This window comes from Massilia niastensis DSM 21313 (genome assembly GCF_000382345.1).
Taxonomy (GTDB): Bacteria; Pseudomonadota; Gammaproteobacteria; order Burkholderiales; family Burkholderiaceae_D; genus Telluria; species Telluria niastensis.
Genome location: NZ_KB908081.1, coordinates 113,539 through 161,844 on the forward strand (window position 1 = coordinate 113,539; position 48,306 = coordinate 161,844).

The window sequence follows — 48,306 nt, forward strand, 5'->3', positions numbered from 1 at the left end:
CGCGGCGCATCTACGCCTTCGACCTGCTGCCGGACGGCGGCCTGGCGCACAAGCGCGTGTTGGTCGAGCTGGAAGGCGGCGGCTACCCGGACGGAATGGCGGTCGACGCCGAAGGGCACCTGTGGGTCGCGACCTTCGGGGGCTGGCGCATCGACCGCTTCGACACCCAGGGACGCAAGCTGGGGGAGGTACGCTTCCCCTGCGCGAATATCACCAAGCTGGCTTTCGGCGGCGACGACCTGCGCACGGTGTACGTGAGCAGCGCGCGCAAGGGCTTGTCCGCCGCGCAGCTGGCCACGCAGCCGCTCGCGGGCGGGCTGTTCACGTTCCGCGCCGATGTGCCGGGACTGCCGCAGCACGCGCTGCGGCTGCAGGAGTAAAAAGGATGAACGACACCACCAAGCGCCGCTTCCGGTCCCAGGACTGGTTCGACAACCCCGAGCGCATCGACATGACCGCGCTCTACCTCGAGCGCTTCATGAATTACGGGATCACCCCGGAAGAACTGCGTTCGGGCAAGCCGATCATCGGCATCGCCCAGAGCGGCAGCGATCTCTCGCCGTGCAACCGCATCCACCTGGAGCTCAGCAAGCGGGTGCGCGACGGCATCCGCGACGCCGGCGGCATTCCGATGGAATTCCCGCTGCACCCGATTTTTGAAAACTGCCGCCGCCCGACCGCGGCGCTGGACCGCAACCTGGCCTATCTCGGCCTGGTCGAGATCCTGCACGGCTATCCGATCGACGCCGTCGTGCTGACCACCGGCTGCGACAAGACCACCCCGGCCCAGCTGATGGCGGCAAGCACCGTCGACATCCCGGCGATCGTGCTGTCGGGCGGGCCGATGCTGGACGGCTGGTTCGAGGGCGAACTGGTGGGCTCGGGCGCGGCGATCTGGAAAGCACGCCGGCGCCTGGCGGCGGGCGAGATCGATGAAGACAAGTTCCTCCAGATCGCGACCGCGTCCGCTCCCTCGGCCGGGCACTGCAACACCATGGGCACGGCATCGACCATGAACGCCGTGGCCGAGGCGCTCGGCATGTCGCTCACCGGCTGTTCGGCGATCCCGGCGCCTTACCGCGAACGCGGCCAGATGGCCTACGAGACCGGCCGCCGCATCGTCGCGATGGCGCACGAGGACCTGCGTCCGTCGCGCATCCTGACGCGCGACGCCTTCCTCGACGCCATCGTGGTCAATGCCGCGATCGGCGGCTCCAGCAACGCCCAGCCGCACATCGTGGCGATGGCGCGCCATGCCGGGGTCGAGATCACGCCCGAGGACTGGATGGAAGTCGGCTACGACGTGCCCCTGCTGCTCAACATGCAGCCCGCCGGCAAATACCTGGGCGAGCGCTTCCACCGCGCCGGCGGCACGCCGGCCATCATGTGGGAGCTGGAACAGGCGGGCAAGCTGCGCTCGCGCCGCCCGAGCGTGACCGGCCGCAGCATGGCCGAGAACCTGGCGGGGCGCGAAAGCGGCGACCGCGAGATGATCCGTCCGTTCGCCGATCCGCTCAAGCCGAGCGCCGGTTTCATGGTCCTGAAGGGCAACCTATTCGACTTCGCGATCATGAAGACCAGCGTGATCTCGGAAGCCTTCCGCGCCCGCTACCTGTCCACGCCCGGCTCGGAAAACCGCTTCGACTGCCGCGTGGTCGTGTTCGACGGTTCGGACGACTACCACCACCGCATCAACGACCCGGCGCTGGAGATCGACGAGCGCACCATGCTGGTGATCCGCGGCTCCGGGCCGGTCGGCTGGCCCGGTTCGGCCGAAGTGGTCAACATGCAGCCGCCCGACGCCCTGATCAAGCGCGGCATCACGGCGCTGCCGACCCTGGGCGACGGCCGCCAGTCCGGCACCTCGGACAGCCCGTCGATCCTGAATGCCTCGCCCGAGAGCGCCGCCGGCGGCAACCTGGCGCTGTTGCGCACCGGTGACGTGGTGCGCGTGGACCTGAACCTGGGCCGCTGCGACGTACTGCTGGCCGACGGCGAACTGGAAGCGCGCCGCAGGGACGCGCCGCCCGCCATCCCGGCCAGCCAGACCCCCTGGCAGGAGATCTACAGGGCCACCGTGGGCCAGCTGCACACCGGCGCCTGCATGGAAATGGCCTTGCCCTACCGGGGCGTGGGACAGGACATGCCGCGCCATAATCATTGAAGTCGGGGATGGAGGGTGGCGCGGCCACGGTTTTTTCAGCAGAATAGCAAGACCCGCGGCAGGAAACGACTGCGCTGGTGATAATGAAGATAAATAGGAGACGTAAATGAAAAAGATGATCAAGGCCGTCAGCCTGGCCTGCGCAATGCTGTTTTCCGCGGGAGCGGCGCATGCGGATGCCCAGAATCCGAAGATCGGCTTCTCGATCGACGACCTGCGGCTGGAACGCTGGACGCGCGACCGCGACTACTTCACCCAGGCCGCCGAAAAGCTCGGCGCCAAGGTGTATGTCCAGTCCGCCGACGCCAGCGAGCAGCGCCAGATCGCCCAGATCGAGAACCTGATCGCGCGCGGCGTCGACGTGCTGGTGATCGTCCCCTACAACGCCACGGTGCTCAACAACGCGATCCGCGAAGCCAGGAAGGCGAAAATCAAGGTGGTTTCCTACGACCGCCTTATCCTGAATGCCGATATCGACGCCTACATCTCGTTCGACAACAAGGCCGTGGGCGAACTGCAGGCGCAGTCGCTGGTCCAGCTCAAGCCGAAGGGCAACTACTACCTGCTGGGCGGCGCCCCGACCGACAACAACGCCAAGATGCTGCGCGAAGGCCAGCTCAAGGTGCTGCAGCCGCTGATCGACAAGGGCGACATCAAGGTGGTGGGCAAGCAGTGGGTCAAGGACTGGAGCGCGTCCGAAGCCCTGTCCATCGTCGAGAACGCGCTGACCGCCAACGGCAACAGGATCGACGCCGTGGTGGCCTCGAACGACGCCACCGCCGGCGGCGCGATCCAGGCCCTGGCCGGGCAGAAGCTGGCCGGCAAGGTCGCCGTCTCGGGCCAGGATTCCGACCTGGCGGCGGTGCGGCGCGTGATCGCGGGCACCCAGTCGATGACCGTCTACAAGCCGCTCAAGGAGATCGCGGCGAACGCCGCCAGGCTGTCCATCCAGCTGGTGCGCAACGAGAAACCCGCCTACAACGCCCAGCTCAATAACGGCGCCAAGCAGGTCAACACCATCCTGCTCAAGCCCATCCTGCTGAACAAGTCGAACATCGACCTGCTGGTCAAGGACGGCTTCTATACCCAGGCCCAGCTGGCCGGCAAGTGATCCGCAACTGATCTGGAACCGGGCCGCGTCCGCCGCGAGGCGGACCGGAGGCGGGTTCGGGAACCGGGAGCGTCGTCGACGCTTCCGGCTGGCCGCGGCACGCCCGGTTCTTTCGACGCAACCCATTGAACTGAGACTTGTATGTCCGGCTACCTGCTTGAAATGAAGGGAATCGCGAAGCGATTCGACGGCGTGCCCGCCCTCGACGGCATCGACCTGGCGATCCGGCCGGGCGAATGCATCGGCCTGTGCGGCGAGAACGGCGCCGGCAAGTCCACCCTGATGAAGGTGCTGTCGGCGGTCTACCCGCACGGCACCTGGGACGGCGAGATCCTGCTCGACGGCCAGCCGCTGCGGGCGCGCTCGGTGCGCGAGACCGAGGAAGCCGGCATCATCATCATCCACCAGGAACTGATGCTGGTGCCCGAACTGACGGTCGCCGAGAACATCTTCCTCGGGAACGAACCGACCCTGCCCGGCGGGCGCCTGAATTATCCGGCCATGAACCATCGCGCCGAGGAAATCCTGCGCGAACTGAAGCTGCCGGACGTGAACGTGGTGCTGCCGGTGAAGAACTACGGGGGCGGCCACCAGCAGCTGATCGAGATCGGCAAGGCGCTCAACAAGAACGCGCGCCTGCTGATCCTGGACGAACCCTCGGCCTCGCTGACGGCGGCCGAGATCGAGGTCCTGCTCGAGATCATCCGCGACCTGAAGGCGAAGGGCGTGGCCTGCGTCTACATCTCGCACAAGCTGGAAGAGGTGGCGGCCATCTGCGACACCATCGTCGTGATCCGCGACGGCAGGCACATCGCCACCACCCCGATGGCCGCGATGAGCGTGGACCGCATCATCGCCCAGATGTGCGGGCGCGAGCTGAACCAGCTCTACCCTTCGCTGCCGCACGAAGTGGGCGAGGTGGTGATGGAAGCGCGCCATGTCACCTGCTACGACCCCGACCAGCCGCTGCGCAAGAAGGTCGACGACGTCTCGTTCCAGCTGCGGCGCGGGGAAATCCTCGGCATCGCCGGCCTGGTCGGCGCCGGCCGCACCGAGCTGGTGACCGCGATCTTCGGTTCCTATCCCGGCAAGTACGAGGCCGAGGTCTGGCTCGACGGCCGGCGGGTCGACACCTCGGAACCCCTGGAGGCGATCCGGGCCGGTTTCGCCCTGGTGCCGGAAGACCGCAAGCAGCACGGCATCGTGCGCGACCTGTCGGTGGGCGAGAACATCACGCTCTCGGTGCTGGGGCGCTATGCGCGCCTGACGCGCATCGACGACATGCTGGAAGCGCGCGCGATCGACGAGCAGATCCGCCGCCTGGCGCTGAAGGCCGCCAGCCCGGCGCTGCCGATCACGGCGCTCTCGGGCGGCAACCAGCAGAAGGCGGTGCTGGCCAAGATGCTGCTGACCGGGCCCAGGGTGCTGATCCTCGACGAGCCGACGCGCGGCGTGGACGTCGGCGCCAAGTTCGAAATCTACAAGCTGATGCTGGAACTGGCCGCGCAGGGCATCTCGATCATCATGGTCTCGTCCGAGCTGGCCGAGGTGCTGGGCGTCTCGGACCGGGTGCTGGTGATGGGCGAAGGACAGCTGCGCGGAGAATTCGTCAACAAGGACCTGACCCAGGAAATGGTGCTGGCCGCCGCCATCGGCCAGCCGGCCAGCCGCGCGGCCGAAGGCGCGCCCGTTTAACCCAACCCATCGAACGATCATGAAAATAGATAACATCCAGGCGCGCCCGATCGAGACGCCCCGCCAGGCGCCCAAGCAAACGATCGGCTTCAAGCAGATCTTCACCCAGTACAAGATCCTGGCGCTGCTGGTGGCGATCGCCCTGATCTGGGCCTTCTTCAGCTGGAAGACCGATGGTGGCTTCACCTCGGCGCGCAACCTGTCGAACCTGATGCGCCAGATGTCGGTCACCGGCATCATGGCCTGCGGCATGGTATTCATCATCATCGCCGGCGAGATCGACCTCTCGATCGGCTCGCTCCTCGGCCTGCTGGGCGGGATGGCGGCCGTGCTCGACGTCACCCACGGGATGCCGCTGCCGCTGTCGGTCGCGGTCGTGCTGGGGGCCGGCCTGCTACTGGGCTGCCTGAACGGCTTCCTGACCGCCTATGCCGGGATACCGTCCTTCATCGTCGGACTCGGGGGCATGCTGGCCTATCGCGGCGTGGTGCTCGGGCTCACCGACGGCGCGACCATCGCGCCGGTCTCGCCGGAGATGGAGCAGCTGGGCCAGGCCTACCTGCCGCCGGCGCTGGGCGTGGCGCTGGGCCTGGGCCTGTTCGCGCTGGCCTGCGTGCTGGCCTGGCGCCAGCGCGTCAACCAGGCCAGGCACAAGCTGCAGGTGGTCGCGCTGTGGCGCTCGGTGTTCCGGGTGCTGGTCGTGGGCGTGGTGCTGGCCGGACTGATCTCGACCTTCAACAGCTATGAAGGCATTCCGATGCCGGTGCTGATCCTCCTTGCGCTGCTGGGCATCTTCAGCTACATCGCGAAGCAGACCGTGTTCGGCCGCCGCATCTACGCGGTCGGCAGCAACATGGAGGCGACCCGCCTGTCCGGCATCGACGTGAAGGCCGTCAAGCTCTGGATCTTCGGCCTGATGGGCCTGATGTGCGCACTGGCTGGCCTGATCAACACCGCCCGCATGGCGTCCGGGTCGCCGTCGGCCGGCACCTCCGCCGAACTGGACGTGATCGCAGCCTGCTTCATCGGCGGCACCTCGATGCGCGGCGGTATCGGCACCGTCCACGGCGCCCTGGTCGGCGCGCTGGTGATGGCCAGCCTGGACAACGGCATGTCGATGCTCGACGTCGACGCCTACTGGCAGATGATCGTGAAAGGACTGATCCTGACGCTGGCGGTCTGGCTCGACGTGGCGACGCGCACCGGCCGCCGCTGATCGCCCGTCCAGCGGCAAGAAGAAAAGGCCAACCTCACGGTTGGCCTTTTTCATTCGAGCCAGGTGTCGACTACGCGGTCTTCAGCTGCCCGTCCACGATGCGGGCCAGGCCCAGCGGATTCTCATCCTTCAATGCCTCCGGCAGCAGGCCGGCCGGGACGTCCTGGTAGCACACCGGACGCAGGAAGCGCTCGATCGCGGTCGCGCCGACCGAGGTGCTGCGGCTGTCCGAGGTGGACGGGAAGGGCCCGCCGTGGACCATCGCGTGCGAGACCTCGACGCCGGTCGGGAAGCCGTTGAACAGGATGCGGCCGACCTTGCGCTCGAGCAGGGGGAGCAGGGCGCCCGCCAGCGGATGGTCGCCGGCCTCGGCATGCACGGTCGCCGTCAGCTGGCCCTCGAGGTGGCGCGCCACCGCCAGCATCTCGGCTTCGTCGCGGCAGGCGATCAGCACCGAGGTCGGTCCGAAGATCTCTTCTTCCAGCGCCGGCGTGGCCAGGTAGGTGGCGGCGTCGCAGCGGTACAGCGCGGCCTGGGCGGCGCAGCCCTTGCCTTCGGCGCTGCCGCGCGCGAGCAGCTGCACGCCGTCCAGGCCCGAGCGGCGCTCGACGGCGCCGGTGTAGGCCTGGTGGATGCCGGCGCTGAGCATGGTGCCGGCGGCCTTCAGCTGCAGCGCCTCGGCGGCGGCGGCGCCGAAGGCGTCGAAGTCCGGCCCGGCCAGCCCGATGACCAGGCCCGGGTTGGTGCAGAACTGGCCGACGCCCAGGGTCAGCGAATCCACGAAGGCCCCGGCCAGCTTCGCGCCGCCGGCCGCCAGCGCGCCCGGCAGCAGGAACACCGGATTAATGCTGCTCATCTCCGCGAACACGGGAATCGGCACCGCGCGCGCATTCGCGATGCGCACCAGCGCCAGGCCGCCATGGCGCGAGCCGGTGAAGCCCACCGCCTGGATGGCCGGATGGCTGACCAGGTCCTGGCCGATCTGGTTGCCTTCGCCGATCACCATCGAGAACACGCCTTCCGGCATGCCGCAGTCGAGGGCGGCGCGGTACACCGCCTTGGCCACCAGTTCCGAGGTGCCGAGGTGGGCGTTGTGGGCCTTGACCACCACCGGGCAGCCGGCGGCCAGCGCCGACGCGGTGTCGCCGCCGGCGACCGAGAACGCCAGCGGGAAGTTACTCGCCCCGAAGACGGCGACAGGGCCCAGCGGGATCTTGCGCATGCGCAGGTCCGGACGCGGCGGCGTGCGCTCCGGCAGCGCCGAGTCGAGCGTCGCTTCGAGGAAGTAGCCGTCGCGGACCACCTTGGCGAACAGGCGCAGCTGGTTGACGGTGCGGCCGCGCTCACCTTCGAGGCGGGCTTGCGGCAGGCCGCTCTCCTGGCCGGCGCGCGCGATCAGGGCCGGGCCGAGCGCCATGATCCGGTCGGCGATGGCCTCGAGGAAGCGCGCGCGCTGTTCCAGGCCGGTGGCGCGGTAGGCGTCGAAAGCCTGTTCGGCCAGTGCGCAGGCGGTGGCCAGGTCCTCGGCGGTGGCGGTGCCGAACGACGGCTCCAGCGCGGCGTGGCGCGCCGGGTCGTAGGCCTGGATGGCGCCGGCGCTGCCGCGCACGATGCGCTGGCCGATGATCATGTCTCCGTTGATGTGCATGAATGCTCCTTGGTTGAAAGCGGTAGGTGGCGGTGAAGCTGTTGTTGCGGTTTCATTGTTGGGCGCTATCATAACAAACTGTCCTGGCCTGCGCTCGTCGTCGGATGGGTGTTCCGTTCACAATTTCGGGGCTGGCGTCGCGCCCGTGGGGCTTTTCGCATGGCCTCGATATAACAAATCCAGGCGATCCACGCGCTTGCGATCAGAATTGGTGGTAGCGCAAACATTTTTCTTGCAAGCTCGTCAGGTGTTGGTTTAGCATGGTTTCAGAACGCACATGATACGTACAAAACAGGAGACCCATGCGCACCTCGATCACCCGCCTTGCAGGCGCCGCTGCACTGGTATTGCTGTCCGGGACCGCCCCGGCCGTGCAAGCCCCCGAGCGCATCGAGTACGTGTGGGACAGCCTCGCCATCGGCGGCGGCGGCTTCGTGACCGCCGTGCTGCCCAGCCGCAGCGAGCCGGGACTGGCCTATGCGCGCACCGATGTCGGCGGCGCCTATCGCTGGGATCCGCGCGAGGCCCGCTGGATCGCGCTGCTCGACTGGGTCGCGGAAGACCAGACCGGCTTCCTCGGCATCGACGCGCTGGCCATCGATCCGCGCAATGGCGCCAACGTCTACCTGCTGGCGGGGATCGCCTACCTGAACGGGGGACGCACCGCCATCCTGCGCTCGACCGACCATGGCAAGACCTTCTCGATCGTCGACGTCAGCAGCCAGTTCAAGACCCACGGCAATGGTTTCGGGCGCCAGAACGGCGAGCGGCTGGCGGTCGATCCGGGCAACGGCAAGCTGCTGTACCTCGGTTCGCGGCGCGACGGCCTGTTCTTCAGCAGCGACGCCGGCCAGACCTGGAGCAGGATGGACAGCCTGCCGGTGACGACCACGCCGAACGATGTCGGGATCAACATCCTGGTGCCGGACCCGGGCAGCGTGGCCGGCGGCCGTGCGCGCCGCCTGTTCGCCGGCGTGTCGCGCTTCGGCACGGCCGGTCCCAACCTGTACCGCAGCGACGACGGCGGCGCGACCTTCGCGTCCGTCGCCGGCTCCCCCGCCGGCCTGATGCCGCAGCGCGCGGTGCTCGACGGCGCGGGCAACCTGCTGGTGACCTATGCCGACGGCGCGGGACCGCACCCGAACCGCAGCGGCAGCGAGCCGATGGACCGCGGCCAGGTCTGGAAGTACCACATCGCCAGCGGCGCCTGGACCAATGTGACGCCGGCCGGCTGGACCCGCCCGTTCGCCGGCATCAGCATCGACCCGGCCAACCCGCGCCGGATCGTGGTCTCGACCATCAACACCTTCCTGCCGCAAGGCGGCGGCAAGGGCGACCGCATCTTCCTGAGCCAGGACGGCGGCGCCACCTGGACCGATGTCATCGGGCGCGGCTTCGAGGTCGACGCCGCCGGCGTGCCCTGGCTGAAGGGCCACGGGATCCACTGGACCGGCTCGGTCGAGTTCGACCCGGCCGACTCGCGCGCGGTCTGGGTCACCTCCGGCAACGGCGTGTTCCGGACCGCGAACATCGACGCCGCGCCGGCCAAATGGACCTTCACCGTGAAGGGCATGGAAGAGACGGTGCCGCTGGGCTTTGCCAGCGTCCCGGGCGGGCCGCTGGTGTCCGCGATCGGCGACATCGACGGCTACCTGCACGACGACCCGGCGCGCCACGGCCGCATCCACGATCCGCAGATCGGCACCACCACCGGCCTGGATGTCGCCGCCGCCAGGCCCGCCATCATGGCGCGGGTCGGCAAGAACCTGCAGCTGACCCGCGACGGCGGCGCCACCTGGAAGCAGGCGCCGGCGCTGATGGGAATCAAGGGCCAGCTTGCCTTGTCGGCCGACGGCGCGACCATCCTGCACAATCCGGAGCGCTCGGAAACGACCTACCGCTCGATCGATGCGGGCGCGAGCTGGAACCCGGTCAAGGGACTGGCGAAGGCCAATGTGCGTCCGGTGGCCGATCCGGTGCGCGGCGATGTGTTCTATGCCTACGACGACAGCGCGCTGCTGGCCAGCGTGGATGGCGGCGCCAGCTTCGCGCCGCGCGCCAGCCTGCCGTCCGGCGGCTCGCGCCTGCTGCGCCCGGCGCCTGGGCGCGAGGGCGACCTGTGGGTCGCATTGAAGGATGGCGGCCTGCAGCGCTCGCGCGACGGCGGCGTCACGTTCAGCAAGTTCGCGGGCGTGGGCTACTGCGGCGCGGTCGGCTTCGGCAAGGCGGCGCCGGGCAAGGACTTCCCGGCCGTCTATATATGGGGCAGCGTCGGCGGCGTGCGCGGCATCCACCGCTCGCTGGACGCCGGCGCGACCTGGGCCCGCATCAACGACGACGCCCACCAGTACGGCGGCCCGGGCGACGGCCACTTCATCGTGGGCGACATGAACCGCTTCGGCTATGTCTACATGAGCACCGCCGGCCGCGGCATCGTCTATGGAAAGCCGGCCGCCCGATGATTTCCCGCTTCAAGCCACGCATGCGGATCTTCCTGGCCGCCGGTCTGCTCCTGTCCCTGGCGGCGCACGCCGCGCCGGAGATGGTCCTGCGCTACGACCGTGCCGCGCCCGATAACGACCAGGGCTGGGAACGCGAGGCGCTCCCGATCGGCAACGGGCGCATCGGCGCCATGGTCTTCGGCCAGCTGGCGCGCGAGCACCTGCAGTTCAACGACATCACGCTGTGGACCGGCGACGACCGCGTCATGGGGGCTTTCCAGCCCTTCGGCGACCTGTACGTCGACCTGCCCGGGCACGAAGAGGGCGCCGGCGACTACCGGCGCACGCTCGACATGGTGCGCGGCGTGCACACGGTCAGCTATACCCGCAAGGGCGTGCGCTTCCTGCGCGAAGCCTGGGCCAGTCATCCGGCCCAGGTGATCGTGCTGCGCCTGAGCGCCGACCGTCCGGGTCAGTACACGGGCGCGATCGAACTCACCGACCGCCACGGCGCCCAGCTCGCGGCCGCGGACAAGCGCCTGTATGCGACCGGCACCCTGGCCGGCTACGCCCAGCCGGGAAGTGCGCCGTCGAGCAACGCGCTGTCCTATGCAAGCCAGGCCCAGCCCGTGTGCGAGGGCGGCAGGCTGGCGGTGGAGGGACGCCGGATCACTTTCAAGGACTGCGACACGCTGACCATCGTGCTGGGCGCCGGCACCAGCTACGCGATCGACGCCGCGCGCCGCTTCCAGGGCGAGCATCCGCTGTCCCGGGTGACCGGGCAGGTGTCGCAGGCGGCCGCGCGTCCCGTGGACGAGCTGCGCGCCGAGCATGAAGCCGACTTCGCCCGCCTGCAGCAGCGGGTCGCCATCGACCTCGGGACCACGCCGGCGGCGCGGCGCAAGCTGCCGACCGACGCCCGCATCCTGGCGTATACGAAGGAGGGCGGCGACCCGGAGCTGGAAGCCCAGTTCTTCCAGTACGGGCGCTACCTGCTGGCCTCGAGCTCGCGCGGCTCGCTCCCGGCCAACCTGCAGGGCCTGTGGAACAACAGCCTGACGCCGCCCTGGAATGCGGACTACCACACCAACATCAACATCCAGATGAACTATTGGCCGGCCGAGGTCACGAACCTGAGCGAGCTGCACGAGCCCTTGTTCGCCTTCGTGAACGGCATGGCGCCGGTCTACCGCCGCGATACCGCGCTGGAATTCAAGGGGAAGGACGGCAGGCCGGTGCGCGGCTGGACCGTGCGCACCGAGTCGAATCCGTTCGGCGCCACCGGCTACCTGTGGAACAAGACCGCCAACGCCTGGTACGCCCAGCATTTCTGGGAACACTACGCCTTCACCCGCGATGCGCGCTACCTGCGCGAGCTCGCCTATCCGATGATGAAGGAGGCCAGCGCCTTCTGGCAGGACTACCTGAAGGAGCTGCCCGACGGCCGCCTGGTGGCGCCCCAGGGCTGGTCGCCCGAGCACGGACCGGTCGAGGATGGCGTGGCCTACGACCAGCAGATCGTCTGGGACCTGTTCAACAACACGGTCGAGGCGGCGGACACGCTCGGCGTCGATCGCGAGTTGCGCGACCGGCTGGCCGGCATGCGCGACCGCCTGGCCGGGCCGCGGATCGGCAGCTGGGGCCAGCTGCTGGAATGGCTGGAGGAGAAGAAGGATCCGGTCCTCGATACCCCGCGCGACACCCATCGCCATGTCTCGCACCTGTTCGCCCTGTATCCCGGCCGCCAGATCAGCCCCACCGGCGCGCCCGAGCTGGCGCAGGCCGCCCGGCGCACGCTCGATGCGCGGGGCGATGCCGGCACCGGCTGGTCGATGGCCTGGAAGATGGCCTTCCGGGCCCGCTTGCACGAAGGCGAGCGCGCCTACCGCATGCTGCGCGGGCTGCTGGCGGCGCCCGGATCGCGCGCCGCCGAGCAGGCCGGACCCGGCTCGGAACACAACAATGCCGGCGGCATCTACCCGAACATGCTGGACGCCCACCCGCCGTTCCAGATCGACGGCAATTTCGGCGGCACGGCGGCGATCGCTGAAATGCTGCTGCAATCGCATGCCGGCGAGATCCACCTGCTGCCGGCGCTGCCCGCGGCGTGGCGCGACGGGTCGGTGAAAGGCTTGCGCGCCCGCGGCGGCTACGAGGTCGACATCGCCTGGAAGCATGGCCGGCTGCACAGTGCAAGCATCCGCTCGCATGCCGGTGCGGGGCCCGTGAAGCTGCGCCATGGCGGCCGCGTGCTCGGGCTGGACCTGAAGCCCGGAGAGGCGCGCAGCCTGAGCGGGGCGCAGTTCGGACCGGCGCGCTGACGAAGAACGACAACAAGAAGGAGACATTGCATGCAGCTGAACAGGATTTTCCGGCGCCTGGCGCCCTTGTGCCTCGCACTGGTCGCGGCCGGCGTGGTATCGGCGACGGCCGGCGCGGCCAACGAACTGCCGCGCATCGTCGAGCGCGACGGACGGCACGCCCTGATAGTCGACGGCAAGCCCTTCCTGATGCTGGCCGGCCAGGCCCATAACTCGAGCAATTATCCGGCCGCGCTGCCCAAGGTCTGGGCGGCCCTGAAGGACGCCCGGGCCAATACGCTCGAGATGCCCATCGCATGGGAGCAGATCGAGCCCAGCGAAGGGAAATTCGACTTCAGCTTCATCGACACCCTGGTCGCCGAGGCGCGCCAGAACGATATCCGCCTGGTGATCGTCTGGTTCGGCACCTGGAAGAACACCGGCCCCGGCTACCTGCCGGAGTGGGTCAAGTTCGACAACAAGCGCTTTCCGCGCATGATCGACAAGGATGGCAAGACCGTGTACTCGCATTCGCCCTTCGGCGAGGCGACCCTGGCGGCCGACAGGAAGGCCTTTGTCGCCATGATGGAGCACATCAAGCGGATCGACGCGAAACAACGCACCGTCATCATGGTGCAGGTCGAGAACGAGGTCGGCACCTACGGTGTGGCGCGCGACTACGCGCCCCGGGCGCAGGCCGTGTTCGAGCAGCCGGTACCACAGGCGGTGCTGGCGCGCCAGAAGGCGCCGAGGCCGGGCGCGGCCAGCGGCAACTGGCGCCAGGTCTACGGCGACTATGCCGACCAGTACTTCCACAGCTGGGCGATCGCCAGCTACATCGAGGACATCGCCAGGGCCGGGCGCGCCGTGTACGACCTGCCGATGTTCGTCAACAACGCGCTGCGCGATCCGCTGCCGAACCCTCCCGCGCCATGGAAATCGGACTTCGCCAGCGGCGGCCCGACCTGGGACGTGATCGACATCTACAAGGCCGCCGCGCCGCACATCGACTTCGCCGGCCCGGACATCTACATGCCGGAATCGAACAAGGTCAGCGCCATCCTCGGCCAGTTCAAGCGCAAGGACAATCCCTTGATGATCCCGGAAATGGGCAACGCGGCCAGCTACGCGCGCTATGTCTACCAGGCGCTGGGCATGGGCGCGCTGGGCGTCGCCCCGTTCGGCCTGGACTACGCCGACTACAGCAATTACCCGCTCGGTTCCAAGTTCACCGACCGCCGCATGGTCGAACCCTTTGCGAAAGTGTTCGGCGTCTTCGCTCCGATGCAGCGCCAGTGGGCGCAGTGGGCCTTCGAAGGCCGCACCTACGGCGTGGCCGAGGGCGACGACCGGGTGCCGCAGACGGTCGCCATGAAAGGCTGGAACGCGACGGTGTCCTTCCGCGAGTTCCAGTTCGGCGAGCGCCAGTACCTGCGCGACAAGAACGAGTACCAGTCCGGCACCGAGTCGCCGAACGGCGGGGTGGCCTTCGCCCAGGTCGGCGACGACGAATTCGTGATCGTCGGCCAGCAGGTGCGCGTCAAGCTGGCGGGCGCCGGTCCGAATGCCGGCAAGCCCTCGCTGTGGGCGCGGGTCGAGGAAGGGCGCTTCGACGCCGACGGCAAATGGATCATGGAGCGCAACTGGAATGGCGACCAGACCGACTACGGCCTGAATCTTCCCGCGACCCCGGTCGTGCTGAAGGTCAGGATGGGAACGTACCAATAATCCACCAATAACAGCATACTAGGAGATCGACGATGCGAATGACTCAGGTCGCAGCCGCAGCACTGGTCCTTGCCGCGGGCAACGGAGCCTTTGCCGGCACCTTCCAACAAACCGGGACCGGCATCGAAGTCCGTCCCGACACCGGCGCCGCCAGGCTCGTGCAGCTTAAGCTCATGAGCGACAACATCATCCAGGTGGTCAAGCTCGACCAGCCCGGCAAGGCGCTCACGCCGTCGCTGATGACGGTCGCCAAGCCGTGCAGCTGCAGCTTCACCGTCGACAGGACGGGCTCGGGCAAGGGCGAGGCGGTGCGGCTGAAGGCGGGGAAGATCTCGGCCACCGTGTCGCTGGCGGACGGCCAGGTCGCGTTCTTCGACGCCGCCGGCAAGCGCATCCTGGCCCAGGCCTCGGAGGCCATGACCCCGGTCACCGTCGGCGGCAAGTCCTTCCTGGCGATCAAACAGGGCTTCAACCACGGCACCCGCGACGCCTATTATGGCCTGGGCCAGCACCAGAACGCCCAGATGAACTACAACGGCGAGGACGTGGTCCTGCAGCAGCACAACATGATCGCCGCCGTGCCCTTCGTGGTCTCGGACAAGAACTACGGCCTGCTGTGGGATAACAACTCGATCTCGCGCTTCGGCGACACCACGCCCTACGCCTGGCTGTCGCGCGACCTGGCGCTGGCGGATGCCGACGGCAAGCCGGGCGGCCTCACCGCGCGCTACTACATCGATGGCAAGCTGGCGCTGACCCGCCAGGAAAAGGACATCGCCTACCAGTACCTGAAGGACCTGGACCAGAACTGGCCGAAGGAGCTCCCGCCGATCAAGGAGCTGAAGGACGTGCGGGTGGTCTGGGAAGGCACGATGACGAGCGACAAGCCGGGCGTGCACAAGATGCAGCTGTACTCGTCGGACTACGCGACCCTCACCGTGGACGGCAAGCAGGTCATGGACGTGTGGCGCCAGGGCTGGAACCCGTGGTACCACAACTTCGAGCAGAAGTTCGAGAAGAACAAGCCGGTCAAGCTGCACCTGGAGTGGAAGCCGTCGGGCGGCATGATCGCCATGACCCACAATAATCCGCTCCCCAAGGCCGAGCGCCATTCGCTGACCATGTCGTCCGAGATCGCGGAAAGCATCAACTACTACGTGATCAGCGCCGAGAACATGGACAAGGTCATCGCCGGCTACCGCCACCTGACCGGCCAGCAGCCGATGATGCCGAAATGGGCCTACGGCTTCTGGCAGTCGCGCCAGCGCTACGAGACCCAGCAGCAGCTGCTCGATACCGTCAGCGAGTACCGCACCCGCGGCTGGCCGCTGGATAACATCGTCCAGGACTGGTTCTATTGGCCGCAGGACGGCTGGGGCTCGCACGACTTCGACAAGGAGCGCTTCCCGGATCCGAAGGGCATGGTCGACGCCGTCCACAAGCAGAACGCCCGCATCATGATTTCCATCTGGGGCAAGTTCTACGCCGATACCGACAACTACAAGGAGCTGGCGTCCAAGGGCCACATGTGGACCAGGAACGTCGAGAACGGCGCGCTGGACTGGGTCGGCCCGGGCTACAAGAACAGCCACTACGATCCCTACACCAGGGAAGCGCGCGACATCTACTACCGCCAGATGAAGGACAAGCTGGTGGGCCTGGGCTTCGACGCCTGGTGGATGGACAACACCGAACCCGACGTGCTGTCGAACTCGCGCCTGGAAGACTTCAAGAAGCTGATCGGCCCGACCGTCTACGGCGACGGCGAGGTGACCTTCAATCCGTACAGCCTGGTGCACGCCGGCGGCATGGTCGAAGGCCTGCGCCGCGACCAGCCGAACACGCGCCAGTTCATCCTGTCGCGTTCGGGCTTCGCCGGCATCCAGCGCCACTCGGTGGCGGTGTGGAGCGGCGACACGGTCGGCCGCTGGAACAACCTGTACGACCAGATCGCCTCGGGCGTGAACATGTCGATGTCGGGTGTCCCGAACTGGACCCACGACATCGGCGGCTATGCCCAGGAAGTGCGCTTCCAGACCGGCGACGTCGGCTCGGCGCAGGAAAACCGCGCCACCAGTTCGGCCAAGGCGAATCCGGAAGACCTGAAGGAATGGCAGGAGATGAACCACCGCTGGTTCCAGTTCGGCGCCTTCTCGCCGCTGTTCCGTTCGCACGGCGAGGTGGTCAAGCGCGAGATCTACAACATCTCGGCCGGCGACGACGCGATGCGCGACAACATGGTCTGGTTCCTGAAGCTGCGCTACCGCCTGATGCCCTATATTTACACGATGGCGGCCGACACCCATTACTCGTCCGGCACCATGATGCGCGGCCTGGTGATGGACTTCCCGCACGACGAGAAGGCGAAGAACGTCAAGGACCAGTACATGTTCGGCCCGTCCATCCTGGTGGCGCCGGTGTATGCCTACAAGGCGCGCGACCGCAAGGTCTACCTGCCGGCCGGCGCGCAGTGGTACGACTTCTATACCGGCGAGCGCCACAAGGGCGGCGCGACCCTGACCGTCAAGGCGCCGCGCGACCGGATGCCGCTGTTCGTGAAGGCCGGTTCGGTCGTGACCACCGGCCCGGTGACCCAGTACGTGGACGAGAAGCCGGATGCGCCGGTCCTGCTGCAGGTGTATGCGGGCGCCAACGGCAGCACCAGCCTGTACGAGGACGACGGCGTGTCGAATGGCTACCAGCGCGGCGAAGCCAGCCGGATCCCGATCAGCTACGACGACAAGGCCGGCACCGTGACCATCGGCGCGCGCGCCGGCCAGTACAAGGGCATGGTCGAGAAGCGCGAATTCAAGGTGCGCCTGGTCCGCCCGGGCATCTCGACCGCCGCCGACATGGACAGCGCCGACAAGAGCGTGGTCTACGACGGCAAGCCGGTCACCATCAAACTGTAAGTCTCCTTTTGCCGGGTGCGTTCGCGCACCCGGTTTTTTTTCGTCCCGACCCATTCCCTGATGCCGGCTCCGACATTCAGGGTCAGGTCTGTCATTCGGACACCGAGCGAGCACCTTTGCTCTATCTCAAAATGCTGGTTTGTTTATCCCAAACTCGTCAATGCTCGGCTCACATTCGTCACCGAGATCCGCGCATCACGGACCATGTCGGAAAGAGGAGAAATTTCAGCATACATAAACCCGTTCTGAGATTTCGCAAGGGTTGTGCCTCTATGTCCGAATGACAGACCTGACCCCGAATGCTAGATCTCTTCCTGCTCATTCGTGAAGAAGCAATTTTTTTCGTTCTTACCATGAAACCACTGACAAGCTCGCTGATGCTGGTCCTGGCAGGGCTGGCGCACGCCGGCCTGGCCGGCGCCGCGACGCAGATCGCGCCCGACCACCGCCAGCTCCGATACACCGGCCGCGTCGACTTTTCCAACCCGGCCGCGCCGGTGCTGACCTGGCCCGGCAGCGAAATCGGCGGCGCCTTCACCGGCACCTCGCTGGCCGTGAAGCTCGACGACCAGCACGGCAGGAACTTCTTCAACGTCTTTATCGACGGCGACACCAAGCGGCCGCTCATCATCCAGGCCGACAAAGGGAGAAAGACCTACCTCGTGGCCAACGGGCTGGCTCCCGGCCGGCACCGCTTCCTGGTCACCAAGCGCACCGAAGGGGAGGAGGGCGCGACGGTATTCCTGGGGCTGGAACTGGACGATCGCGCCGGCCTGGCGGAGCCGCCGCCGCGCCCGAAGCGCCGGATCGAGTTCTTCGGGGATTCGATCACCAGCGGCATGGGCAACGAGTCGCCGGACGACGGCCCGGACCACCTGGGCAAGGACAAGAACAACTACCGGTCCTATGCGGCGATCACGGCGCGCAGCCTGGAGGCGGAAGCGCACTTCACGTCGCAGAGCGGGATTGGCGTGATGGTGAGCTGGTTCCCGTTCACGATGCCCGAGTTCTACGACCAGCTGAACGCGGTCGGCAACAATGAGTCGAGCTGGGACTTCAGCCGCTGGACACCGGATGTCGTGGTCGTGAACCTGATGCAGAACGATAAATGGCTGATCGACCGTGAACGGCGCCTGCAGCCTGCGCCTACCGAGGGACAGCGCATCGATGCCTACCAGGCGTTCGTGAAACGGGTTCGCAGCCTGTATCCGCAGGCTTACATCGTCTGCGCGTTGGGGAGCATGGACGCGACTGCCCCGGATTCACGCTGGCCCGGCTATGTGAAGGCGGCGGTGGAGCGCATGCGCAAGGAAGGCGACGCGCGGATCGACCACGTGTTTTTCGATTACACGAGTTACGGCCCGCATCCGCGCGTCAAGCATCACGAAGCGAATGCGGCCAGGCTGACCGCATTCATCAGGAAGAAGATGGCCTGGTAGGATCAGCGTGCGCCGGCCGCGAACTCGCGCGCCGGCAGACGCACGGTGGTTTCCAGCACCGGTGCATCGGCCGCCGTCGCCAGGATCACGCGGTATTCCCCGGCCGCGATCTTCCAGCTGTTGCTGGCGCCGTCGAACACCGCCAGCGTGCGCGGATCCACGGTCACCGTGCTGGCGCGGGTCTCGCCCGGTTTCAAGGCCAGCTTGTCCCAGCCGCCCAGGCGCTTCGGCGCTTCCCAGCCGCCGCCGACCCTGGCGACATACACCTGCGGCACCGCCTTGCCCGCACGGGCGCCGCTGTTGGCCACGCTGAAGTCGACCCGGATGCTGCCGGCGACCGGCTCCGCCTTCAGGCTGGTGAGCGCGAAGCTGGTGTAGGACAGCCCATGGCCGAAGGCGAACAGCGGCTTGTGGCCCTTCAGGTCGAACCACTTGTAGCCGACCGCGGCGCCCTCGATGTTGTAGTCGACGTCGAAACGCGACTCCTTCGGCAGCTCGACACCGTCGAGTTTCGGACGCGGCAGCTGGTTTTCCGAGGCCGGGAAGGTCTGCGGCAGGCGGCCCGAGGCATCCACTTCCCCGCTCAGCACGCGCGCGATCGCCTCGCCGCCATTCGTGCCCGGATACCAGGCCTGCACCACGCCCGCCACGCTGTCGATCCACGGCATCGTCACCGGGGTGCCGGTCTGCAGCACCACCACCGTGCGCGGATTGGCCCTGGCCACCGCCGCGATCAGGGCGTCCTGGCTGTTCGGCAGTGACAGGGACGGCGCATCCTGGCCCTCGGCGGTCCACTGGGTGGCGAACACCAGCACCACGTCGGCGCCGCTTGCCGCCTTCGCCGCGGCGGCGGCATCCTTGCCGTCGTGGTAAGTCAGCTGCGCCTTGCTGCGCGCCGCCAGCGCCTTCATCGGCGAACCCGGGAGGTAGGCCATCGGTCCCGGCCATTGCTTCGGTCCCTCGTTCGGCACCGCCAGGCCGCCGCGCGGATACACCTGGGCCGAACCGCCGCCCGACAGCACGCCCTTGTTGGCGTGGCCGCCGATCAGGACGATGCGCTTCAGCTTGCCCGCCAGCGGCAGGACCTGGTTCTCGTTCTTCAGCAGGACGATGCCTTCTTCGGCGTCGAGCTGCGAGATCCTGCCATGGGCGGCGTAGTCGATCCGGTTCGGCTCGTCCCGGACCGGCTTGTCCAGCACCCCGTTGGCGGCCATCGCCCACAGGATGCGCTTGACCATGTCGTTCAGGCGCGCTTCCGGCACATGGCCGTTCTGCACGGCTTCCTTGAGGGCGCCGTCGAAGTAGGGCGATTTGTCGAAGGGATAGCCGGACTGCTGGTCGAGCCCGTGCAGGGCGGCCGGGATGGTCGAGTGGGTGGCGCCCCAGTCGGACATCACATAGCCCTTGAAGCCCCAGTCGCCCTTCAGCACCTTGTTCAGCAGGTGCGCGTGCTCGCAGGCGTAGGGACCGTTGACGCGGTTGTAGGAGCACATCACCGACCCAGGGTTGCCGCGCTCGATGGCGATCTGGAAGGCCAGCAGGTCCGACATGCGGCCGGCCACGTCCTCGATCTTCACGTTGACGTGGTTGCGGCCGGTTTCCTGGTCGTTGTAGGCGAAGTGCTTGATGGTCGAGACCACGCTGTTCGACTGCACGCCGCGAATCTGCTCGCCCGCCATGATCCCGGCCAGCAGCGGGTCCTCGCCCGTGTATTCGAAGTTGCGGCCGTTGCGCGGTTCGCGCGCCAGGTTGACGCTCCCGCCCAGCATGACGTTGAAGCCCGACAGGCGCGCTTCCTTGCCGATCATGGCGCCGCCCTGGAAGGCCAGCGCGGGATTCCAGGTCGCCGCGGTGGCGATCCCGGACGGCAGGCTGGTACGCTCGCGCACCTGCTTGCCCGGCTGCGAGGCGACGCCGATGCCGGCGTCGGTCAGCCATTGCGGCGTGATCTTCAGGCGCTCGATGCCCTTCAGGTAGCCGGCCGACTGCGCCAGGGCGTCGGTTGGCGGCTTCTTGCCCTGGAACTCGGTGCCGAAGTAGCCGAACACCATGCCGATCTTCTCGTCCAGGGTCATCTGGCTGACGAGCTGCGCGGCGCGCTGCTGGGCGGCGTCGGGCGCCGGCGCCTGCGCGAAGGCGCCGGACGAGAACTGGACCGCGAAGGCGGCGCCAAGGGTCAATGCCCAGCGGGACGGCTGCAGGGGCTTGCTCATGAATCGATCTCCTAGTTTGTCTGTTTGTGAAACGTCTTACCACCAGATGGCGTAGATCGCCAGCAGGCCGAGGCAGATGAGGGCCGCGCCCAGCGCGAAGCCCGGGTCGACCCGGAACATGCGGGTATCGACCTCGATCTTCTCTTCCTGTTCATGCCGCTGGTTCGGGAACAGCTTGCTGATGATGACCATGCCGGCGAGGACCACCATGAACACGATGCCCATCCGGTCCAGGAAGGGAATTTCGTGGACGCCGCTGCCGTTCGCCTTGGCGAAGCCGGTCGAGGCCAGGAAGCCCAGGTCCATCACCTCCGGCAGGAACTTCAGGACGATGGAGAGAACGAAGCCGCCCAGCGTGGCGAACATCGCCGCCGCCGCCGTGGTCGGACGCCAGAAGAAGCCCATCAGGAACATCGCCAGGATGCCGGGCGAGACGAAGCCGGTGTATTCCTGGATGTACTGGAAGCCGCCTTTCTTGTCGATGCCCATATACGGCGCCAGGCAGACCGCCAGCAGCATCGACACCACCACGGTGACGCGGCCGATCCATACCATGCGCGTCTCGGACGCTTCCTTGTTGAAGGCCTTCTTGTGGATGTCGAGGGTGTAGATGGTGGCGATGCTGTTCGCCTTGCCGGCCAGCGAAGCGACCACCGCGGCGGTCAGGGCGGCGAAGGCGACACCCTTCAGGCCCGAGGGCAGGAGGGTCAGCAGCACCGGATAGGCGCGGTCCGGATTGACGTCGGCGCCGGCGCCCATGGTGGCGCCGAGCGCGCCCTGCTGGTGCAGCACGAAGGCGGCGATCCCCGGCAGCACCACGATCACCGGCATCAGCATCTTGAGGAAGGCGGCGAACAGGATGCCCTTGCGCGCCGTATGCAGGTCGGCGCCCAGCGCGCGCTGGATGATGTACTGGTTGCAGCCCCAGTAGTTCAGGTTCACGATCAGCATGCCGCCGATCAGGATGCTCAGGCCCGGCAGGTCCATGTAGTTCGGGTTGTCGCGGTCCAGCACCATGTCGAAATGGTTCGGGGCCTGGTCCAGCAGCAGCTGGAAGCCGGCGCCGACGCCCTGCATGCCGCGCTGGGCCGCCACCAGGTCGAGGGCCAGCCAGGCCGTCACCAGGCCGCCGGCCACCAGGCAGAACACCTGGATCACGTCGGTGTAGCCGATCACCTTCATCCCGCCCAGGGTGATGATCACCGCGAACACCGCCAGGAACACCATGCAGCCCCAGACGCTGATGCCGGCGATCGCGCTGATCGCGAGCGCGCCCAGGTAAAGGATCGAGGTCAGGTTCACGATCACGTAGAGCGACAGCCAGAACACCGCCATGATGGTGGCCACGCCCTTGCTGTAGCGCTGCTCGAGGAACTGCGGCATGGTGTAGATGCGGTTCCTGCGGTAGACCGGCATGAAGAACACCGCCACCAGGATCAGGGTGAGGGCGGCCATCAGTTCGTAGACGGCGATCGCCATGCCCATCTTGAAGCCGGAGCCGCTCATGCCGATGAACTGCTCGGCCGAGATGTTGGAGGCGATCATCGAGGCGCCGATCGCCCACCAGGTCAGCGAGCCCTCGGCCAGGAAGTAGTCGTGCGAGGCCGATCCGGTACGCTGCTTGCGCCGGTAGACCCACAGGCCATAGCCGGCGACGATCAGGAAGTAGATGAAGAAGACGGTCGTGTCGAGCGAAGAGAAAGTCGCGTTCTGCATGATGTTCGATCCCTGGCGCCCGCCGCGCGTACACGCGGACGGGCGCGTTGCGGCCAGGTCAGCGGCCGATCACCTTGACCAGTTTGTGGGCGTTGGCGGCGAAGTCGCGCTCGCCGCCGCTGGCGGTGAGCCTGCCTTCCGCCTGGTTCCAGCGCAGGCGGCTGGTCACCGTGTTGCGGCCCTTTTCGTAGTCGTACGAACGGCCGTCGTCGTCATACAGCGTGAACTCGCCATCCTGGCCCGGGTAGACCAGGATCTGGGCGATCGGCTGCCTGCTCGCGGTCGACTGCACGGGGCCGCCGAGCGGCACGATCGAGCCGGCCTTGACGAACAGCGGGATCCGGTCGATCGGCGCGGCCGCCCTGATCCAGCGTCCGCCGGCGTGCTTCTCGTTGGTCCAGAAGTCGTACCAGTCGCTGCCGGCCGGCAGGTAGACATCCTTCTCGGTCTGCCCCTGCTCGGTGACCGGGGCCACCAGGAAGGCCGGGCCGAACATGTACTGGGTGCCGATGTCGGCCACCTTCGGGTCGTGCGCGAAGTCCATCCACAGCGGACGCATGAAGGGCGCGCCGGTATCCCAGGTCATCTTCGCCTGGCTGTACATGTAGGGGATCAGCTGGTAGCGCAGGGTATTGAACTTCGCCATGACCGCCTCGGCTTGTTTGCCGAAGGACCACATCTCGCTCTGCTTGCGGTCGCCGTGCAGGCGCAGGGTCGGGGTGAAGACGCCGTACTGGAACCAGCGCGTGAACAGTTCCGGGTAGTCGTGGTTGTTGCCGACCACCTCGCGCGCATCCGAAGGATCGAGCAGCGGGGCCTTGGTCGCATGGGTGGTCTGCGGCAGGCGTTGCCAGCCGCCGATGTCGCTGCTCCAGTAGGCGATGCCGGAAGCCGTCATGTTCAGGCCGGTCGGCACCTGGCGCGCCAGCGCTTCCCAGGTCGGCTGGATGTCCGAGGACCAGAACAGGGCGCCGGTGCGCTGCGCGCCGAGGTAGGCGGCGCGCGACAGGATCATCACGCGGCGGTCCGGCTTCCAGGCGCGCATGCCCTCGGCGAAGCCCTCGACGTGCACCAGCGGGAACAGGTTGCGGTAGCGGTCGCCCGAGCCGATCGCATAGAACAGGCCGTCCGGCACCAGGTCGGGCTCGGTCTCGTCCAGCCACGGATAGTCGAAGCCGCGCGCCAGGATGTTGTCGCGCGCCTTCTCGAAGAACCACTTGCGCGCCGCGGGATTGGTGCTGTCGATCAGGCCGCCGGTGCGGTCGGAGCGGAAGGGCAGGCCATCCTGGGTCTTGCCGTCCTTGTCCTTCAACAGGTAGCCCTTGGCATCGAGCTCGTTGAAGTAGCGGCCGGAGGTCTCGAAGCGCGGCCAGATCGAGATGATCGACTGCATGCCCATGTCGTGCAGCTGCCTGTTCATGCCTTCCGGATCGGGGAACTGGGCGGGGTCGATGTCGAGCTGGCCCATGCGGGTCCAGTAGAACCAGTCGACCACCATGATGTCGAGCGGGTAGCCCTTCTGGCGGTAGGTGTTCGCCACGCGCAGCACTTCCTGCTGGCTCTCGTAGCGCGCCTTCGACTGGATCAGGCCGAACACCGACTTGGGCGGGATCGGCGTCCTGCCGGTCACGCGCGCATAGCCGGAATACAGGTCCTGGACCTTGTCGCCGGTGATGATGAAGAAGCTGACCCGCTCGCCGACATTCGACTGGAAGCGCGTGCTGCCGTTGACGCCCGCCACGAAGCGGGTCGCCGAGGGATTGTCCCAGACGATGCCATAGCCTTTCGAGGACACCATGAAGGGCACGCACACCGATTCGCCGGCCGGGGCGTCGTACCAGTGCTTGCAGTCGAGCACACGGCCGCGCAGCGACAGCGACGACATCGATTCCTGGTTCTGGCCCATGCCGTAGTAATGCTCGTCGGCCGGCGCGAAGAAGGAAGCGCCGACCTGCCAGGTCTTTTCGCCGTTGACCGTCTGCGGCGACATCTCCCAGCCGGTCATGTCGAGGATCTGTTCGCCCTTGGCGTTCTTCACCTGCAGGCCGACCGGCGCCAGCGAGGGGGCGAAGTATTTCTGGCCCTGGGTCGGCACGCTCGGCGCCGGCGCCGGATTGATGCTGAGGGTCATGCCGGAGGAGGCGAAGGTATCGCCCTTCTCGCCGGGCGTGTGCCAGAACCCGCCGTTGTCGGCGTTCTTCGGCAGGATGCCGTGGCCCGGGCCCTTCAGGACTTGGTCCTTGTCGGCGGCGATGGTGACGTGCACGATGTTGGGACCGTAGGCCTCGACCGAGACGAATGCGCCGTTGCGGTCCAGGGTCGCGAGCGGCGCCGCCAGGGCCGCGGGCGCCAGGGTCGAGGCGACCGCGAGGCACAGGATGCGCAGCGCGGCGCCGTGGGCGCGGGTGGTGAAGGGAAGCGCCGGGCGCAGCCGGGCCATCGGGTGTGTCATGCGTCGTCTCCTGATGATGTGTTTCAAGCCGCCCGGGGCGCACGGCCGCGGGCAGCTTCTGGTGCCATGCTCGATGAACTGGTGGGCGAAGCCGGCCGCGCGCCGCGGGCGGCTTCGCCGGACGGCTTAGAACGACATGCCGAGACGTACGCTGTAGCGCGGACCGGTGACGAACCAGGCGCGGCCCTTGTCGCCGACATGCTGGGTCATGATCTGCTTGTACTTGGCGTCGGTCAGGTTCTGGGCCTGGAAGTCGAGGCGCAGGTGCTCGTTGAACTTGTAGCTCACGCCGCCGTCCAGCTGGCCGTAGTCGTCCGCCCAGATCGGCAGGCCCCAGGCGATGTTGCGCTGGCCGAAGGTCGGGCTGGCCGGATTGGTGTCGGTGCCGTCGCCACCCTTGGTGCCGTTGTTGTTGGTGCCCAGCAGGTTCTTCGAACGCCAGCTCCAGGCCAGGCGGGCCGACCATGGACCCTTGTCGTACAGGACCGCGAAGTTGTACGAGTTGCGCGACATGTATTCCAGCGGCAGGTCGCCGAAGGTGCGGCCGTCGACGTCGCAGCCGTTCAGGTTCAGGTTCAGGTTGGCCGCGTTGTCGCCGCCCGAGCAGTACTGCGAGTACACGGGGCTGTACAGCTTGCGCTTGCTGTCCACGAAGGTGTAGTTGGCCTGGACGCCGAAGCCCGACAGCCAGCCCGGCAGCTTGTCGAAGTACTGCTGGTAGGCCAGCTCCACGCCGCGCGCATAGCCGCGGGCGCCGTTCACCGGCGCGGTGACGTTGAAGTCGATCACGCGGCCGGCGCTGTCGGTCAGCTGGTAGGTCGACAGCTGCTTGACGATGATGTCCTTCAGGCGCTTGTCGAACAGGGCGACGGTGAAGGAACCGGCCGGCGCGAAGTACCACTCGGCCGTCAGGTCGATGTTGCGCGAGGTGATAGGGCGCAGGTTCGGGTTGCCGGTGGCTTCGCCGGTGTGGGTCACGCTGGTGACGTTGGTCACGCCGTTGTTGGTGGTCGACGAGACGTTCTGGCTCAGCGTGGTGTAGGCCTGGAGCTGGGTGAAGTCCGGACGCGACATGCCCTTGCCGAGGGCGAAGCGGAACTGCAGCTTGTCGCTCGCCTTCAGGCGCAGGTTCAGGCTGGGCAGCCAGTTGTGGTACGCGTTCTCGTAGTCGCGGCGGCCGGCGAACGGAGCGATGATGGGGACCGGGACGCCCGCGGGGGTGCCGCCCGGATTGAAGGTCGGGTTGTAGACCGTGTAGCCGAACGAGGTCGCATCGGTCTTCACGTAGCGGATGCCGATGTTGCCGTCGACCGGGAAGCGCAGGTCGTCGAACGCGAAGCGCAGCTGGGTGTAGGCGGCCTTGGTTTTTTCCGACTGGTCGTTGGTGCCGGCCGGGTTGTCGCCGCCGAAGGTGGCCGGCTTCCATGGGTCGCAGGTGCCCCAGCCCTGGGCCGCCACCTGCTCCTGGCACAGGATCTGGTGGAACTGGTGCAGCTGGGCGTAGGTGCCCGGATAGCCGGTGGCCAGCGACACCGCCGGGAACACCACCGCCGGCACGCTGACGTCGCCGCCGAAGAAGTTCTTGAAGCTGTGCAGGCTGGTCGGCGCCTGGAAGCGCGGGTCGCTCAGGTAGGCCAGGCCGCTGATGTTCCAGCCTTCCTGCCACGGCTGGGTGACGGCCGCCCAGTTGTAGCTCGGGTTGGAGTTGGTGGTGTTGGCGTCGCGGTCGGTCAGGCGCACGCCGAAACGCACGTCGCGCAGCACCGGGTGGTCGAAGTCGTACTTGGCGTCGCCTTTCCACGCCTTTTCCTCGGCGCGGCTGCGGTCCATGTGCTCCATCGTGAACGCCCAGTAGTAATTCTTCGGATCGGCCAGGTAGGCCAGGTCGCTCGGGTCGAAGTTCAGGCGCGGCATGCTGCCGCTCAGGTCGATGTTCTGCTTCGGCAGTTTCAGGCCGGTGGCGACGGTGGAGTCGAAGCCGTCGGTATGGGCCTTGACGCGCTGGAGGTCGGAACTAAAGGTCCAGCGGTCGTTCGGGCGCCATTCGATGTTCCACGCGATGTCGGTGGTGTCCGACTTGCGGTTCGAGGTGCGCACGTCGTCGCCGAAGTTGATGCCGCCGTTGGCCGGGTTGGTCAGGGTGCCGCTCAGGAGGGCGCCGTTGGCGTCGTAGACGCCATTCGCCACCTGGATGCCGTAGGGCGAGCCTTCCTGCGAGAAGATCGCCTGCTCGTCCCACTGCATCCTGTACTTCGACTTGAAGTAGGTGACATGGCTCTTCAGGGTGTTATCCAGTTTCCACTGCAGCGCGCCATAGGCGCCCTGGCGCTTGCGCGCGAATTCCAGGGTGCGCCACTGGGCGCCCTTCGGCACCCAGACCGTGCGGCCCGGAACCAGGTCGGTGCGCGGGTAGTAGGGCTCGACCTGGAGGGCGTCGGTGCGGGTGCCGCTTTCCGACGAGGCAAAGTCGAACAGGGCGCCGAATTCGCCGGCGCCGGTCTTCCAGCGGTTCGAATACAGGATCGAGCCGGACGGATCGGCCTTGCCTTTCTTGAGTTCGGAATAGGTGCCCTCGACGGTGGCCGAGATGCGCTGGCCCTTGATGTCGAAGGGCAGCGCGGTGCGCAGGTTGACCAGGCCCGAGATCCCGCCTTCGATCTGCTCGGCGGACGGATTCTTGTAGACGTCGACGCCGGCCATCAGCTCGGGCGGCACGTCTTCGAAGTTCAGCGAGCGTCCGCCGTTGGCGGAGAAGGAGTCGCGACCGTTCAGTTCCGAGCGCACCCAGGTCAGGCCGCGCACCGACACGCCCGAGCCCTCGACCGAGAAGTGCTCGGGGTCGGAGCGCGACATGGTGCGGTCGATGGTGACGCCCGGGACGCGCTGCAGCACTTCGGTGACGGAGCGGTCGGGCAGCTTGCCGATGTCTTCGGCGACGATCGAATCGACGACTTCGTCGGAGTTCTTCTTGAGTTGCTGGGCGCTGTTCAGCGCGGCGCGCTGGCCGGTGATCGTGACGACCTGGGGATCCTTGGCTTCGCCGGCCTGCTGGGCGAACGCGGCGGACATCCAGCACACGTGCGCGACGCCCACGGCGATTGCCGTCCTGTTGAATTGCCTCATGTTGTTGTCTCCATCCGTTGTTGTTCAGCCCGTCTGTGGGGCTCTTTCATGTAGCGCTACCATGCTCATGTTTTCGGGATCGGTGGCGCGACCTGTTAGGGAATATAACACCAAATGTTAGGCGCAACCATTAATTCTCTTGTGCTGTGCATGAATGCGATTTCCCAGTGAAAGCGCCCGATGTAATCGATTTCAAGCTGTGGCGATCCGCAGGTCCGGCGCAGGTTCTGTAAGTACCGGATTTTTCAGGAAAAAAGTTCCAGGGTGGATTGCTGCGCCGGTTGGGCAGCGGCAGGCGGCGCTGCCCTGCCGAGTGTGAGCGCGACCATCCTTGCCGGTCCTGCAGTGTTGTATTTTGAGCACGCGCGCGAACGCAAGGCCGGCGTCGCGCGCCGGCGGGGAGTGCAGGCGGCGTTGTTGTCACATGCATATCGATTTTCGATGGCCTGGCAGGGCGCCCGCGACTAGAATCGCGCTGTTATCCGTCAGCCCATGGGGAACCGCATGCGTCCGATCCACCTTGCACCACTTCTTGCCGCGGCCCTGGCCGCGCTCTTGCCCGCCTTTCCGGCCCTGGCCCAGACCCTGCCGTCGATCAGCGTGCCGCCCGGGATCGACCGCGTCCTGCGCGACTATGAAAAGGCGTGGGCGGCCAACGACGCGACAGCGCTCGCCAGCCTGTTCACCGAGGACGGGATGGCCCTGCCGAGCGGCCAGCAGCCGGCCAGGGGCAAGGACAGCATCGCCAGGGCCTATGCGGGCGGCGGCGCGATGCCGACCTACCTGCGCGTGCTTGACTACCGCGCTTCCGGCGACATGGCGTATGTGGTGGGGGGATATGGACCGGCCGGCCAGCCGGACGACGTCGGCAAGTTCGTGCTGGTGCTGCGCCAGGTGGATGGCCGCTGGCTGATCGCAGCGGATATCGAGAATGCGAACAGGCGAATGGGGCCGCCGCCGCGACCCGCGGCGAAGCCGGCTGGCTGAACGCCGCCCGGCTTTGCGCGCCGGCCGCGCCCTGGTACAACAGGCGCGGCCGGCGGGGAACGGAGCACCGGGCAGGCGAGCCGCCCGGGTCCGTCACGTCAGGGGATGGACTCCCGCGACGCTTACAGCGACTTCAGGAAGGCAAGCAGCTTGTCGCGTTCAGGCTTCGACAGGTTCTCGAAGCGCTCGCGCGAACGTTCCGCTTCGCCGCCGTGCCACAGGATGGCTTCGGTCAGGGTGCGTGCGCGGCCGTCGTGCAGGTAGCCTGCGCCGCCTTTCTTGCCCGAGACCTTCTCGGTGTAGCCGATACCCCACAGCGGCGCGGTACGCCACATGTTGCCCTTGGCCTGGCCTTCGACGAAGCTGTCCGCCAGACCTTCGCCCATGTCGTGCAGCAGCAGGTCGGTGTACGGACGGATCGTCTGGTCGCGCAGCTCCGCGAACAGGTGGTTCGAACCGGTCTTCATCTCCGCAGTATGGCAGGCCACGCAGCGCAGGTCGGCGAACAGCTTGGAGCCGTCGATCACCTGCTGCGGGTTGACGACCAGGTCTTCCAGCGGGGCCACTTCCTTCGCCCACTCGGTCGCCACGCTACGCTGGGCCGGAACCGCGACCAGCGCCAGGTACTGCGCGATCGAGGTCAGTTCGGCTTCGGTCACGCCTCGCTCGACGCCGTTCTGCTTGCAGTTCGCAGGGTCGGTGTGGCAGGAGCGGTTCGGATACACCGGCGAGGTCACGGCCATGTCCTGCAGCAGGGCGGCCGCGGACTGGTGGCGCAGCGAGGCCTTGGAGGCCTTCCAGCCGAAGCGGCCCAGGCGCACCGCACCCGACTCCGGATCGAACACGAAGTTCGCCACGCCCTTCACGCCGTCGGCGTCAGGAGCGGTACGCACGCGCGCCAGGATGTCCGCTTCCGGCACCGCTTCCAGCAGGCCGGTGCCGATCATCGGCTGCGCAGCACGCAGCGAGATGATTTCCGGCCTCGGACCTTCGAAGGCGAGCTTCGGCTTGCGCAGCTCGATCGGCGCTTCGCCCGGCAGGGTGACGGTGCGGGTCTCGAAGGAGGCGACACGCACGTTGTTGCCCCAGTCCTGAGGCGCGCCGGTGCTCGAATACGCGTTCATCTGGACCGCAGTGCCATAACGCGGGTGCGGCACCTGCTCGCCGCTGTCGTTGGTCACCGCGGTGCGCACCGTCATGGCGTCCAGGCGCTGGTTCAGCGCCAGCGCCGGGCTGCGGCCGTTGTTCACGTGGCAGCCGATACAGGCGGACTGGTTGAAGCGCTGTCCTTGCAGGTTGACCCCAGGCAGGTACTTGTCGTTGCCCGGCTCGTTGTGCATGCCAGTGGTGAAGTTGGTGTGGATCAGGCGACGGCCTTCGACGAAGCGCTGCATGTTCTGCATACCGATGTTGTTGAACGGTTGCTGGAACATCCACTCTCCGTTGTCGGCATAGTCGTAGCCGACCGAGCCGATGCCGCCCGACAGCGTGTGCGCCGGCAGCGGCACCGAGTACAGGCGCGGCTTGACGCCATACCACGGCTTCAGGCCTTCGCCGACCACGTACAGCATTTCTTGCGAGTAGTAGCGGAAGTCGCCATTGTCGCCCACGGCGTCCATGCCTGCACGGGTGCCGAACATCGACGGGCCGAGTTCGACATAGTCGCCAACGCGCAGTGCCCGCGCCGCGACATTGGTGCCGTTATTGTAGCCGTCGACGTTCAGCCCGCGGTGACCCGGATACTCCTTGATGCGCTGGGTACAGCCGCTGTTGATGCCTTGCGGGGAAGCCAACTGGCCGGCGGCCGGGTAGGGCATCGGTGCGCACAGCGCGATCTTGTCGTCGACCAGCTCACCCGGGACCATCCAGCCGAAGCCGGTCACGCCGACGTCGTCGAAGGCGCGGAAGAACTTCACCTGGCCCGGCAGGAAGTCGACCCTGTGGTACTGGTTGTAGATCAGGGTCGGCTTCGTGACGCCCGCGACACGGCTGTTATCGATGATCTCGATACCCCAGGTGCGGTTCTTGAAGTACTGCGGGATGAAGGTCAGGTAGTTGCCCGGACCCTTGTCCACCGGCAGGCCGGTGGCGAGGTCGTAGGTTTCGTTGGCGCCGTAGCCTGGTTCGTTCCAGTCCTCCCCGCGCTCGCGGGCGTGGCGGCCTTGGGCACGGGTGCCGTAGCGGGTAACCAGGGTGCCGTCAGGCAGCGAGAACTGCAGGGTTTCGATCGGCTGGGCGGAGCCGGGCAACGGAACCATGCCGCTGCCGCTGGCCGGGAACTGGAGTGCGCTGGTGGGCGATTCCGGCTGGGTGTTGTCGCTGCCAGGGCTCTTGAACTCGACTTCGAACAGCGAGTAGCCGTAGGCCGTGGCGCGCTGGACACCCTGCAGGCGGATGTAGCGGCCATAGGCGTTGAGGTTGAAGAATTCCTCGATGCCGCCCTTGCTGCTCGACTGGGTACGCAGCTCCTTCCATTCCTTGCCGTCGTCCGAAACTTGCAGGATGAAATGCTTGCCATACGCATTTTCCCACTGCAGCTTCATGTAGCCGATCGCGGTCTTGGCGCCGAAGTCGAACTGGATCCAGGCATTGTTCTCCGGGATACTAGCCCAACGCGTGCTGGTCTTGCCGTCGATCGCATTCAGCGCCGACAGGCCGGCGTTTTCGACGGCCGAGGAGCTTGCGGTGACCGGCTTGACGACGACGCCAGGCTTGGTCGGGTCGTACGGTGGCGGCGGATTCGGATCCGGATCCGGATCTTCACCCGGTTCCTCGTCCGGCGGCGTGGTCGGCGAGCCGGTAAAGGCCTGGATCTCGAAGATCGAGTAGCCGTAAGCGCCCGAACGCTTGATGCCCTGCATGCGCAGGTAGCGGCCCTGGACGGAGATGCCGGTGATGTCCTCGGTGCCACCCGCGCTGTTCCTGACCTGCTTGGCGGTTTTCCACTCGATGCCGTCTTCCGAATACTGGAGGTCGTAGTCGGTCGCGTGGGCGTTTTCCCACTGGATCTGGACGCGGGTGATCAGCTCGGATTTGCCGAAGTCGAGGGTCAGGTGCTCGTTCTCGGTGAACTGGCTGCTCCAGCGGCTGCCCTGGTCGCCGTCGATCGCCTTGGCGGCGCCGAGGTCGTCGCGCTCGGCCGAACTGGCCACCGCGCTGACCGGGGTGAGCGCGGTCTCGGCGGCGAAGACGTCCGCCAGGCCGCGCATCATGCTCCGGGCGGTGCTTTCGACCGCGCTCATCGTGCTGTCGGCGTTACCGCCGCCGCAGCCGGCGATCAGCAGGGCGAGGGCGAGAGGTAACCCTTGCTTTGAATACCTGCGTAATCGTCCATTTGTCACTGTATGCCCTTGCGGCATGAGTTTCATGCTACCTCCCTTGATAATGGTTGATTGCCCAGCCTTGGCCTGGACGACCGGTGGCCGTCCAGGATCCGGCATGGGTTCAGCTCTTTTTTTCCGCAAACCCCAGTACGACGGAGAGCAAATTCGTCGTCCTGGACCGCTACCTTGCTGGACAGCCGGGGGGCAACAGCAAAGTGGTGAGCGCAGGGAGGGTTCGTGTGGCGTGGGCCTGCCAGTGAGGTGGTGGCACTACCTAAAATATTGCTCTACGGCAACGGTAGCGACACGATAAATGCAGCGTCAATACGCGTCAAGCGTGCGTTCCTTGTCCCAGTCGGAATGTGCGCACATGGATCACTGTGACAATGTGGCATGTCGGATGGGCGTGCTGGGGCGCCTGCGGGCAGGCCGAGGCATCCCCGCTGCGCGGGCGCCCGGGATCGGCGCCGGCGCCTAGCGCTCGCCTGCCGCCTGGGGCGCCGCGTCCGTGCGCCGGCCCAGCCAGACGCGCAGCTGGGCCAGCAGCTGCGCCGTGTCCACCGGCTTGGTCGCATAGTCGGAGGCCCCCGCGGCCAGGCATTTGGAACGGTCTTCCAGCATCGCCTTGGCGGTCAGCGCGATCACCGGGAGCGCGCCGAAGCGCGGATCGGCGCGGATCCTGCGCGTGGCCTCGTAGCCGTCGATGTCCGGCATCATGATATCCATCAGCACGATGTCGATCCCGGGGTGGGCGTCGAGGCGCCGCAGCGCCTGCTCTCCCGAGTCGACCGCTTGCACCACCATCCCATGGCTTTCCAGCAGGCCGGTCAGGGCGAACAGGTTGCGGGCGTCGTCGTCGACGATCAGGACGGTCTTGCCGTTCAATAGCGCGTCCGGGGCGGCGGCTTCGGGAAGGACGGGTGGCGCGGAAGGGACCGGGGACGGCGCGGCCGGCGCCGCCGGCATGGCGCCCTTGACGCGCTGCAGGAAGGACGCCACCGCGGCCGTGCCGCCATCGAGCGGATGGGCCTGGTCGCCGACCACGGCCGCGTCGAGGCGGGCCATCCGTTCCAGCTCCTCGCGGTCGAGCGTACGCTCCGTATACAGCACCGCCGGGATCGGGGGCAGAACGGGATCGCTGCGGATCCGCTCGAGCAGGGCCATGCCGTTCAGGTCCGGCAGGTCGAGCTCGATCACGATCCCCTGGTAGCGCCCCCGCTGCAGGGCCGCCAGCGCTTCCGCCGCGGTCGAGACCGAATCGAAGCTGCGATCCGGGCCGGCCAGCGCCGCGATGATGGCGTCGCGCTTGTCCTGGTCGTTCTCGATCAGCAGCAGCACGCGCAGCGGCGGCCCGATATCGGCGGTGAGCGCGGCGAAGACCTCGGCCAGGGTCGCCAGGTCGGCGGGCTTGGTGGTATAGCTGGACACACCGTGGCGGGCGGCGCGCAGCGGCCGGTCGCGGATCGAGATCACGTGCACCGGGATCGTGCCGGTGGCGGGGTCCGCGCGCAGGCGGTCGGCGATCTCCCAGCCATCGACGTCGGGCAGGCCGAGGTCGAGGGTGATCGCCGCGGGCCGGTGGCGCCTGGCCAGCTGCAAGCCTTCCTCGCCGGTGGCGGCGTGCAGGGTGGCGAAGCCGCGTTCGAGGGCCATTTCCTGGAGCGTGCGCGCGAACACCGGATCGTCCTCGATGATCAGGAGCTGCGGATGGTCGGCGCGCGCCGCGGGCGCAGGATCGGCCGCGGGCGCGGCGGCGATGGCGGCGCGCGGCCGCGCCGCGCCGGGGATGGCGGCGCTCGCCTGCGGACGCGGTTGCGGGAGATAGAAGGTGAAGGTGCTGCCCAGGCCTTCCTCGCTCTCGACCTCGAGTTCGCCGTCGAGCAGGCGGGCGATCTCGCGGCTGATGGCCAGTCCCAGGCCGGTGCCGCCATAGCGGCGCGAGGTGCTGGCGTCGGCCTGCTGGAAGGCTTCGAAGATCAGCTTGCGCTTGTCGGGCGCGATGCCGATCCCGGTGTCGCGCACGCGGAAGGCGAGCACCAGCGGGGCGCGCGCCAGGGCCGGGTGGTCGGGGCTCCAGCCGGAACGCGCGATGCCGGCCGACAGCCGGATGCTGCCCCTGCTGGTGAACTTCAGGGCATTCGACAGCAGGTTGGTCAGCAGCTGCTTGATGCGCAGGCCGTCGGTGCGCAGGAGCGCCGGCAGCCCGGGGGCGAAGTCGATCGACCAGGCCAGCCCCTTGGCCTCGACCTGGTAGCGGAAACTCTTGTCGAGTTCGCTGGCCAGGGTGGCGGTCGGCACGTCGCCGATCTCGACGTTGGCCCCGCCGGCCTCGATCTTCGACAGGTCGAGGATGTCGTTGATCAGGTGCAGCAGGTCGCGCCCGGAAGCGTCCATCACCTTGACCATCTCGAGCTGGCGCTCGCTGAGGTTGCGCTCGCGGTTCTGGGCCAGCTGCTCGGCCAGCAGGAGCAGGCTGTTGAGGGGCGATCTCAGCTCGTGGGACATATTGGCCAGGAACTCCGACTTGTACTTGGAGGTGAGGGCGAGCTGCTCCGCCTTTTCCTGCAGGCTGACGCGGGCGTCCTCGATCTCGCGGTTCTTGCGCTCGACCTCGGCGTTCTGCTCGAGCAGCTGGCGCGCCTTGCGCTCCAGCTCCGCATTCGTTTCCTGCAGCTCGGCCTGCTGCTGCTTGAACTCGCCCTCCAGCTTCTCGGCCTGCTGGCGCAGCAGGGTCTCGGAGCCGGACGCCGTTTCGATCGAATTGAACACGATCCCCAGGCCCTCGGCCAGCTGGTCGAGGAAGTTCAGGTGGATCGCCTGGAAGGGCTCGAAGGCGGCCAGTTCGATCACGGCCTTGACCTGGCCCTTGAACAGGATCGGCAGCACCACGATGTTGCGCGGCGTCGCCTGGCCCAGGCCCGAGACGATCTGCACGTAGTCGTCCGGCACGCTGCCGATCAGGATGCGTTCCTTCTCCAGCGCGGCCTGGCCGACCACGCCTTCGCCCACGTGCCACTCGCGCGACAGGTTCTTGCGTTCCTGGTAGCCGTAGCTGGCCATCAGGCACAGGCGCGCGGCGCTGGCCGGCTGCCCTTCCTCCGGCGCCAGCATCTGGTAGATCACGGCATGCTGCGAGCGCACCAGCGGCGCCATCTCGGACAGCAGCATGCGCGCCACGGTCTGCAGGTCGCGCTGTCCCTGCAGCAGGCGGTTCAGGCGCGCCAGGTTGGTCTTCAGCCAGTCCTGTTCGGTGTTGCGCTGGGTGGTTTCCTTGAGATTCAGGATCATCTGGTTGACGTTGTCCTTCAGGTCGGCCACCTCGCCGCGCGCGGCGACCTGGATCGAGCGTTCGAGGTCGCCCCGGGTCACGGCGATCGCCACTTCGCCGATCGCGCGCACCTGGGTGGTCAGGTTGGCGGCCAGTTCGTTGACGTTGTCGACCGCGTCCTTCCAGCTGCCGGCGGCGCCCGGCACCAGCGCCTGGCCGCCCAGGCGGCCTTCGACGCCCACTTCGCAGGCGACCCGCGTGACCTGGGTGCAGAAGGTGGCCAGGTTGTCGACCATGTCGTTGATGGTGTCGGCCAGGGCCGCGACCTCGCCCTTGGCCGGGACCATCATCTTCTGGTTGATCTTGCCGACCGCGACGCCGTTCACGACCTTGGCCATGCCGCGCACCTGGTCGGTCAGGTTGGCGGCCATCAGGTTGACGTTGTCGGTCAGGTCCTTCCAGACCCCGGCCACGCCCTTGACCTCGGCCTGGCCGCCGAGCTTGCCCTCGGTGCCGACTTCGCGCGCGACCCGGGTGACTTCGCCCGCGAAGCTGTTGAGCTGGTCGACCATCAGGTTGATGGTGTCCTTCAGGCGCAGGATCTCGCCGCGGGCGTCGGCGCTGATCTTGCGCGACAGGTCGCCGCGCGCCACGGCGGTCGTGACCTCGGCGATATTGCGCACCTGGTCGGTGAGGTTGCTGGCCATCAGGTTGACGCTCTCGGTCAGGTCTTTCCAGACCCCGGACACGCCCATGACCTCGGCCTGGCCGCCGAGCTTGCCTTCGGTGCCGACCTCGCGCGCCACCCGGGTAACTTCCCCGGCAAAGCTGTTGAGCTGGTCGACCATCAGGTTGATCGTGTCCTTGACGCGGCCGATCTCTCCCTTCACGTCGACCGTGATCTTGTGCGACAGGTCGCCGCGGGCCACCGCGGTCGTCACTTCGGCGATGTTGCGGACCTGGCCGGTGAGGTTGCTGGCCATGAGATTCACGTTGTCGGTCAGGTCGCGCCAGGCGCCCGACAGGCCGTCGATGCGCGCCTGGCCGCCCAGCTTGCCTTCGGTCCCGACTTCGCGCGCCACCCGCGTCACCTCGGTCGAGAAGCTGTCGAGCTGGTCGAGCATGGTGTTGATGGCCTGCGCGTTCTTCAGGAACTCGCCCTGCAGCGGACGGCCCTCGAATTCGAGCAGCATGCGCTCGCGCAGCACGCCGTGGGCCACGGCGCCGATCACCCGACCGGTCTCGCGCACCGGCTGCGCCAGCTTGTCGACCATCGAATTGATGGCCGCCACTTGTTCGCCCCAGGCGCCGTCGTTCTTGTCGACCGCCAGGCGTTGCCCGAGACGGCCTTCGTCGCCGACCGCGACCGAGACCCGCCCGATGGCGCGCGCCAGGCGGGCGTGGGCGCCCACGATATCGTTCAGGGCGTCGGCGATCTTGCCGTCGATGCCGGTCCAGTCGCAGGGCAGGCGGACCTCGAAATCGCCCGCGCGCACCGCCAGCAACGCCTCCAGCAGCATGGCCCTGGCGGCCTGGCCGGCGCGCGTCGGCGGCAGGAAGCGCGGCGCGTCGGCTGCGTGGTCGCGCGCGCGGCGCGCGGCGACACGGCGCACGTGGGCCCGGCGTTCCGGTACTACCTGTTCCTGGTTCATGGCGACCTCGGCGAAGGCTGGGTGACTCGGAAGGGCCCGCGCCGGATCAGGCCGAGCGCGTCCTGGTTGGAGACGGCACCGCTGAAATAATTGCCTTGCAACTCTTCACAGCCGTGCTCGACCAGGAAGGCCATCTGGTCCGCCGTTTCCACGCCCTCGGCGATGACGGTCATGTTCAGCACGTGGGCCAGGCCGATGATGGCCAGCACGATCGCGGCGCCATTCGGATCGGTCGCGATGTCGCGCACGAACGAGGCGTCGATCTTCAGCTTGTCGATCGGGAACCGCTTGAGGTAGGCCAGGGACGAGTAGCCGGTGCCGAAATCGTCGATCGCGATCGACATCCCGAGCGAATGGATCTCGTGCAAGGTGGCGATCGCCTGCACCGGATTGTTCATCACGCCCGATTCCGTGAGTTCGACTTCCATCAGCGACGGCGGCACGCCCGCCGCCTCGACCGCCGCCGCCAGGCTGCGCGCCACGTCGTCGCGCCGGAACTGCAGGGCCGAGACGTTGACCGAGATCGGCACATCCTCGATGCCGAGCTCGCGCCAGCGCTTCAGCTCGGCCGCTACCTGGCCGATCGCCCAGGCGCCGATCGGCTCGATGCGTCCGGTCTGCTCGGCGATCGGGATGAACAGGCTGGGCGAGATCGAGCTGCCGTCGGCCTGGGGCCAGCGGATCAGGGCCTCGAAGCCGCAGATGGTGCCGGTGGCGGCGTTCACCTTGGGCTGGTAGTGCATGACGAATTCGTCGGCGCGGATGGCGCGCTGCAGCGCCGTCCCGAGCGCCAGGCGGCGGCTCGCCGCCTCCTGCATCGGCGGCGCGAAGAAGGAGTAGCGCCCGCCGCCGTCGCGCTTGGCGTGGAACATCGCGATATCGGCATTGCGCAGCAGGGTGTCGGGGTCTTCGCCGTCGTCCGGGAAGATCGCCAGGCCGATGCTGGGGGTGACATGCAGTTCGCTGCCTTCGATCTGGCAGCCGGCCGACACCGTCGCGATGATCTTGTCCGCCACCAGCGCCGCATCGGCCAGTTCGCGCAGCTCGACCAGCATCACGACGAATTCGTCGCCGCCGATGCGCGCCACCGTATCGCCCTCGCGCACGCAGGCGGAGAGCCGCTCGGCCACGTCCTGCAGCAGGCGGTCGCCGGCCGCGTGGCCGAGCGCGTCGTTGACTTCCTTGAAATGGTCGAGGTCCATGAACAGCACCGCCAGCGGCGCCCCGCCGCGTCCCCGGTGCGTCGTGGCCTGGGTCAGCCGGTCGAGCAGCAGCATGCGGTTGGGCAGGGCGGTCAGGCTGTCGTGGCAGGACTGGTGCAGGACATAGGCCTCCATTTCCTTGCGCTCGGTGATGTCGCGCGACACCAGGACCAGCTGTTCCACGGCGCCGGTCGGACCGCGCACCAGGCTGGCGTCCGACTCCAGGTAGCGCTCGGAGGCCCCGACGATGCGGTACTGCAGGCGCCAGTGGCACTCGCGCTCCGGCGCTTCGAGGAAGGCGGCGCCGACGCGCTCGCGGTCGTCGGGATGGACGATCCCGAGATAGCTGGCGCCGGGTTCGATCCGGGCGCCGAATTCGTTGCGGTAGCTGGGACTCGCATACAGCCAGGCGCCGTCGAAGGACAGCAGCGCGATGAAGTCGCCCGCGTGCTCGAGGATCAGGCGCTCGGCGGCCGGGTTGTCGGCGACCGCACCCAGCGCGCTGAAACCCGGAGCTTCGGGCTCCAGGGGCGCTTCCAGGATCGGGCCCGGGCCGGGCTCGCGCGCCTGGCCGGCGTGCGCGGGCGCGCAGGGCGCGTCGTGCAGCCGCTGCAGGCGCTCGCGGTGCGCCCGGTCGGTGAAAGCCTGCACCTTGGCGCGCAGGACTTCGGGCGGCACCGGCATGAACAGGTAGTCGGCGGCGCCCAGCTCGAAGCCCCGGCTGCGGTCGAGGTCGGTGGCGCGGTGCGAGGTCAGGAAGATGATCGGGGTGTCGCGGCTGCGCGGCCGGGTGCGGATCAGGCGCGCCGTCTCGAAGCCGTCCATGCCGGCCATCTTCACATCCATCAGGATCACGCAGAAGTCCTGCTGCAGGAGCCGGAGCAGGGCCTGTTCACCCGATGCGGCGGGCACGACGGCGGCGTCGAGGTCGGCGAGGACGGTGCGCAGCGCGAACAGCGCGCCCGGATCGTCGTTGACCAGCAGGATCGCGACCTCGTCCTGGGACGGCGCCGGCGCTGCGGCGATGCGCTCGACGCGGTTCATGGCGCGTTGCGCCGCTGCGATACGGCGGCGTGGCCATGCCGGGCGCCGGTGCGCGGCGCCTGCCGGGGCGCGGGGCCGGCCGGGTCCGGGACGAATGCGCGGCGTGCGCCACCCCATACCGGCGGCGATTCCGGCGCGACACGGCGGAGCGCAAGGTAGGCTGGCATCTGGACCCTGTGCCGGCGCGTGGTTGAAACGTCTGCGATTGCTGTCGAGCTGCGCCGGGTTGGACGCAGCTGCGTTGGGCGATCCGGAACGACAAATGGCCGGCAGGAAGATTCTATACTCGTTCCAGCTTTGAGGCATCTGGTGCGGGCTGGCGCGCGCCGCCTGGCCCTCAGGCAGCCTCGAACTGGTCCATCGGGCACCGGCTGCATTGCCCATGGTCGCAGAAGCGGCATACCGTCATGGCCGCGTTCGCATCGCAGGGCAGGCTGACCAGCATCTTCTCGACCAGACGCTCCAGCAGCGGGAGCTCCTCCGGCGCCAGCTCGCCCAGGATCGTGCTCAGGGCGAGCTGGCGGCTGTCGAGCATGGCCGCGCGCTCGGCTTCGCCGGCCGGGGTGAGGTGCAGCGCCAGGGCGCGGCGATCGGTGACCGCTGTCCGGCGTTCGGCCAGGCCGGCCGCGACCAGGCGGTCCACCACGCGCACGGTGCCCGGATGGCTGAGGCGCAATATCTTGCCCAGCCGGTCGACCGAGAGCCCGGCCGTATGCCCGATCACGGTGAGCGCGGCCGCCGCTTCGCCGCCAAGGGCGGTCTTGTCTGCGACCGCCAGCCTGATACGGTCGGCAATGCCCATCGACAGGGCGCCTAGCAAGTTGGCTACGCGAACGGTTTTTTCACACATTGTGCTTGCTCCGGATTGGGGAAGTCCCTATTATATGCGTGCTGCATACATATTTCAACCATGCTATGCGGATAACTTGTCGACGCATCACGAACGGAAGCGAGGCCAGGCGGCAGCCGGCCTGACACTTTTACTTTTACATTGAGGGAATCCCATGAAATCCACTACCACTACCGTCCTGACCAACGACCACGCCAGCACCTTCATCCAGGATCCGACCGCCTTGCTGCGCTGGTCGCTCGTCATCGTGTTCCTGTGGTTCGGCGGCATGAAGTTCACCGGCTACGAGGCGCAAGGCATTGCTCCGTTCATCGCCAATAGCCCATTCATGAGCTGGCTGCACAGCGGCTTCGGCATCAACGGGGCGAGTGCGGTGATCGGGATGCTCGAACTGTCGACCGCGGCTGCGCTGGCGGCCGGCGCCTTCCATCGCGGGGCCGCGGTGCTGGGCGCGCTGATGTCCTGCGGCACCTATGCGATCACCCTGAGCTTCTTCGCCACCACGCCTGGCGTCGCCGAGCCGACCGCCGGCGGCTTCCCGGCCATCTCCGCGCCGATCGGCCAGTTCCTGCTGAAGGACCTGGTCCTGCTGGCCGCTTCCGGCGTGCTGCTGCAGGGCGCGCTGGTGCGCTGGAACGCAGCGCGCCGTTGATGCTCCGAGGCCGCCGCCGCGGCGCCGTTTGCCTGTCGCAGGACCGCCGTCGCTAGCGCGGCGACAGTTCCTGCAGCACCGAGCGCACCCGGTCCAGCGCCGGATCGATATCGAGGGTATCGATCCCGCCGAGGCCGAAGAAGAGCGCCGGCGTCGGCGTGCTGCAGGCGTAGAAATTGTCGTTCGAGTACAGGCCGACCTCGACGCGGCGCGCCAGCCGCAGCAGCAGCGACAGGTCGAGCTCGCGCTTCAGGTAGGCGGTCAGGTGGAAACCGGCAGCGATCGGCACCGGCGCGAGCCAGGGCGACAGGTCGCCGTTCAGGCGCTGCAGCAGCTTGTCGCGCCGCTGTCCATAGACCTCGCGGCAGCGGCGTACATGTTTCTGCAGGTGGCCCGCCTCGATGAAGTTGGCCAGGGCCTGCTCCAGCAGCGTGGAACTGTGCCAGTTGGACAGGTGCTTGGCGGTCAGCACGGCGTCGAGGATGGCCGGCGGCGCGACCACGTAGCCGATCCGTATCTCCGGCAGCATCACCTTGGAGAAAGTGCCGACATAGGCGACGACGCCATGCTCGTCCATGCTTTGCAGGGAATCCTCGGGCCGGCCTTCATAACGGAACGCGCTGTCGTAATCGTCCTCCACGATGATGGCCCCCACGGCCAGCGCCCGCGCCAGCAGGGCCCGGCGGCGCGGCACGCTCATCGGCATCCCGAGCGGGAACTGGTGCGAGGGCGTGACGTAGACCAGGCGGCAGTCGTCCGGAATCGCCTCCACCACGATCCCCTCCGTATCGACCGGAACCCCCACCACCCGCGCGCCCTGGCTGGCAAACAGCTGCCTTGCCGGCGGATAGCCGGGCTCCTCCACCGCGACCGTCGCCCCCGGCTCGATGAGTACCCGCGAGACCAGGTCGAGCGCCTGCTGGGCGCCGTTGGTGATCACCAGGTCGTGCTCGCGGCAGCGCACGCCGCGTGAGAAACCGATGTAGCTGGCGACCGCCTGGCGCAGCGCGAGCAGGCCCTCGGTCTCCGCATAGCGCCCGCGCATGCCTTCGCCCTGGCGCAGCGCGCTTTTCACGCAGCGGTGCCAGGCCTCGGTAGGGAAGGGCGAGCGGTTGACGAACCCGCCGATGAATTCGAAGCGCGACTGCCCCTCGGGCAGCCGATGCCGCAAGGGCGTCGCCATCTCGCTCCAGCGCTTTACCACGGCCGAGCCCGCCAAGTCATTCCCGGTCTGCGGGCGGATCCTGGCCGGCTGCGCGGCCCGCACGAAGGTCCCGATGCCGACCTGGCCGACCAGCAGGTTGTCCAGCGTGAGCTTGGCATACACCTCGGCAACGGTCTTGCGGGAGACCCGGAGCTGCTCGGACAGGAGGCGCGACGGCGGCATCTGTTCGCCTCCGGCCAGGCGGCCGGTCAGGATCGCCTCGCGCAGCTGCCGGTAGATCTGGCCACTCAGGTCCTTGTGGCCCTCGATGTTGATATGAAGTTCCATGATTGTCCTCTTGCCGATTGTAAACAAAGCAATCGGGCGGCGGAAGGCGCGCGCTGGTGGACTCCTCGATTTAGCCGGAATTGGCTTCGCGATGCCGTAGGGACGACACCTATGATGAGCCATCTTCATTGTGAACCCGGAGTCCGGCATGGACAAGCGTATCGACTACTACTCAGCCTCCAAGGAAGCCATGGAGACCCTGATCAGCCTGGAGAGTTCCGTGTTGCGTCTTGGACTGGAGCCGCGACTGGTCAGCCTGGTCAAGCTGCGGGCGTCCCAGATCAATGCCTGTTCGTTCTGCGTCGACCTGCACACCAGCGAGGCGCGCCGGGCCGGCGAATCGGAACGCCGCCTGTACGCGGTATCGGCCTGGCGCGAAACCCCGTTCTTCAGCGCCCGCGAGCGGGCGGCGCTGGCCTGGACCGAGGCGATCACCCTGATCGCGCAAACCCAGGCGCCCGATGCCGACTACAAGCAACTGGCCGCCCACTTCAATGAAAAAGAGATGACCGATCTCACCCTGGCGATTGCCACCATCAACGTGTGGAACCGGCTCGCAATCGGTTTCCGCAAAATGCCAACCCTCTGAAAGGATAGCGATGCTTACCAAACGATTCGTGAACATGTGCGCGGCGGCAGCCGTAACAGGCGCAAGCATGCTGGTCGCGGTTTCCGCGCAGGCCCATGGTCCTGCCGATGCGCCTGCCGGCGGGGAAAAGATCAAGCTGGTGCAGCAACAGGTGCTGAAGGAAGCGCCAGGCAAGGAAATCCAGGTGATCACCGTCGATTACCTCCCCGGTCAGGTGTCGACCCCGCACGTGCACCCGGGTACCGTGATTGCCTACGTGCTGGAGGGGGCGGTGGTCTCGCAGCTGGAAGGCGGCAAGGAAGTCACCTACCGCGCCGGCGAGGCATGGTACGAACCGCCCGAGGTGCCGCACCTGGTGTCGCGCAACGCCAGCCGCACCAAGCCGGCGAAACTGCTGGTCTACCTGGTGACGGGCGAGGGCGAGCCGGTCCTGCGGCCCCTGTCCAGAAAGTAAAGACACGCGCTCGACCATTCATGCTACACTTTGTTTACTCCGACTGACACAGTCGGAGTTGCTTGAATCCAGAAATTGAAGGAAGTAACGATTATGAAAAAGATCCTTGTCATCGGCAGCGGCTTCGCCGGCCTGTGGGGCGCCCTGGGCGCAGCGCGCGTTCTCGAGAATGAAGGCAAATCGGGTGAAGTGGAGATCTCGCTGATCTCGCCGGAACCGGTCCTGCACATGCGCCCGCGCCTGCATGAACACGAGCCGGAAATCATGGCGACGCCGATTGCCGAGCACCTGGCCGCGGCCGGCGTGCGCTACATCCAGGGCAGCGTGGTGAGCATCGATCGCCGCGACCACAGCGTCGAGGCGGTCAGCCCGAGCGGCGAGCGCTTCAAGCTCGGCTACGACCGCCTGCTGCTCACGACCGGCAGCAAGATGCACCGTCCGCCGGTGCCGGGCATCCACGAGCATGCCTTCAGCGTCGACCAGTACGACGAGGCGGTGGAGCTCGACCAGCACCTGGCGGCGCTGGCCGCGCAACCGCAGTCGGCAGCCCGCGACACGGTGGTGGTGGTCGGTGGCGGCTTTACCGGCATCGAAGTCGCCGCCGAGTTGCCGGCCCGCCTGCGCGCCGCCCTCGGCGCCGACAAGGCGTACCGCGTCGTGCTGATCGAGCGTGCGGAGCAGATCGGCCCCGAGCTCGGCCCGGGCCCGCGTCCCGTGATCGAAGAAGCGATGTACAGGCTGAACGTCGAGTGCCTGCTCGGGACCTCGGTCGTGTCGCTCGATGAAAACGGCGTGACCACCGCCGACGGCGGCCGGGTCGAGGCCAGGACCGTGATCTGGACCGGCGGCATGCGCGCCAGCGCGCTGACCGAACAGGTCTCCGAACTGCGCGACCTGTCCGGCCGCCTGCATGTCACCCCCGACCTGCGCGTGCCGAGCGCGCCCGGCATCTTCGCCGCCGGCGACGTGGCGCTCGCCGCCACCGACGACCAGGGCAACCACGCCATGATGGCATGCCAGCACGCGATCAACATGGGCCGCCATGCGGGCCACAACATCGCCGCCGACCTGCTCGGCCTGGAGACGGTCGCCTACCGCCAGCCGTTCTACGTCACCTGCCTCGACCTCGGCGGCTGGGGCGCGGTGTACACCGAGGGCTGGGAACGCTCGATCAAGATGATCGGCGCCAAGGCCAAGGCGCTGAAGACCCAGATCAACACCGAGTGGATCTATCCGCCTGTCCCGGAACGCGCGGCGCTGCTCGACGCCGCCGACTGGCGCAACACGGTCGTCGCCTGATACCCGGCGCCTGACACTGCATGCGGGACGCCCCCGGCGTCCGCTCGACTCACAGCCTGGCGCCCGGCGGCGCCAGGTGCCCGCGGACGCCAGCCGGCGTCCGCCCGCAGCACCCTCCGGCGGAGGGTTCCCCGATCGAGGAAGGGAGCACGCCGCCGCCCATTTCACTCCCTCCCGCTCCACCCGCTTCATTCCATGCGGTTCCCGGCAAGCGTCCATCGAGCCGCCACATCAGGAGAAAGTCATGTCGCATCCCATCCCAACCCAGCCCAGTCGCCGTCACGTCGGAAACGACGAGGATCCGGTGGAAACCGATGAATGGCTGGACGCACTGGAAGGCACCATCGCAGCCAGCGGACTGAGTCGCGCGCGCTTCCTCATCGAGCGGCTGGTGGGACATGTGAGGACGCTGGGCGAACAGCACACGTTCTCGATCAGCACGCCCTACGTCAACACGATCCGGCGCGACCAGGAAGCCCCCATGCCGGGCAACCGCGAGACCGAACACCGGATCCGCGCCTACACCCAATGGAACGCCATGGCGATGGTGCTGCGCGCCGCGAAACACAGCAATGTGGGCGGCCACATCGCGTCCTTCGCCTCCGCGGCCACGCTCTACGATGTCGGCTTCAACCACTTCTGGCGCGCGCCGTCCGGCGAGCATGGCGGCGACCTGCTGTTCATCCAGGGGCATTGCTCGCCCGGGATCTATGCGCGCGCCTTCCTCCTCGGGCGCCTGAGCGAGGACCACCTCGACCACTTCCGCCAGGAGGTGGAGGGCCGCGGCGTGTCGTCCTATCCCCATCCCTGGCTGATGCCGGACTTCTGGCAGTTCCCGACCGTCTCGATGGGGCTGGGGCCGCTGATGGCGATCTACCAGGCCAGGTTCATGAAATACCTGCATTCGCGCGGCATCGTACGGACCGAGGGCCGCAAGACCTGGGTGTTCCTGGGCGATGGCGAGATGGACGAGCCCGAGTCGACCGGCGCGATCGGCATGGCGGCGCGCGAGCGGCTGGAAGACCTGATCTTCGTGGTCAACTGCAACCTGCAGCGCCTCGACGGCCCGGTGCGCGGGAACGGCAAGGTGATGCAGGAACTCGAGACGCTGTTCAAGGGCGCCGGCTGGCGCGTCATCAAGCTGGTCTGGGGCGGCAAATGGGACGCGCTGCTCGAACGCGACCACTCCGGCGCCCTGGTGCAAAGGATGATGGAGGTGGTCGATGGCGAGTACCAGACCTACCGCTCCCAGTCGGGCGCCTACATCCGCGAGCATTTCTTCAACACGCCGGAGCTCCGGGCGATGGTCGCGGACTGGAGCGACGAGCAGATCTGGGACCTGAACCGCGGCGGCCACGATCCGCACAAAGTGTATGCCGCCTTCCGGGAGGCGGTGCGGCCCGCGGGCCAGCCGACGATCATCCTGGCCAAGACCGTCAAGGGCTACGACATGGGGCCGACGGCGCAGGCGGCGAACGTGAATCACCAGCAGAAGAAGATGCTGGGCTCCGACCTGCTGGCCTTCCGCGACAAGTACGCGCTGCCGATCCGCGACGAGGACATCGAGGACATTCCCTACCTGAGATTCGCGGAGAACGCGCCGGAACTGCAGTACATGCGCGAGCGCCGGATGTCGCTCGGCGGCTACCTGCCGGCGCGCCGCAGCCATGCCAGCCCGCTGCCGGCGCCCGCCCTGTCCGCGTTCGAGTCGCTGCTGAAGGGCACGCCCGAGGGGCGCGGCATGTCGACCACGATGGCCTTCGTCAGGCTGCTGAACATCCTGCTCAAGGATCCGGCGCTGTCGCAGCGGATCGTCCCGATCGTGCCGGACGAGTCGCGCACCTTCGGCATGGAAGGCCTGTTCCGCCAGGTCGGGATCTGGAACCAGCGCGGCCAGCAATACACGCCGCAGGACGCCAGGCAGCTGCTGTACTACCGCGAATCGGAGTCGGGCCAGGTCCTGCAGGAGGGGATCAACGAGGCCGGGGGGCTGAGCGACTGGATCGCCGCCGCCACTTCGTATTCCACCCACGGCGAGCAGATGGTCCCGTTTTATATCTTCTACTCGATGTTCGGCTTCCAGCGGGTCGGCGACCTGATCTGGGCGGCGGCCGACATGCGCGCGCGCGGCTTCCTGCTCGGCGGGATCGCGGGCCGCACGACCATCAATGGTGAGGGCCTGCAGCACGAAGACGGGCATTCGCTCGTGCACGCCGCGGCGATTCCCAACTGCGTCAGCTACGATCCGGCCTTCGGCTACGAGCTCGCGGTCATCGTCCAGGATGGCATGCGGCGCATGTTCCAGGAGCAGGAGGATGTCTTCTACTATCTCACCGTGATGAACGAGAACTATGCCCATCCGGCCATGCCGGAGGGCGACGGGGTGGCGGACGACATCGTCAAGGGCATGTACTCCGTGCGCAGGAGCACGAGCGGCCGCCGGCACGTGGTGCAGCTGATGGGCGCCGGGACGATCCTGAACGAGGTCATCGCAGCCGCCGGGCTGCTCGAGCAGGACTGGGGCATCGGCGCCGACATCTGGAGCGCGCCGAGCTTCACCGAACTGGCGCGCGACGGCCAGGCGGTGCAGCGGCATAACATGCTGCACCCGCAGGAGGCGCCGCGCGAAGCGCACGTCACCCGCCTGCTGGGATCGCGCCGCGGCCCGGTGATCGCCGCCACCGACTATGTGCGCGCCCTGGCCGAGCAGATCCGCGCCTTCGTCCCGGGGCGTTACGTGGTCCTCGGCACCGACGGCTTCGGCCGCTCGGACACCCGGGCCGCGCTGCGCCACTTCTTCGAAGTCGACCGCTTCTGGATCTGCCTCGCCGCCTTGCATGCGCTGGCCGAAGACCAGGTCCTGCCGCAACAGACGGTGGCCGACGCGATCGCCAAGTATGGCCTCGATCCCGCGAAGCCGAATCCCGTCGCCGTCTGATCGCCAGACCGACACGCAAAAAGGAGCCCCGCCCGGAAAACCGGGCGGGGCTTTTTTGGTTCTTTATGGATGACAGAAAACGACACCAGTGCCATCAACCAATCAAAATGCAAGCCAACACCGAACAATTGCGCTTGAGAAAATTAGGGTCAGAGTCTAATGCGGTTAAGTTAAGCCGCCTTTGATCATTTGGCTGTTGTAAACGTGTAGCGGCTCTGTTAACCTGCGGTTCCGATGCTAGCCGATACCCTCCCACTTGTAACCGCAGATCTTCCCGCTCCTGATTGGCAACGGCTGGGTGAGCATCTGCCAGTTGAGTGGATCGAGCAGGCGCTCAGCCATACAGGTAAGGCGAGCATTCGACGAAGACGTTTGCCAGCACAGCAGGTAGTGTGGTT

27 protein-coding genes (1 of these 27 only partly in view) are annotated in these 48,306 nt (G+C 67.3%); 17 read left to right on the top strand and 10 right to left on the bottom strand.

All coding sequences use genetic code 11. From position 1 onward, the window contains the following. The 5 genes from H162_RS0105375 to H162_RS0105395 all read left to right on the top strand — a co-directional run. Positions 1–380, top strand: the 3' portion of a protein-coding gene (locus H162_RS0105375) for an SMP-30/gluconolactonase/LRE family protein (RefSeq protein WP_020652427.1). The gene continues 496 nt to the left of window position 1, outside the view; 380 of the gene's 876 nt are visible here — the last part of the coding sequence; its start codon lies off the left edge, out of view; it ends in the stop codon at positions 378–380. Positions 381–385: 5 nt separating this feature from the next. After that, positions 386–2,164, top strand: coding sequence for an IlvD/Edd family dehydratase (locus H162_RS0105380; RefSeq protein ID WP_020652428.1), 1,779 nt, complete (start codon positions 386–388; stop codon positions 2,162–2,164). A 106-nt stretch (positions 2,165–2,270) separates the two neighbouring features. Further along, positions 2,271–3,275 (top strand): D-xylose ABC transporter substrate-binding protein, encoded by a 1,005-nt coding sequence (xylF, locus tag H162_RS0105385; RefSeq protein ID WP_020652429.1) that lies wholly within the window; start codon positions 2,271–2,273, stop codon positions 3,273–3,275. A gap of 141 nt (positions 3,276–3,416) precedes the next feature. Next, positions 3,417–4,970, top strand: coding sequence for a D-xylose ABC transporter ATP-binding protein (gene xylG / locus H162_RS0105390; RefSeq protein WP_020652430.1), 1,554 nt, complete (start codon positions 3,417–3,419; stop codon positions 4,968–4,970). A 19-nt stretch (positions 4,971–4,989) separates the two neighbouring features. Continuing rightward, entirely contained in the window at positions 4,990–6,186 is a 1,197-nt protein-coding gene (locus H162_RS0105395) for a sugar ABC transporter permease (protein WP_020652431.1), read from the top strand. A 70-nt stretch (positions 6,187–6,256) separates the two neighbouring features. Here H162_RS0105395 and H162_RS0105400 read toward each other — a convergent pair whose 3' ends face one another. Next, positions 6,257–7,834, bottom strand: coding sequence for an aldehyde dehydrogenase (NADP(+)) (locus H162_RS0105400; protein ID WP_020652432.1), 1,578 nt, complete (start codon positions 7,832–7,834; stop codon positions 6,257–6,259). Positions 7,835–8,136: 302 nt separating this feature from the next. On the opposite strand from H162_RS0105400, the gene H162_RS0105405 reads away from it, so the two are divergent. From H162_RS0105405 to H162_RS0105425, 5 genes are all read left to right on the top strand, one after another. Then, the gene (locus tag H162_RS0105405) at positions 8,137–10,296 is read left to right on the top strand and encodes a beta propeller repeat protein (protein WP_020652433.1); all 2,160 of its coding nucleotides are present in this window, start codon (positions 8,137–8,139) and stop codon (positions 10,294–10,296) included. Next, entirely contained in the window at positions 10,293–12,596 is a 2,304-nt protein-coding gene (locus H162_RS0105410; RefSeq protein ID WP_020652434.1) for a glycoside hydrolase family 95 protein, read from the top strand. Before H162_RS0105405 ends, H162_RS0105410 begins: the two co-directional genes overlap by 4 nt. A 30-nt stretch (positions 12,597–12,626) precedes the next feature. Then, positions 12,627–14,303 (top strand): GH35 family beta-galactosidase, encoded by a 1,677-nt coding sequence (locus tag H162_RS0105415; RefSeq protein WP_020652435.1) that lies wholly within the window; start codon positions 12,627–12,629, stop codon positions 14,301–14,303. A 32-nt stretch (positions 14,304–14,335) separates the two neighbouring features. Continuing rightward, positions 14,336–17,215 (top strand): TIM-barrel domain-containing protein, encoded by a 2,880-nt coding sequence (locus H162_RS0105420; protein ID WP_026354260.1) that lies wholly within the window; start codon positions 14,336–14,338, stop codon positions 17,213–17,215. Positions 17,216–17,568: 353 nt separating this feature from the next. Further along, on the top strand, positions 17,569–18,654 hold the full coding sequence (locus tag H162_RS0105425) for an SGNH/GDSL hydrolase family protein (protein WP_026354261.1): 1,086 nt from the start codon (positions 17,569–17,571) through the stop codon (positions 18,652–18,654). A 2-nt stretch (positions 18,655–18,656) separates the two neighbouring features. Here H162_RS0105425 and H162_RS0105430 read toward each other — a convergent pair whose 3' ends face one another. The 4 genes from H162_RS0105430 to H162_RS0105445 all read right to left on the bottom strand — a co-directional run bounded on the left by H162_RS0105430 (position 18,657) and on the right by H162_RS0105445 (position 28,158). Next, positions 18,657–20,867 carry a glycoside hydrolase family 3 C-terminal domain-containing protein gene (locus H162_RS0105430; protein ID WP_020652438.1) on the bottom strand — a complete coding sequence of 737 codons (2,211 nt, stop codon included), beginning with the start codon at positions 20,865–20,867 and terminating at the stop codon, positions 18,657–18,659. A 36-nt stretch (positions 20,868–20,903) separates the two neighbouring features. Further along, positions 20,904–22,583, bottom strand: coding sequence for a sodium:solute symporter family transporter (locus H162_RS0105435; RefSeq protein ID WP_020652439.1), 1,680 nt, complete (start codon positions 22,581–22,583; stop codon positions 20,904–20,906). A gap of 58 nt (positions 22,584–22,641) precedes the next feature. Then, on the bottom strand, positions 22,642–25,035 hold the full coding sequence (locus H162_RS0105440) for a glycoside hydrolase family 31 protein (protein WP_229451943.1): 2,394 nt from the start codon (positions 25,033–25,035) through the stop codon (positions 22,642–22,644). Between the two features lie 126 nt (positions 25,036–25,161). Continuing rightward, on the bottom strand, positions 25,162–28,158 hold the full coding sequence (locus tag H162_RS0105445; protein WP_020652441.1) for a TonB-dependent receptor: 2,997 nt from the start codon (positions 28,156–28,158) through the stop codon (positions 25,162–25,164). 504 nt (positions 28,159–28,662) lie between these two features. Between H162_RS0105445 and H162_RS30170 the strand changes: the two genes are divergently transcribed. Next, entirely contained in the window at positions 28,663–29,145 is a 483-nt protein-coding gene (locus H162_RS30170; RefSeq protein ID WP_084676941.1) for a YybH family protein, read from the top strand. 122 nt (positions 29,146–29,267) lie between these two features. On the opposite strand, the gene H162_RS0105455 is transcribed toward H162_RS30170, so the two are convergent. The 4 genes from H162_RS0105455 to H162_RS0105470 all read right to left on the bottom strand — a co-directional run bounded on the left by H162_RS0105455 (position 29,268) and on the right by H162_RS0105470 (position 40,436). Then, a complete protein-coding gene (locus H162_RS0105455; RefSeq protein ID WP_020652443.1) occupies positions 29,268–32,387 on the bottom strand; it encodes a di-heme oxidoredictase family protein in 3,120 nt (1,039 codons plus the stop codon). 555 nt (positions 32,388–32,942) lie between these two features. After that, positions 32,943–37,388 (bottom strand): response regulator, encoded by a 4,446-nt coding sequence (locus H162_RS0105460; protein ID WP_051109879.1) that lies wholly within the window; start codon positions 37,386–37,388, stop codon positions 32,943–32,945. Beyond that, positions 37,385–39,634, bottom strand: a complete 2,250-nt coding sequence (locus H162_RS0105465; protein WP_020652445.1) for a GGDEF/EAL domain-containing response regulator — start codon at positions 39,632–39,634, stop codon at positions 37,385–37,387. Before H162_RS0105465 ends, H162_RS0105460 begins: the two co-directional genes overlap by 4 nt. A gap of 337 nt (positions 39,635–39,971) precedes the next feature. Then, positions 39,972–40,436 carry a MarR family winged helix-turn-helix transcriptional regulator gene (locus H162_RS0105470; RefSeq protein ID WP_020652446.1) on the bottom strand — a complete coding sequence of 155 codons (465 nt, stop codon included), beginning with the start codon at positions 40,434–40,436 and terminating at the stop codon, positions 39,972–39,974. 202 nt (positions 40,437–40,638) lie between these two features. Here H162_RS0105470 and H162_RS0105475 point away from each other — a divergent pair, with 202 nt between their 5' ends. Next, positions 40,639–41,136: a YkgB family protein gene (locus H162_RS0105475; RefSeq protein ID WP_020652447.1), complete on the top strand. Its 498-nt coding sequence runs from the start codon at positions 40,639–40,641 to the stop codon at positions 41,134–41,136. Positions 41,137–41,188: 52 nt separating this feature from the next. Here H162_RS0105475 and pdxR read toward each other — a convergent pair whose 3' ends face one another. Next, entirely contained in the window at positions 41,189–42,628 is a 1,440-nt protein-coding gene (gene pdxR / locus H162_RS0105480; protein WP_020652448.1) for a MocR-like pyridoxine biosynthesis transcription factor PdxR, read from the bottom strand. 148 nt (positions 42,629–42,776) lie between these two features. Here pdxR and H162_RS0105485 point away from each other — a divergent pair, with 148 nt between their 5' ends. From H162_RS0105485 to H162_RS33090, 5 genes are all read left to right on the top strand, one after another. Continuing rightward, positions 42,777–43,217, top strand: a complete 441-nt coding sequence (locus H162_RS0105485; RefSeq protein ID WP_020652449.1) for a carboxymuconolactone decarboxylase family protein — start codon at positions 42,777–42,779, stop codon at positions 43,215–43,217. Between the two features lie 10 nt (positions 43,218–43,227). Then, positions 43,228–43,671, top strand: coding sequence for a cupin domain-containing protein (locus H162_RS0105490; protein WP_229451945.1), 444 nt, complete (start codon positions 43,228–43,230; stop codon positions 43,669–43,671). Between the two features lie 93 nt (positions 43,672–43,764). Then, complete coding sequence (locus H162_RS0105495; protein ID WP_020652451.1) at positions 43,765–44,970, top strand: NAD(P)/FAD-dependent oxidoreductase; 1,206 nt, start codon at positions 43,765–43,767, stop codon at positions 44,968–44,970. A 244-nt stretch (positions 44,971–45,214) separates the two neighbouring features. Then, positions 45,215–47,908: a pyruvate dehydrogenase (acetyl-transferring), homodimeric type gene (aceE, locus tag H162_RS0105500; protein WP_020652452.1), complete on the top strand. Its 2,694-nt coding sequence runs from the start codon at positions 45,215–45,217 to the stop codon at positions 47,906–47,908. 234 nt (positions 47,909–48,142) lie between these two features. Continuing rightward, positions 48,143–48,306, top strand: a 164-nt coding sequence (locus tag H162_RS33090) for a transposase domain-containing protein (protein WP_211223684.1), incomplete at its 3' end; no start/stop codon positions are given.

What these genes read in the sequence shown, in the direction of transcription:
- H162_RS0105455 (WP_020652443.1), bottom strand. Translation starts at nt 32,387, where the DNA reads ATGAGCGCGGTCGAAAGCACCGCCCGGAGCATGATGCGCGGCCTGGCG.
- H162_RS0105435 (WP_020652439.1), bottom strand. Translation starts at nt 22,583, where the DNA reads ATGCAGAACGCGACTTTCTCTTCGCTCGACACGACCGTCTTCTTCATC.
- H162_RS0105465 (WP_020652445.1), bottom strand. Translation starts at nt 39,634, where the DNA reads ATGAACCGCGTCGAGCGCATCGCCGCAGCGCCGGCGCCGTCCCAGGAC.
- H162_RS0105410 (WP_020652434.1), top strand. Translation starts at nt 10,293, where the DNA reads ATGATTTCCCGCTTCAAGCCACGCATGCGGATCTTCCTGGCCGCCGGT.
- H162_RS30170 (WP_084676941.1), top strand. Translation starts at nt 28,663, where the DNA reads ATGCGTCCGATCCACCTTGCACCACTTCTTGCCGCGGCCCTGGCCGCG.
- H162_RS0105405 (WP_020652433.1), top strand. Translation starts at nt 8,137, where the DNA reads ATGCGCACCTCGATCACCCGCCTTGCAGGCGCCGCTGCACTGGTATTG.
- aceE (WP_020652452.1), top strand. Translation starts at nt 45,215, where the DNA reads ATGTCGCATCCCATCCCAACCCAGCCCAGTCGCCGTCACGTCGGAAAC.
- H162_RS0105460 (WP_051109879.1), bottom strand. Translation starts at nt 37,388, where the DNA reads ATGAACCAGGAACAGGTAGTACCGGAACGCCGGGCCCACGTGCGCCGT.
- H162_RS0105420 (WP_026354260.1), top strand. Translation starts at nt 14,336, where the DNA reads ATGCGAATGACTCAGGTCGCAGCCGCAGCACTGGTCCTTGCCGCGGGC.
- pdxR (WP_020652448.1), bottom strand. Translation starts at nt 42,628, where the DNA reads ATGGAACTTCATATCAACATCGAGGGCCACAAGGACCTGAGTGGCCAG.
- H162_RS0105475 (WP_020652447.1), top strand. Translation starts at nt 40,639, where the DNA reads ATGAAATCCACTACCACTACCGTCCTGACCAACGACCACGCCAGCACC.
- H162_RS0105495 (WP_020652451.1), top strand. Translation starts at nt 43,765, where the DNA reads ATGAAAAAGATCCTTGTCATCGGCAGCGGCTTCGCCGGCCTGTGGGGC.
- xylF (WP_020652429.1), top strand. Translation starts at nt 2,271, where the DNA reads ATGAAAAAGATGATCAAGGCCGTCAGCCTGGCCTGCGCAATGCTGTTT.
- H162_RS0105415 (WP_020652435.1), top strand. Translation starts at nt 12,627, where the DNA reads ATGCAGCTGAACAGGATTTTCCGGCGCCTGGCGCCCTTGTGCCTCGCA.
- H162_RS0105430 (WP_020652438.1), bottom strand. Translation starts at nt 20,867, where the DNA reads ATGAGCAAGCCCCTGCAGCCGTCCCGCTGGGCATTGACCCTTGGCGCC.
- H162_RS0105445 (WP_020652441.1), bottom strand. Translation starts at nt 28,158, where the DNA reads ATGAGGCAATTCAACAGGACGGCAATCGCCGTGGGCGTCGCGCACGTG.
- H162_RS0105425 (WP_026354261.1), top strand. Translation starts at nt 17,569, where the DNA reads ATGAAACCACTGACAAGCTCGCTGATGCTGGTCCTGGCAGGGCTGGCG.
- H162_RS0105470 (WP_020652446.1), bottom strand. Translation starts at nt 40,436, where the DNA reads ATGGGCATTGCCGACCGTATCAGGCTGGCGGTCGCAGACAAGACCGCC.
- H162_RS0105380 (WP_020652428.1), top strand. Translation starts at nt 386, where the DNA reads ATGAACGACACCACCAAGCGCCGCTTCCGGTCCCAGGACTGGTTCGAC.
- H162_RS0105485 (WP_020652449.1), top strand. Translation starts at nt 42,777, where the DNA reads ATGGACAAGCGTATCGACTACTACTCAGCCTCCAAGGAAGCCATGGAG.
- H162_RS0105395 (WP_020652431.1), top strand. Translation starts at nt 4,990, where the DNA reads ATGAAAATAGATAACATCCAGGCGCGCCCGATCGAGACGCCCCGCCAG.
- H162_RS0105490 (WP_229451945.1), top strand. Translation starts at nt 43,228, where the DNA reads ATGCTTACCAAACGATTCGTGAACATGTGCGCGGCGGCAGCCGTAACA.
- H162_RS0105400 (WP_020652432.1), bottom strand. Translation starts at nt 7,834, where the DNA reads ATGCACATCAACGGAGACATGATCATCGGCCAGCGCATCGTGCGCGGC.
- xylG (WP_020652430.1), top strand. Translation starts at nt 3,417, where the DNA reads ATGTCCGGCTACCTGCTTGAAATGAAGGGAATCGCGAAGCGATTCGAC.
- H162_RS0105440 (WP_229451943.1), bottom strand. Translation starts at nt 25,035, where the DNA reads ATGACACACCCGATGGCCCGGCTGCGCCCGGCGCTTCCCTTCACCACC.